The 52,741-nt window shown below is 62.7% G+C and carries 50 protein-coding genes (1 of these 50 only partly in view); 15 read left to right on the top strand and 35 right to left on the bottom strand.

Features of this window, described 5'->3' with window-relative positions:
- From ASF61_RS19020 to ASF61_RS19045, 6 genes are all read right to left on the bottom strand, one after another.
- Positions 1 to 177 carry the 5' end (the start) of an AI-2E family transporter gene (locus tag ASF61_RS19020; protein ID WP_056159522.1) on the bottom strand. 882 nt of this gene lie to the left of the window's left edge, so only the first 177 of its 1,059 coding nucleotides appear in the window; its start codon is at positions 175 to 177; its stop codon lies beyond the left edge, outside the window.
- Positions 178 to 393: 216 nt separating this feature from the next.
- Positions 394 to 999: a glutathione peroxidase gene (locus ASF61_RS19025; RefSeq protein WP_056159525.1), complete on the bottom strand. Its 606-nt coding sequence runs from the start codon at positions 997 to 999 to the stop codon at positions 394 to 396.
- An 83-nt stretch (positions 1,000 to 1,082) separates the two neighbouring features.
- Positions 1,083 to 2,540: an NAD-dependent succinate-semialdehyde dehydrogenase gene (locus ASF61_RS19030; protein ID WP_056159530.1), complete on the bottom strand. Its 1,458-nt coding sequence runs from the start codon at positions 2,538 to 2,540 to the stop codon at positions 1,083 to 1,085.
- Positions 2,541 to 2,591: 51 nt separating this feature from the next.
- Entirely contained in the window at positions 2,592 to 3,434 is an 843-nt protein-coding gene (locus tag ASF61_RS19035) for a PPK2 family polyphosphate kinase (RefSeq protein WP_056159533.1), read from the bottom strand.
- 44 nt (positions 3,435 to 3,478) lie between these two features.
- Positions 3,479 to 5,098 (bottom strand): NAD(P)/FAD-dependent oxidoreductase, encoded by a 1,620-nt coding sequence (locus ASF61_RS19040; protein ID WP_056159536.1) that lies wholly within the window; start codon positions 5,096 to 5,098, stop codon positions 3,479 to 3,481.
- Between the two features lie 34 nt (positions 5,099 to 5,132).
- Positions 5,133 to 6,644: a polyamine aminopropyltransferase gene (locus ASF61_RS19045; RefSeq protein ID WP_056159539.1), complete on the bottom strand. Its 1,512-nt coding sequence runs from the start codon at positions 6,642 to 6,644 to the stop codon at positions 5,133 to 5,135.
- A gap of 107 nt (positions 6,645 to 6,751) precedes the next feature.
- Between ASF61_RS19045 and ASF61_RS19050 the strand changes: the two genes are divergently transcribed.
- From ASF61_RS19050 to speD, 5 genes are read left to right on the top strand one after another with little or no spacing between them, the layout of a single operon-like run.
- Positions 6,752 to 7,138: a DUF350 domain-containing protein gene (locus ASF61_RS19050; protein ID WP_056159542.1), complete on the top strand. Its 387-nt coding sequence runs from the start codon at positions 6,752 to 6,754 to the stop codon at positions 7,136 to 7,138.
- 39 nt (positions 7,139 to 7,177) lie between these two features.
- The gene (locus ASF61_RS19055; protein ID WP_056159545.1) at positions 7,178 to 8,242 is read left to right on the top strand and encodes an SPFH domain-containing protein; all 1,065 of its coding nucleotides are present in this window, start codon (positions 7,178 to 7,180) and stop codon (positions 8,240 to 8,242) included.
- A 14-nt stretch (positions 8,243 to 8,256) separates the two neighbouring features.
- Positions 8,257 to 9,732: a DUF4178 domain-containing protein gene (locus ASF61_RS19060; RefSeq protein WP_056159548.1), complete on the top strand. Its 1,476-nt coding sequence runs from the start codon at positions 8,257 to 8,259 to the stop codon at positions 9,730 to 9,732.
- Entirely contained in the window at positions 9,729 to 9,911 is a 183-nt protein-coding gene (locus tag ASF61_RS19065; protein WP_056159551.1) for a hypothetical protein, read from the top strand. The genes ASF61_RS19060 and ASF61_RS19065 overlap by 4 nt, the downstream gene beginning before the upstream one ends.
- 7 nt (positions 9,912 to 9,918) lie before the next feature.
- Positions 9,919 to 10,347, top strand: a complete 429-nt coding sequence (speD, locus tag ASF61_RS19070; RefSeq protein WP_082491815.1) for an adenosylmethionine decarboxylase — start codon at positions 9,919 to 9,921, stop codon at positions 10,345 to 10,347.
- 326 nt (positions 10,348 to 10,673) lie between these two features.
- On the opposite strand, the gene ASF61_RS19075 is transcribed toward speD, so the two are convergent.
- The gene (locus tag ASF61_RS19075; RefSeq protein WP_056159554.1) at positions 10,674 to 11,312 is read right to left on the bottom strand and encodes a glutathione S-transferase family protein; all 639 of its coding nucleotides are present in this window, start codon (positions 11,310 to 11,312) and stop codon (positions 10,674 to 10,676) included.
- Positions 11,313 to 11,385: 73 nt separating this feature from the next.
- Between ASF61_RS19075 and ASF61_RS19080 the strand changes: the two genes are divergently transcribed.
- The 3 genes from ASF61_RS19080 (at position 11,386) to ASF61_RS19090 (ending at position 12,913) form a co-directional block, all read left to right on the top strand.
- On the top strand, positions 11,386 to 12,222 hold the full coding sequence (locus ASF61_RS19080; protein ID WP_056159556.1) for a helix-turn-helix domain-containing protein: 837 nt from the start codon (positions 11,386 to 11,388) through the stop codon (positions 12,220 to 12,222).
- A 66-nt stretch (positions 12,223 to 12,288) separates the two neighbouring features.
- Positions 12,289 to 12,597 carry a transcriptional regulator gene (locus tag ASF61_RS19085; RefSeq protein WP_056159559.1) on the top strand — a complete coding sequence of 103 codons (309 nt, stop codon included), beginning with the start codon at positions 12,289 to 12,291 and terminating at the stop codon, positions 12,595 to 12,597.
- On the top strand, positions 12,590 to 12,913 hold the full coding sequence (locus ASF61_RS19090; protein ID WP_056159562.1) for a DNA-binding transcriptional regulator: 324 nt from the start codon (positions 12,590 to 12,592) through the stop codon (positions 12,911 to 12,913). The genes ASF61_RS19085 and ASF61_RS19090 overlap by 8 nt, the downstream gene beginning before the upstream one ends.
- Positions 12,914 to 12,993: 80 nt before the next feature.
- Here the strand turns inward: ASF61_RS19090 and ASF61_RS19095 are convergent, their stop codons facing one another.
- The 20 genes from ASF61_RS19095 to ASF61_RS19190 form a co-directional block, all read right to left on the bottom strand.
- Positions 12,994 to 13,416 (bottom strand): F0F1 ATP synthase subunit epsilon, encoded by a 423-nt coding sequence (locus ASF61_RS19095; RefSeq protein WP_056159567.1) that lies wholly within the window; start codon positions 13,414 to 13,416, stop codon positions 12,994 to 12,996.
- Between the two features lie 64 nt (positions 13,417 to 13,480).
- Positions 13,481 to 14,881, bottom strand: coding sequence for a F0F1 ATP synthase subunit beta (gene atpD, locus ASF61_RS19100; protein ID WP_056159570.1), 1,401 nt, complete (start codon positions 14,879 to 14,881; stop codon positions 13,481 to 13,483).
- 30 nt (positions 14,882 to 14,911) lie between these two features.
- Complete coding sequence (atpG, locus tag ASF61_RS19105; protein WP_056159573.1) at positions 14,912 to 15,787, bottom strand: F0F1 ATP synthase subunit gamma; 876 nt, start codon at positions 15,785 to 15,787, stop codon at positions 14,912 to 14,914.
- A gap of 61 nt (positions 15,788 to 15,848) precedes the next feature.
- On the bottom strand, positions 15,849 to 17,390 hold the full coding sequence (atpA, locus tag ASF61_RS19110; protein WP_056159576.1) for a F0F1 ATP synthase subunit alpha: 1,542 nt from the start codon (positions 17,388 to 17,390) through the stop codon (positions 15,849 to 15,851).
- 68 nt (positions 17,391 to 17,458) lie between these two features.
- The gene (locus tag ASF61_RS19115) at positions 17,459 to 17,992 is read right to left on the bottom strand and encodes a F0F1 ATP synthase subunit delta (protein WP_056159581.1); all 534 of its coding nucleotides are present in this window, start codon (positions 17,990 to 17,992) and stop codon (positions 17,459 to 17,461) included.
- Positions 17,993 to 17,994: 2 nt separating this feature from the next.
- A complete protein-coding gene (locus ASF61_RS19120) occupies positions 17,995 to 18,465 on the bottom strand; it encodes a F0F1 ATP synthase subunit B (RefSeq protein ID WP_026637682.1) in 471 nt (156 codons plus the stop codon).
- 37 nt (positions 18,466 to 18,502) lie between these two features.
- Positions 18,503 to 18,772 (bottom strand): F0F1 ATP synthase subunit C, encoded by a 270-nt coding sequence (atpE, locus tag ASF61_RS19125; protein WP_373994567.1) that lies wholly within the window; start codon positions 18,770 to 18,772, stop codon positions 18,503 to 18,505.
- Between the two features lie 70 nt (positions 18,773 to 18,842).
- Positions 18,843 to 19,640, bottom strand: coding sequence for a F0F1 ATP synthase subunit A (gene atpB, locus ASF61_RS19130; RefSeq protein ID WP_056159588.1), 798 nt, complete (start codon positions 19,638 to 19,640; stop codon positions 18,843 to 18,845).
- A 21-nt stretch (positions 19,641 to 19,661) separates the two neighbouring features.
- Positions 19,662 to 19,997: an ATP synthase subunit I gene (locus tag ASF61_RS19135; RefSeq protein ID WP_056159590.1), complete on the bottom strand. Its 336-nt coding sequence runs from the start codon at positions 19,995 to 19,997 to the stop codon at positions 19,662 to 19,664.
- A gap of 288 nt (positions 19,998 to 20,285) precedes the next feature.
- Entirely contained in the window at positions 20,286 to 21,167 is an 882-nt protein-coding gene (locus ASF61_RS19140; protein ID WP_056159592.1) for a ParB/RepB/Spo0J family partition protein, read from the bottom strand.
- Between the two features lie 21 nt (positions 21,168 to 21,188).
- Positions 21,189 to 21,959: a ParA family protein gene (locus ASF61_RS19145; RefSeq protein WP_056159596.1), complete on the bottom strand. Its 771-nt coding sequence runs from the start codon at positions 21,957 to 21,959 to the stop codon at positions 21,189 to 21,191.
- Positions 21,960 to 22,052: 93 nt separating this feature from the next.
- On the bottom strand, positions 22,053 to 22,712 hold the full coding sequence (gene rsmG / locus ASF61_RS19150) for a 16S rRNA (guanine(527)-N(7))-methyltransferase RsmG (protein ID WP_056159598.1): 660 nt from the start codon (positions 22,710 to 22,712) through the stop codon (positions 22,053 to 22,055).
- Entirely contained in the window at positions 22,709 to 24,646 is a 1,938-nt protein-coding gene (gene mnmG / locus ASF61_RS19155; protein WP_056159601.1) for a tRNA uridine-5-carboxymethylaminomethyl(34) synthesis enzyme MnmG, read from the bottom strand. The genes rsmG and mnmG overlap by 4 nt, the downstream gene beginning before the upstream one ends.
- Positions 24,647 to 24,819: 173 nt before the next feature.
- Positions 24,820 to 25,584 carry a TSUP family transporter gene (locus ASF61_RS19160; RefSeq protein ID WP_056159720.1) on the bottom strand — a complete coding sequence of 255 codons (765 nt, stop codon included), beginning with the start codon at positions 25,582 to 25,584 and terminating at the stop codon, positions 24,820 to 24,822.
- 218 nt (positions 25,585 to 25,802) lie between these two features.
- Positions 25,803 to 27,887 (bottom strand): 3-hydroxybutyrate oligomer hydrolase family protein, encoded by a 2,085-nt coding sequence (locus ASF61_RS19165; RefSeq protein WP_056159724.1) that lies wholly within the window; start codon positions 27,885 to 27,887, stop codon positions 25,803 to 25,805.
- 130 nt (positions 27,888 to 28,017) lie between these two features.
- Positions 28,018 to 29,001, bottom strand: a complete 984-nt coding sequence (locus ASF61_RS19170; protein ID WP_056159604.1) for a branched-chain amino acid ABC transporter permease — start codon at positions 28,999 to 29,001, stop codon at positions 28,018 to 28,020.
- A gap of 9 nt (positions 29,002 to 29,010) precedes the next feature.
- The gene (locus ASF61_RS19175) at positions 29,011 to 29,895 is read right to left on the bottom strand and encodes a branched-chain amino acid ABC transporter permease (RefSeq protein ID WP_056159607.1); all 885 of its coding nucleotides are present in this window, start codon (positions 29,893 to 29,895) and stop codon (positions 29,011 to 29,013) included.
- A gap of 4 nt (positions 29,896 to 29,899) precedes the next feature.
- Positions 29,900 to 31,096 (bottom strand): ABC transporter substrate-binding protein, encoded by a 1,197-nt coding sequence (locus ASF61_RS19180; protein WP_056159610.1) that lies wholly within the window; start codon positions 31,094 to 31,096, stop codon positions 29,900 to 29,902.
- A 32-nt stretch (positions 31,097 to 31,128) separates the two neighbouring features.
- On the bottom strand, positions 31,129 to 31,836 hold the full coding sequence (locus ASF61_RS19185) for an ABC transporter ATP-binding protein (RefSeq protein ID WP_056159613.1): 708 nt from the start codon (positions 31,834 to 31,836) through the stop codon (positions 31,129 to 31,131).
- Positions 31,836 to 32,627 (bottom strand): ABC transporter ATP-binding protein, encoded by a 792-nt coding sequence (locus tag ASF61_RS19190; protein ID WP_056159616.1) that lies wholly within the window; start codon positions 32,625 to 32,627, stop codon positions 31,836 to 31,838. Before ASF61_RS19190 ends, ASF61_RS19185 begins: the two co-directional genes overlap by 1 nt.
- A 555-nt stretch (positions 32,628 to 33,182) precedes the next feature.
- Between ASF61_RS19190 and ASF61_RS19195 the strand changes: the two genes are divergently transcribed.
- Positions 33,183 to 35,144, top strand: coding sequence for a diguanylate cyclase domain-containing protein (locus ASF61_RS19195; RefSeq protein WP_056159620.1), 1,962 nt, complete (start codon positions 33,183 to 33,185; stop codon positions 35,142 to 35,144).
- Positions 35,145 to 35,516: 372 nt separating this feature from the next.
- Positions 35,517 to 36,203 (top strand): 5'-methylthioadenosine/adenosylhomocysteine nucleosidase, encoded by a 687-nt coding sequence (locus ASF61_RS19200; protein WP_056159623.1) that lies wholly within the window; start codon positions 35,517 to 35,519, stop codon positions 36,201 to 36,203.
- A gap of 88 nt (positions 36,204 to 36,291) precedes the next feature.
- Here ASF61_RS19200 and putA read toward each other — a convergent pair whose 3' ends face one another.
- Positions 36,292 to 39,939 (bottom strand): trifunctional transcriptional regulator/proline dehydrogenase/L-glutamate gamma-semialdehyde dehydrogenase, encoded by a 3,648-nt coding sequence (putA, locus tag ASF61_RS19205; RefSeq protein ID WP_056159625.1) that lies wholly within the window; start codon positions 39,937 to 39,939, stop codon positions 36,292 to 36,294.
- A 232-nt stretch (positions 39,940 to 40,171) separates the two neighbouring features.
- Here putA and ASF61_RS19210 point away from each other — a divergent pair, with 232 nt between their 5' ends.
- Positions 40,172 to 40,627: an Lrp/AsnC ligand binding domain-containing protein gene (locus ASF61_RS19210; RefSeq protein ID WP_008443393.1), complete on the top strand. Its 456-nt coding sequence runs from the start codon at positions 40,172 to 40,174 to the stop codon at positions 40,625 to 40,627.
- Between the two features lie 78 nt (positions 40,628 to 40,705).
- Positions 40,706 to 42,268, top strand: coding sequence for a methyl-accepting chemotaxis protein (locus tag ASF61_RS19215; protein ID WP_056159628.1), 1,563 nt, complete (start codon positions 40,706 to 40,708; stop codon positions 42,266 to 42,268).
- A gap of 99 nt (positions 42,269 to 42,367) precedes the next feature.
- Here ASF61_RS19215 and ASF61_RS19220 read toward each other — a convergent pair whose 3' ends face one another.
- Complete coding sequence (locus ASF61_RS19220) at positions 42,368 to 43,330, bottom strand: LysR family transcriptional regulator (protein WP_056159633.1); 963 nt, start codon at positions 43,328 to 43,330, stop codon at positions 42,368 to 42,370.
- Between the two features lie 158 nt (positions 43,331 to 43,488).
- Between ASF61_RS19220 and ASF61_RS19225 the strand changes: the two genes are divergently transcribed.
- Positions 43,489 to 43,680 carry a hypothetical protein gene (locus ASF61_RS19225; protein ID WP_056159635.1) on the top strand — a complete coding sequence of 64 codons (192 nt, stop codon included), beginning with the start codon at positions 43,489 to 43,491 and terminating at the stop codon, positions 43,678 to 43,680.
- Here ASF61_RS19225 and ASF61_RS19230 read toward each other — a convergent pair.
- The 4 genes from ASF61_RS19230 to ASF61_RS19245 form a co-directional block, all read right to left on the bottom strand.
- Positions 43,677 to 43,931: a YfhL family 4Fe-4S dicluster ferredoxin gene (locus tag ASF61_RS19230; RefSeq protein WP_056159637.1), complete on the bottom strand. Its 255-nt coding sequence runs from the start codon at positions 43,929 to 43,931 to the stop codon at positions 43,677 to 43,679. The two genes, ASF61_RS19225 and ASF61_RS19230, sit on opposite strands and share 4 nt — an antisense overlap.
- 21 nt (positions 43,932 to 43,952) lie before the next feature.
- Positions 43,953 to 44,444 (bottom strand): pantetheine-phosphate adenylyltransferase, encoded by a 492-nt coding sequence (coaD, locus tag ASF61_RS19235; protein ID WP_056159640.1) that lies wholly within the window; start codon positions 44,442 to 44,444, stop codon positions 43,953 to 43,955.
- An 87-nt stretch (positions 44,445 to 44,531) separates the two neighbouring features.
- The gene (rsmD, locus tag ASF61_RS19240; protein WP_056159643.1) at positions 44,532 to 45,188 is read right to left on the bottom strand and encodes a 16S rRNA (guanine(966)-N(2))-methyltransferase RsmD; all 657 of its coding nucleotides are present in this window, start codon (positions 45,186 to 45,188) and stop codon (positions 44,532 to 44,534) included.
- 77 nt (positions 45,189 to 45,265) lie between these two features.
- Positions 45,266 to 46,171 carry a DUF6279 family lipoprotein gene (locus ASF61_RS19245; protein ID WP_307156134.1) on the bottom strand — a complete coding sequence of 302 codons (906 nt, stop codon included), beginning with the start codon at positions 46,169 to 46,171 and terminating at the stop codon, positions 45,266 to 45,268.
- A gap of 26 nt (positions 46,172 to 46,197) precedes the next feature.
- Between ASF61_RS19245 and glmU the strand changes: the two genes are divergently transcribed.
- Positions 46,198 to 47,622 (top strand): bifunctional UDP-N-acetylglucosamine diphosphorylase/glucosamine-1-phosphate N-acetyltransferase GlmU, encoded by a 1,425-nt coding sequence (glmU, locus tag ASF61_RS19250; protein WP_229205930.1) that lies wholly within the window; start codon positions 46,198 to 46,200, stop codon positions 47,620 to 47,622.
- A 460-nt stretch (positions 47,623 to 48,082) separates the two neighbouring features.
- Here glmU and ASF61_RS19255 read toward each other — a convergent pair whose 3' ends face one another.
- Positions 48,083 to 48,535: an Lrp/AsnC family transcriptional regulator gene (locus tag ASF61_RS19255; RefSeq protein WP_056159649.1), complete on the bottom strand. Its 453-nt coding sequence runs from the start codon at positions 48,533 to 48,535 to the stop codon at positions 48,083 to 48,085.
- 139 nt (positions 48,536 to 48,674) lie between these two features.
- Between ASF61_RS19255 and glmS the strand changes: the two genes are divergently transcribed.
- Positions 48,675 to 50,504, top strand: coding sequence for a glutamine--fructose-6-phosphate transaminase (isomerizing) (glmS, locus tag ASF61_RS19260; protein ID WP_056159653.1), 1,830 nt, complete (start codon positions 48,675 to 48,677; stop codon positions 50,502 to 50,504).
- A gap of 428 nt (positions 50,505 to 50,932) precedes the next feature.
- Here glmS and ASF61_RS19265 read toward each other — a convergent pair whose 3' ends face one another.
- The gene (locus tag ASF61_RS19265) at positions 50,933 to 52,657 is read right to left on the bottom strand and encodes an ATP-dependent endonuclease (RefSeq protein ID WP_229205931.1); all 1,725 of its coding nucleotides are present in this window, start codon (positions 52,655 to 52,657) and stop codon (positions 50,933 to 50,935) included.
- Positions 52,658 to 52,741: the final 84 nt, after the last annotated feature.

The following is a 52,741-nucleotide window of genomic DNA, read 5'->3' on the forward strand; positions in this document are numbered from 1 at the left end:
GTTGGGCTTGTTGCGCGTGCGTTGCAGCATCCAGCGGTAGACGGGGGCAAAGATAATCGCCAGCACCACGCCCCAGAACACGGCGCCGCCGTACGGCAGCAGTATCCACAGGAAGGCGATGGTGATGATGCCCAGCAGGGCAAGAAAAACTTTTTGTTGGAAGCTAAATGGTTGCATGGTTCATCTCGTGGTGACAGTCACCTCCGATTAAACCACGATTGCCACGATTGTCCAGTGGCAATAACATGCGGGCGCATCGACCTCGTGCGCCGCCGCACACAAACGCAGACACCGGCACGCCGGTTGGTGACGATGGCCGGGAAACCAGAATTCTACAATCGGGTCAAGGCTGGCACACGGCAGGCAGCGGACTGCCGGCCGGGCGCCGCTGCGTCAGGACGCCAGCGCTTTTTCCACGGCGCCGACCAGCTGCTTGTCGTCGGGCGTGACCTTGCTGCCGAAATTCGTAATGACCTTGCCGTCACGGCCGATCAGGTACTTGTGGAAGTTCCAGGCCGGCGCCTTGCCGGTGGCCTTGATCAGGTCGGCGTACAGCGGGTTCGGGTTTTTACCGGACACCACGCTCTTGGCGAACATCGGGAACTTGACGCCATAGGTGTTGTAGCAAAAGTCGGCGATTTCCTTGGCGCTGCCCGGTTCCTGCTGACCGAAGTCGTTCGACGGGAAGCCCAGCACCACCAGGCCCTTGCTGCCGTACTTGGCGTACAGCGCTTCCAGCCCCTCGTACTGCTTGGTGAAGCCGCAGTAGCTGGCCGTATTGACCACCAGGATCACCTTGCCCGCGTACTGGCACAGGTCCTGCGGCGCTTCGTCCTGCAGGCGCTTGAAGGTCTGCTTGAGGATGGCCGGGCAGCTGGCCGGCGCCACGGTGGCGGCATGGCCGGCGGCGGCCGGCGCCGGGGTCTGGGCCAGGGCGCTGGCAGCGGCGGCCAGGGTCAGGGACGAGACGGCGCAGAACTGGGCAAAAATCTTGGGCATGATGGCATAGGCTGGGATGAAAGAAAATTCATTCTATGCCAAATGCCCCGCTTTTGCCCGACATTTCCCCGGTCCCGGCATCGCTACTCGAGGCCCGCCAGGCAGATGTATTTGACCACCAGGTAGTCCTCGATGCCCAGGTGCGAGCCTTCGCGGCCCAGGCCCGATTGCTTGACGCCGCCGAACGGGGCGATCTCGTTCGAGATCAGGCCCGTGTTGACGCCCACCATGCCGCTCTCGATCGCTTCGGACACGCGCCAGATGCGGCCGACGTCGCGTGCATAGAAATAACTGGCCAGGCCGAATTCGGTATCGTTGGCCAGCGCGATCGCCTCTTCTTCGGTCTCGAAGCGAAACAGCGGCGCCATCGGGCCGAAGGTTTCCTCGCGCGCGACCAGCATCGCGCTGGTGACGTCGGCCAGCACGGTGGGCTCGAAGAAGCTGTGACCGAGCGCGTGGCGCTTGCCGCCGGTGAGCAAGCGCGCGCCCTTGTCCAGCGCATCGGCAATGTGCTGCTCGACCTTTTCCACGGCCTTGGCGTCGATCAGCGGACCTTGCGTGACGCCCTCGTCCACGCCATTGCCCACCTTGAGCTGTTTGACCGCCGCCACCAGCTTTTCGGCAAAGGCGTCGTACACGCCGGCCTGCACGTACAGCCGGTTGGCGCACACGCAGGTCTGGCCGGCGTTGCGGTACTTGGAGGCGATGGCGCCTTCGACCGCCGCATCGAGGTCGGCGTCGTCAAACACGATGAACGGCGCATTGCCGCCCAGTTCCAGCGACAGCTTCTTGATGGTGGGGGCGCTTTGCGCCATCAGCTTGCGACCGACGTCGGTCGAGCCGGTAAAGGTCAGCTTGCGCACCAGCGGGTTGGCCGTCATTTCGCCGCCGATGTCGCCGGACTTGCCGGTGACGACGCTGAACACGCCAGCCGGCACGCCGGCGCGCGCGGCCAGTTCGGCCAGCGCCAGCGCCGACAGCGGCGTGGCCTGCGCCGGTTTCAGGACCATCGGACAGCCGGCCGCCAGCGCCGGGCCGACCTTGCGGGTGATCATGGCGATCGGGAAGTTCCACGGCGTGATGGCTGCGCACACGCCGATCGGCTCGCGCGTGACCAGGATGCGCTGGCCCGCCGCCGGGGCGGCCAGGGTCTCGCCGGCCACGCGCTTGGCCTGCTCGCCGAACCATTCGATGAACGAGGCGCCATACGCGACCTCGCCGCGCGACTCGCTCAGCGGCTTGCCCTGCTCGGCCGTCATCAGCAGCGCCAGGTCGTCGGTGTTGTCGAGGATCAGGTCATTCCACTTGCGCAGGATGAGCGCGCGTTCGCGCGCGGTTTTCTTGCGCCAGGCCGGCCAGGCGGCGTTGGCGGCTTCGATCGCGCGCCGGGTTTCGGCCGCGCCCATCACCGGCACGGTGGCGAGGGTGGCGCCGGTGGCGGGGTTGGTGACGGCTGCGGTAGCGCCGTCGTCGGCGTCGCACCATTGGCCGTCGAGGTACGCCTGCTGGCGCAGCAGCGATGGATCTTTCAGTTGCAGCATCGGGGTTCTCCTCAAAAAACCACTATGCCACAGCCAAAAAAATCATGACGTTTAGACCACCGTGAACGAGGACAGCTCGGGGTGCGGCGGCGGATAGTGCAGGTGCATGCTCTCCAGTGTTTCGAGCAGCAGGCTGGCGACGGCCAGGTTGCGGTGCACCTTGGAGTCGGCCGGCACGATGTACCACGGCGCGTAGTCGGTATGGGTGGCGCGGATCGCGTGCTCGTACGCCTTGACGTAGTCGTCCCACTTCTTGCGCTGCTCGATGTCGTTGGGATCGAACTTCCATTGTTTGTCGGGATCGTCGAGCCGCTCCTGCAGCCGCTCGCGCTGCTCTTCGTGCGAAATGTGCAGGAATACCTTGATGATGACGGTGCCGGTGTCGGTCAGCATGCGTTCGAAGTCACGGATGTGGGCATAGCGGCGCTGGCATTCGTCGTCATCGATCATGCCCTGCACGCGGGTGATCAGGACGTCCTCGTAGTGGCTGCGGTTGAAGATGGCGATCTCGCCCTTGACCGGCACGTGGAAGTGCACGCGCCACAGGTAGTCGTGCGCCAGTTCGGCGTCGGTCGGCGCCTTGAACGCCACCGCGCGCACGCCCATCGGGTTGACGCCGCTGAACAGCGCGCGTACCAGGCCGTCCTTGCCCGACGTGTCCATGCCCTGCAGCACCAGCAGCACCTTGTGCTGGCGCAGCGCGTAGAGGCGGTCCTGCAGGTCGGAGATCCGGTCGATCAGGCCGGCCGTGCGTTCGTTGTCGAGCGCCTTGGCTTTCGACTTGCTCAGATCGGGATTGGCGGCGCGGCTGGACATCACGCTGTTGCCGGCGTCGTCATCGCGCAGCTTGGGTTTGGCGGGGGCGAGAAAGCGCTTGCGGGCGTCGTGGGTCATGGTGTGTGGTCGGTGGCATCAGGTTTCATCGATGAACCAGCTTATCACTTTGCCGCCAGCGTCGCCGCCCGGTATCCCCACCACGCCGCTTCCTCGAACACCGAGAACCCGGACAGGTCGGCGTGGGCGAACAGGATGCTGCCATCGACCTCGCGCAGCGCCTGCATGCCGGCATTGCTGCGAAAGCCCGGTACCGGCACGCTCATCGCGTGGCCGCGCAGCGTGATGTCCACCCGCTCGACGCAGCCGGCAAACTGCGCCCCGTACGCCGTGTGCAGGTCGGCGCTGGCCAGCGCCAGCAGTTCCTCGGGCGCGGCGGCCGCCATCCAGCGCCGCGCGTCGAGCGCCTTGCGGTCCGACAGCGCGACGTAGGCACTGAACACGGTTTTTTCGGGCGGGCGCACGCGGATGTCCTGGTGGGTGGCGACGACGAAGCCGAGTCCCGGTTCGCTGTACACCACGTTGTCCCACGACAGCGGCTGGCCCGGTAGCTCGCGGGGAAAACGTTTAAGAAGGAAATTGGCCACCAGCCATGGCGCATACTGCGGAATGTGCCGGGCCGGATCGAACCCGTAAGCGCCGATGTTCTCCACCACGCGCGCGGCCACGTAGGTCGGCATGGCGCAGATGGCCTTGCGCGCGCGCACCAGGTAGGTGGTCGGCCGGCCGGCGTCCAGGCGCAGGCACAAGGCCTCGACGCCATTGGCCGTCTTTTTCAGCGTGACGCAGGTGCCGGCGCGGCGCCGGATGCCGGACGCGCGCTCGATGCCGCGCGCCAGCGGCTGCAGGCCGCCGGGCCAGGTCAGCCAGGTGCCGTCGCTGGCGTTGGCAGCCTTGCCCCAGCGGCTGCAATAGTAGTGCAGGCCGGCCCACGCCGAGACCTGGTCGTAGCGCGTGCCATAGTCGTCGCGGCAGCAGTAATTCAGGTACCAGTGCAGCGTGGGCGAGCGGTAGCCCTGCTGCGCGAGCCACGTTTTGAGGGTGATGCGGTCGAGCGCCGTCCACGCCGGGTCCTGCGACGACAGCACGGTCGGGAACACGAACAGGCGGCGGCCGTCGTTGCCGTGCAGCTGGCGCAGGCGCTCCACTTCCCTGAAAAAGCGCGCATGTTCGTCGCGCTCCCATTGCGCCACGCCTTCGGTCGGCATAAAACCTTCCTGCCAGCGGCCGGCGTGCAGCAGCCGTTCCTCGGGCGCGTGCAGCAGGTAGCGCTCGTCGTAATAGGGCCGCTCGCCGAAGGCGTCGCGTTCGATGATGCCCAGGTCGGCCAGGATCTCGCGCACGTGCACCGACTCCGGCGACGGCAGCGGCAGGTAGTGGGCGCCGGTCGGGTACTCGAGGTCGCCGAAGGCGCCGCCGGCAGCGTTACCGTACGCCTGGGGACCGTCGATCATCAGCATGTCGGTCCGACCGAGCTTGTTGAGTTTCCAGGCGGCCGTCAGGCCGGCCACGCCGGAGCCGAGGATGACCACGTCGGTGGTGACTACCGTCGACGGCGGCGGCAGCGCGCCGTGCTGGCGCAGGTCGCGCAGGTAGTGGCCTTCGTCGCGGCCCGGGTAGTGCAGCACCGGCGTGACTTCCTGCCAGCGGCCAAAGCCGGCCACGCTGCCGGCGGCGGCCAGGCCGGCCGCGCCGCCCCAGACCAGAAAAGACCGGCGCAGCATCAGCGCGCCCCGACCAGGTAGGTTGCGCTTCTCATCAGCGGATCACCCGGCGCCAGTCCTGCTCGAACTCGTGCACCAGCGACTGGGTGTTGAGACGATTGGGCGCCATCGGCAGCGCCTGCATATCGGGCGGGAAGATGAACATCTCGCGCGTGGTCTCCGCGTTCAGGTAACGCATCGGCAGCCGGTAGCGGGTGGGCGGCGTGAAGTCGGCCTGCGGGCTGGCCAGCACAAAGCCCCATTCGCCGAACGAGGGCACGTAGGCATGGTAGGGCCAGGTTTTCAGGCCCACCTCGCGCAGCGTGGCATCGATGGTCCAGTAGGCGTGCGGTGCGAAGAACGGCGACGTCGACTGCACCGTCATCAGGCCGTTGGCGGCCAGGTGCTTTTTCACCATGCCGTAGAACGGCACCGAGTACAGCTTGCCGAGCGCAAAACTGGACGGATCGGGGAAGTCGATGATCACCGCGTCGAACAGGTCGTCGTTGTGCTGCAGCCAGATCGCGGCGTCGGCATTGACCACGGTAACGCGCTTGTCGGTGAGCGCGCCGTGATTGAGCCTGACCAGTTCCGGGCGGCTGGCAAAGGCGCCCGTCATGGCCGGATCGAGATCGACCAGCGTCACGTGTTCGATATGTTTGTAGCGCAGGATCTCGCGCAGCGCCAGGCCGTCGCCGCCGCCCAGCACCAGCACCCGCCGCGCCCATGGCAGCGGTTCGAGCACCGGGTGCACCAGCGCCTCGTGGTAGCGGTATTCGTCGCGCGACGAGAACTGCAGGTTGCCGTTGATGTAGAGCCGCAGGTCGTCCTTCCAGCGCGTGACCACCAGGCGCTGGTACGGCGTGCTGGTGGCAAACACGATCTCGTCGCCGAACAGGCCATGCTCGCCCCAGTACGTGAGGCGGTCGGCCGAGATGAAGCCGCACACGAGCAGGAACAGCACGGCGCAGGCGCGCAGCATGCGGCCGGTCACGTTGACCAGCTCCGTGCGGAACACGCGGATGGTCCACAGGGCCACGCCCACATTGAGCATGCCGAACACGAAACCGCTGCGCACCAGTCCCAGCTTGGGCGCCATCACCAGCGGGAACAGCAATGACACGGCCAGCGCGCCCAGGTAGTCGAACGTGAGCACGCGGCTGACCAGCTCACTGAAATCGGTCTTGCGCGCGTTCAGTGCCCGCATTACCAGCGGCACTTCCATGCCGACAAAGGCGCCGACCAAAAATACCATCGTGTAGAGCATGGCGCGAAACGGCGCGGCGGTCCACGAAAACGTCAGGAACAGCAGCGCCGCCGAGATGCCGCCCACCAGGCCCACGGCCAGTTCGATGTCGACGAAACGCGCCATCACGTGCTCGTCGCGCACATACTTGGAAAAATGCGCGCCCACGCCCATGGCAAACAGGTAGCAGCCGATGATGGTGGAAAATTGCAGCACCGAGTCGCCGAGCAGGTAGCTGGCCAGGGCGCCGGCAATCAGTTCGTACGCCAGGCCGCAGGACGCGACCACGAACACGGACAGGATCAGGATTTTTTTGTTCATTACGCTTGTCGGGACGGTTTTGCACTACCATGCTGCGGCATTAATAAGTTAGCATTGGTAAGTTAGCATTAAGAATTCGCCATCACTTTACCCTGCGGGAGGGCGCCGTGCCAGCTATCCTCAATTATCTGATCCATCTTTTGCTGGCAGCGCTGCTGCTGGCCGTGTTTTTTGTCGCCTACACGCGCATGACACCGTACGACGAGGTGCTGCTGATCCGCCAGGGCAACGGCGCAGCGGCGCTGTCGCTGGGCGGCGCGCTGATCGGCTTTTCGATCACGGTCGGTTCGGCGCTGATGCACACCCTCGGCTACCAGCAGTTCTTTGCCTGGGCCTTCGGCGCGATGGTGGTGCAGATGCTCGCGTATGCGATCACCACCCGCGTGCTGAACATGGCCAAGGACCAGATCGAGGGCAACAACACCGCGTTCGGCGGCCTGCTGGGCGCCATCGCCGTGTCCATCGGCGTCATCAACGGCGCCTGCATTTCCTGATATTTTCTGACATTTCCCGACATTTCACGGAGGTCCGCCATGGGCATCGGCAGCTTTATCAAGAAGCAGTTTATCGACGTATTGCAGTGGAACGAGGACGTGGACGGCGTGCTGGCCTGGCGCTACCCGATGCAGGACCAGGAGATCCAGAACGGCGGCGTGCTGGTCGTGCGCGAGTCGCAGATGGCAGTATTCGTCAACGAGGGCCAGATCGCCGACGTGTTCGGCCCGGGCACCCACAAGCTCACCACGCAAACGCTGCCGCTGCTGACCAACCTGCTGAACTGGGACAAGCTGTTCGACTCCCCGTTCAAATCGGACGTGTATTTCTTCAGCACCCGCGTGCAGACCGGCCGCAAATGGGGCACGCCGCAGCCGATCACGATCCGTGACAAGGACTTCGACATGATCCGCGTGCGCGCCTTCGGCATGTACGCGTACCGCGTCAGCGATCCGCGCCAGTTCTTCCGGGAGATCAGCGGCACGCGCGAGACTTACACGCGCGAACAGGTCGAGGAACAGCTGCGCGGCATCCTGATGGCCACCATGGCCAGTTCGCTGGGCAGCGCCAACGTCCCCTTCCTCGACATGGCCGCCAACCAGGCGCTGATGGCCCAGCAGGTCAAGGGCGACCTGCGCGAAGCATTCGGCCGTTACGGCATCGGCCTCGATGAGTTCAATGTCGCCAGCGTCAGCCTGCCGGAAGAATTGCAGGCCGCGCTCGACGAGCGCATCTCGGCCGGCATGAAAGGCAGCCTGTCGGCCGACAAGATGACCGGCTTCACGCGCTACCAGACCGCCACCGCAATTCCGCTCGCTGCGCAAAACGAAGGCGGTGTAGCCGGCATCGGCGCCGGCCTGGGCGTCGGCATGACGGTGGGCCAGGCCATGGGCGCATCGCTGGCGCCCGGCGCTGGCACGGACGCCACTGCGGCGGCACCGGCTGCGTCATCGGCTGCGGCACCGGCACCGGCGCCGGCTGCGGCCGACACTGGCATCGAAGCACGGCTGCAGCAGCTCAAAGGCTTGCTCGACAAGGGCCTGATCTCGGCGGCCGACTATGACAGCAGCAAGGCCGAGCTGCTGAAAAAACTGATCGGCTGATCACCCGGAACCCCATGCAAATCGTTTCCTGTCCCAGCTGCGGCGCGGAAGTCGCCTTCCGCTCGCACGCCTCGGTCATGGCCGTGTGCGAATACTGCGCCACCACCGTGCTCAAAGACGCCGACACCGTCAAGGACTTCGGCAAGATGTCGGCCGTGCTGGAGGATTACTCGCCGATCCAGATCGGCACCACCGGCGTGCTGGCCGGCCGCCAGTTCACCGTCATCGGCCGCATCCAGCTGCGCTATGCGGCCGGCCTCTGGAACGAGTGGTATCTGCTGTTCGACGACCGCGCCACCGCCTGGCTCGGCGACTCGTCCGGCCTGTACACGATCACGGCCGAGTTCAAGGGCGGCGCCGCGCTGCCGGCCTTCGACCGGCTCAAGCCCGGCAACAATTACACGATCAACGGCGCGCCCTACACCGCTGCCGAAATCCGCGTGGCCGACTGCGTCGGCGGCCAGGGCGAACTGCCGTTTCTCGTCGGCGACGGCTACCAGGCCAAGGTGGCCGATCTGCGCCGCGGTGCGGAATTCATCACGCTCGATTACTCCGACGCCGCACCGGTGGTGTACACCGGCACGGCCGTCACGCTGGCCAGCCTGCGGTGCCAGCTGCTGCGCGACGACGACACCATCCTGCGCGCGGCCGGCCGCTATCGCGGCACCCTGTCTGCCCTCGATTGCCCGTCGTGCGGCAGCGCCATCAAGTACCTGCCGGGCGCCAGCACCACGCTGGTGTGCGCGGCCTGCCAGGCGCAGATCGACGTTGCCAGCGCCAAGGCACAGGTCATCGCCGCCGGCGAACGGGTCGCCAGTGTGGCCACCACGATCGAGCTGGGCGCCACGGCAAAAATCAAGAAACAGGATGTCACCGTCATCGGCGCCATGCGCCGCGCCGACGACGATGGCGCCGAGTGGACCGAGTACCTGCTGTACGGTGCCAACGCCGGCTTCTCCTGGCTGGTGGAGACCGACGACGGCTGGTCCAGCGCCACCGTGCTGGCCGAGTGGCCGCAGGCGTACCAGCCGGGCGCCGATCACGTGATGATCGGCAATACACGCTATAACAGCCTGTATACCTACGGTGCGACCGTGACCTGGGCCGCCGGCGCCTTCAACTGGCGCGTGGCAGTCGGCGACGTCACCGAGGTCGAGGAATACCAGGCCGGCCAGTACAGGCTGGCGCGCGAAACCACCGCGCACGAAATGACCTGGTCGCGCTCGCGATCGGTGGCGGGCGACCAGGTCAAAGCGTGGTTCGGCGCCCAGTTCCGCGGCGAGGTCAAGCCGGCCCGCTCTGCCACGGCTGCCCGGCCGCCCGCGGCCAGCCCGCGCTGCGACCTGGCCAACTACATCGTCGTCTTCATGCTGGTGATCAACGCGATACCGCTGCTGATGGATTTTTCATCGACCTGGTATCTGAGCGCACTGGGCGTGCTGGCCATCTACCTGCCGGCCGACCACCTCGATAAGAACGACAAGTCATGATCAAATTCTTTTTATACGCGGTCCTCGTCACCGTGGTGACGTCGTACGCGTCGTGGACACGGGTCCTGGCGGACGACCGCGACAATGCCAACTACCACGGCAGCACCTGGAGCTCTTTCGGTGGCAGCAGTGGCGGCGGCAGCTACGGCAGCGGTTCCGGCGGTGGCGGCCACAAGTGAAGCACACATGAAGCGCGATCCGATGCCGCTTGCCGCAGCCGGCGCAGCCCCCACCGACCACCGGCCGACCGGCAGCCACCTGCTGGCCGACCTCGGCGGGATCGCTGCAGACAAACTGTGCAGCTGCGACACACTCGACGTGCTGTTGCGCACCGCTGCCGGGGCCGCCGGTGCGCGCGTGCTGCACAGCCATTTCCACGGATTTGGCGACGGTCAGGGCGTGACCGGCGTGGTGCTGCTGGCCGAGTCGCATATCTCGATCCACACCTGGCCCGAATGCGGCTTTGCGGCCCTCGACATCTTCATGTGCGGCACCGCGCAGCCGCAGTTAGCGCTGGCTGTCGTGGTGCAGGCGCTGGCGCCGTCGTCGCACAGCGTGCAGGCGATCGAGCGGGCGCCCCCGGCCGGGCCGGGTGCTGCCTGCCGGCTGCCGTAGCAAGCGCCATGCCCGCGTGCGCGAACCGGCAAGCCGCGGTGTCGGCGGTTGCCAGGTCGTGACCGGGCGCCGTGCGCTACAGTAGCGAGCGCCATGCCCGCGTGCGCGAGCCGGCAAGCCGCTGTATCGGCGGTTGCCAGGTCGTGACCGGGCGCCATGCACTACATTAGCGAGCGCAACCATCGTCGTGAACCGTTCGATGACGTGCTGACCCGCTGCCTCGCCGTGCCGTGGAGCCGACCGCGCCGCCGCCCGCGCGACCAGCATGACCGGCGCAGTCAAAGCTGCCGGCCGCCACGGCGCCGAGGTCCGCTGCTGGGCAACGATCAGCCCGGATCGGAAGCGGCCTGCTCGGCTTGCGCAGCGGCCAGGTCCTGGTCCTTGTGCCGGGCAGCTGCAATGGCGGGGTGGCCTTGCACGCGTGCCACGTAAGCGTCGATCTCGGGACGCTTGGGCAACAGGCCGCCCATCCAGCCCAGCGCCGTGCCCCACAGCACATCGAGCGCGGAAAACCGCTCGCCAAGCAGCCACGGCCCGCGCGCCAGTTGCGTCACCACGGTGTTGAACACGTCATCGAAATCGCCGTAGCCGTTGGTGGCCTTGTCGACCGGCGCGCGCTGCATCCAGCGGTCGACCAGCGCCGGCTCGAAACAGCTGCCATAGAATGCCATCCAGCGCAGGTAGGGGCCGCGCTGCGGATCGCCGAGCGGCGGCGCCAGTCCGGCGGCCGGGAACAGGTCGGCCAGATACAGATAAATCGCCACCTGCTCGGTCACCAGCACACCGTTATGCTCGATGGCAGGCACTTTGCCCATGGGGTTGATCGCCAGGTAGGCCGGCGCGCGGTTGTCGCCACGCTTCATGTTCATGACGTGTAATGCGTAAGGTGCTTGCAGCGCTTCGAGCAGTGCCAGCACGCCGGTCGACCGCGAATTGGGGCAATGATGCAACAGCAGTTGGTCCATGATGATCTCCTGGTGAAAATCTGACGATAGCGGCTGCTAAGATGGCCGTCTTGGAAAAACACGCAAGGGCACCATGACCACCACACCGCTGACGCTGCAAGACCGCTACAAGGGCGTGGTCCACCCGGCCGACGTGGGTCGCCTGTTCCGCCTCGAGCGCTACGCCGCGCCACCGGACCTGGCGCCGTACATCGAGTGGTACTGGATGGTGGCGTGGGAGTTGCCGCCGGGGCTGGTGCACGTGCAACGCACGCTGCCCTCGCCGTGCGTGCAGGTGGTGTTTGACCGCGGCCGCAGCGCAACGTTCGGTGTGATGACGGGCGCGTTCGAGTACACCTTGCGCGGCAAGGGCGCCGTGCTGGGCGCGCGCTTCCGGCCCGGCACATTCCGCGGCCTGTTGCAGCGCGCCGTGCAGACCATCACCAACCGGCAGCTGCCGGTGTCGGCCGTGTTCGGCGGCGACGATGCGCACGACGAATGCAGCGTGCTCGATGCGGCCGACGCCGGCGATGACGCGGCCATGGTCGCCGCAGCCAGCGCGATTTTCCGCCGCGCGCTGCCGGCAACGCCCGATCCCCGCGTGGCGACGGTCGCCAAGGCCATGGCACTGATCGGTGAGCATCGCGAGATCACGCAGGTGGCGCACCTGGCAGCGTGCCTGGACCTGAGCGTGCGCGCCGTGCAGGCCCTGTTTCGCGAACACGTGGGCGCCACGCCGAAATGGGTGATCCGCCGCAACCGCCTGCTCGACGCCGCCGACCGCCTCGGCAACGACGACGGCGCCAACATCGACCTGGCCACGCTGGCACAGGAACTCGGCTACTACGACCAGGCGCACCTGACGACCGATTTTGAAGCGCTGGTGGGCAAGCCGCCGGCGCATTACAGGCGTGACTGCGCAAAGGAATAAGATTTGGTTCCAGCGCGTTTGATGCAACTCAAATGAGTCTATACTTAAAACTCATACGGTTGATCGATGCGCACCGTGATCGAAACGCCGTTGTTTGAAAGTCTCTGGCCAAGCTATTGGAGTCCAGATGAGTACGCAGCTTTCATCACCTTCATCGCTTCCCATCCCCATGCCGGTGACGTGGTGCCGGGCACCAACGGCGTACGAAAAGTGCGGTGGAAGCGTCAGGGTATAGGAAAGTCGGGCGGCGTCAGGGTGATCTATTTCGCACGCAGCACCGCATTTGAAATCGTGTTGCTGACGTTGTATGCAAAAGCCAACGTAACCAATCTCAGCAGCGCAACATTGAAGGAGATGCGTCGTGTCTATGACTAAAAACTTACCGCTCGGAGATGAAGAACTCGCGCGATTCGAAGCGCGCCGCGATGTGCAAGCTGAGCTGGTGCAAGCGGGTCGGGAGATGAAGGCAGGCCTGGGCCGGGTGGTGTACTCGCCTCTGATTGCGGCACGCGAGAAAACCGGGCTCACCGCTGAACAATTCGCCGGATTGTTAGGCATGCATGCCGACGAACTGGAACAACTGGAGCAGAGCCGCCATCCGCTCGGCGGTGCCGTGCGAACACTGGTTGCCGTTGCGCTCAGTCATCCCGACGCGCTCGTTGCTGCAGCCAAAGAGGCGCAAGCCGCTTAATCAGATCACGACCGGATAATAAAAAAGGCAGCCCAAGCTGCCTTTTTGCTGTCCTGCTGATGCGTTGCTTGCGTCGATGCTTAGTGCTTGGCGCGCAGTTTGGCGATGGCGGCCAGTTGGCCGACCGCCGCTGCCAGCTCGGCTTGCGCCTTGGCGTAGTCGATGCCGGCGCTGGTGTTGGCCAGCGCTTCTTCGGCGCGCTTCTTGGCCGCAGCCGCTTTGGCTTCGTCCAGGTCGGCGCCGCGGATGGCGGTATCGGCCAGCACCGTCACGGCGTTCGGCTGCACTTCCAGCAGGCCGCCGGCGACGAAGACGAACTCTTCTTCAGCACGGCCGGGAACCTTGATGCGCACCGCGCCCGGGCGGATACGGGTGATCAAGGGCGTGTGCTTGGGATAGATCCCCAGCTCGCCCTGCTCGCCCGGCAACGCGACGAATTCGGCTTCGCCCGAGTAGATCAACTCCTCGGCGGAAACCACGTCAACGTGAATAGTGTTTGCCATGTGTGTCCTATCGGATGGAACGGTCCCGGCACGCCGGGACCGCACTCAACAATTAGCTCAACGATTAGTTGAGTTTCTTGGCTTTTTCGATGGCTTCTTCGATCGTGCCTACCATGTAGAACGCTTGTTCCGGCAGGTGGTCGAGTTCGCCCGACGCGATCATCTTGAAGCCCTTGATCGTGTCTTTCAGCGAAACGTATTTACCAGGCGCGCCGGTGAATACTTCAGCAACGTGGAACGGCTGCGACAGGAAACGCTGCATCTTACGTGCGCGCGATACCAGCAGCTTGTCTTCCGGGGCCAGTTCGTCCATGCCCAGAATCGCGATGATGTCGCGCAGTTCCTTGTAGCGCTGCAGCGTGCCTTGCACGGCGCGTGCGGTGTCGTAGTGGTCCTGACCGACGACCAGCGGGTCCAGCTGACGCGAGGTCGAGTCCAGCGGATCGACGGCCGGGTAGATACCGAGCGAGGCGATGTCACGCGACAGCACGACGGTCGAATCGAGGTGACCGAAGGTGGTCGCTGGCGACGGGTCGGTCAAGTCATCGGCTGGCACGTACACGGCCTGGATCGAGGTGATCGAACCGGTCTTGGTCGAGGTGATGCGCTCTTGCAGACGGCCCATCTCTTCGGCCAGGGTCGGCTGGTAACCCACTGCCGACGGCATACGGCCCAGCAGTGCCGACACTTCGGTACCGGCCAGCGTGAAGCGGTAGATGTTGTCCACGAAGAACAGCACGTCCTTGCCTTCGTCACGGAACGCTTCGGCCATGGTCAGACCGGTCAGCGCCACGCGCAGACGGTTGCCTGGTGGTTCGTTCATCTGGCCGTAGACCATCGCCACCTTGGAGTTTTCCGGGGTGTCCAGATCGACCACTTTGGCATCGGCCATCTCGTGGTAGAAGTCGTTACCTTCGCGGGTACGCTCACCGACGCCGGCAAACACGGACAGACCCGAGTGCGCCTTGGCGATGTTGTTGATCAGTTCCATCATGTTCACGGTCTTGCCGACACCGGCGCCGCCGAACAGACCGACTTTACCGCCCTTGGCGAACGGGCACACCAGGTCGATCACCTTGATGCCGGTTTCCAGCAGATCCTGCGATGGCGACAGTTCGTCGTAGGCAGGCGGTGCGCGGTGGATCGAAGCGATCTGGTCGTGTGCGACCGGGCCGCATTCGTCGATCGGGTTGCCCAGCACGTCCATGATGCGGCCCAGGGTTGCTTTACCGACTGGCACCATGATCGGCTTGCCGGTGTTCTGGATCATCATGCCGCGACGCAGGCCGTCGGAGGTACCCAGTGCAATGGTACGGACCACGCCGTCGCCCAGTTGCTGTTGTACTTCCAGGGTCAGCTCGGAGCCTTCCATTTTCAAGGCATCGAATACCTTGGGCATCGCATTGCGTGGAAACTCAACGTCCACCACAGCGCCGATACACTGAACGATTTTGCCATCAGCCATGTTCGTTCCTTCAAATATAGTTAAATTCGTTTAAACCGCTGCCGCACCGGCAACGATTTCGGAGAGTTCTTTGGTAATCGCAGCCTGACGCGTCTTGTTGTAGATCAGCTTCAGTTCACCGATGACGCTGCCAGCGTTGTCGCTGGCGGCCTTCATCGCCACCATGCGCGCCGATTGCTCGGACGCCAGATTTTCCGCCACCGACTGGTACACCAGCGCTTCAACATAGCGCTCGAGCAGTTCATCGATCACCGCAGCGGCGTCAGGTTCGTAGATGTAATCCCAGTTGTGATTACCCTCGTCCGCCTGCGTCTTGGCAGCTGGCAGTGGCAGCAACTGCTCCACGACCGGCTCCTGCTTCATGGTGTTGATAAACTTGGTGTAGCAGATGTACACGGCGTCGACTTCACCGTTCTGGAATTTTTCGAGCATGACCTTGACCGGTCCGATCAATTTTTCCAGGTGCGGCGTGTCGCCGATCTGGGTCACTTGCGCAACCACAGGAACGCCCACGCGATTCAAAAACCCCAAACCTTTGTTACCGATGGCAACTGCCGCAATCTTGTTGCCAGCCGCTTCCAGCTCGCGCGACTTGTTCGTCACCATGCGCAAGATGTTGGTGTTCATGCCGCCGCACAGACCTTTGTCGGTGGTGACGATGATGAAGCCAACTTTCTTGGCCAGTTCCTTTTGCTCTTCAGCCAGGAACGGGTGCGTGTATTCCGGATTAGCGGCGGCCAGATTGGCGGCGATATTGCGAATCTTTTCACTGTAGGGACGGGCGGCGCGCATACGGTCCTGCGCTTTGCGCATTTTCGATGCGGCAACCATTTCCATCGCCTTGGTGATCTTCTTCGTATTTTCTACGCTCTTGATCTTGCCACGTATCTCTTTGCCTACTGCCATGAGTCCTTACTCCTTCTGCGCCGGGAACGGCGCGGGCCTGAGCCCTGCGCCGTCAGGCCGCTTAAAATGCGCCCGATTTCTTGAAGTCGGCAATGGCGGCAGCCAGCGTTGCTTCGCCGTCTTTGTCCAGTTGCTTCGACGATTCAATCTTCGACAGCAGGTCAGCTTGCTTGGTCTTCAGGTAAGCGTGCAGGCCGGCTTCGAATGGCAGTACTTTCTTCACTTCGACGTCGTCCAGGTAGCCCTTGTTCACGGCGAACAGCGAGGCAGCCATCAGCGAGATCGACAGTGGCGAGTACTGGGCTTGCTTGAGCAGCTCGGTCACCCGTGCGCCGCGGTCCAGCTGCTTGCGGGTCGATTCGTCCAGGTCGGAAGCGAACTGCGCGAACGCAGCCAGTTCACGGTACTGGGCCAGGTCGGTACGGATACCGCCGGACAGATTTTTGATGACCTTGGTCTGGGCAGCACCACCGACGCGCGACACCGAAATACCGGCGTTGATCGCAGGACGGATACCGGAGTTGAACAGCGAGGTCTCCAGGAAGATCTGGCCGTCGGTAATCGAAATCACGTTGGTCGGCACGAACGCCGACACGTCGCCCGCTTGCGTTTCGATGATCGGCATGGCCGTCAGCGAACCGGTCTTGCCGGTGACGGCGCCGCTGGTGAAGGCGGACACGTAGTCGGCGTTCACGCGGGCTGCACGTTCCAGCAGACGCGAGTGCAGGTAGAACACGTCGCCTGGATACGCTTCGCGGCCTGGCGGGCGGCGCAGCAGCAGCGAGATCTGACGGTAGGCAACGGCTTGCTTCGACAGGTCATCGTACACGATCAGGGCGTCTTCGCCGCGGTCGCGGAAGTATTCGCCCATGGTGCAGCCCGAATAGGCCGAGATGTACTGCATGGCAGCCGATTCCGACGCGGTCGCGGCGACCACGATCGTGTATTCCATGGCGCCGTGCTGTTCCAGCGAACGCACGATGTTCTTGATGGTCGAAGCCTTCTGGCCGATCGCCACGTAGATACAGGTCATGCCCTGACCTTTTTGGTTGATGATCGCATCAACCGCGACGGCAGACTTACCGGTTTGACGGTCGCCAATGATCAGCTCGCGCTGGCCACGGCCGATCGGCACCATCGCGTCGATCGATTTCAGGCCGGTCTGCATCGGCTGCGACACCGATTCACGGGCGATCACGCCCGGGGCGATCTTTTCGATCGGCGAGGTCAGCTTGGTTTCGACCGGACCTTTGCCGTCGATCGGCTGGCCCAGGGCGTTGACCACGCGGCCGCGCAGTTCCGGACCGACCGGCACTTCCAGGATGCGGCCGGTGCACTTGACCGTGTCGCCTTCCGAGATGTGCTCGTAAGCACCGAGGATCACGGCGCCGACGGAGTCGCGCTCGAGGTTCATGGCCAGGCCGAAGGTGTTGCCAGGGAATTCCAGCATCTCGCCTTGCATTACGTCCGACAGACCGTGGATGCGGCAGATACCGTCGGCTACGGAAATCACCGTGCCTTGATTGCGCACTTCAGCGCCACTGTCAATGCCTTGAATCCGGCTCTTGATCAGCTCGCTGATTTCAGATGGGTTGAGTTGCATGCTAACTCCTAATTTAGTTCTCTCCGCTTGCGCGAGGGTATATTTGGTCTGCCGTAGCCAGCGGGTTCTTACTGAACCAGCGCGACGTGCATCTGTTGCAGCTTGGCGCGGACCGAAGTGTCGAGCACTTCGTCGCCAACCACCACGCGCACACCACCGATCAACAACGGGTCGACCGTGACAGTCGGGTTAAGCTTGCGGCTGAATTTCTTTTCCAGCGTAGCGACCAGCTCGGATACCTGGGCAGCGCTCAGATCGAACGCGCTCGTGATCTCGGCGTCCGCCGCACCTTCTGCACTGTTTTTGAGCAGTTGGAACTGGGCGCCGATTTCCGGCAGCAATTCGATGCGGCCATTGGCGACGATCATGCCGAGGAAGTTGTTCGCTTCTGCGGTCAGCGGCGACTTCACCAGCGACGCGATGGTGGCGGCGAGTTCGTGCTCCGACACTTTCGGATTGCGGGCATAGTCCTGCACCTCGGCGTTGCCGCCGATCTGGGCCAGTTCGGACACCAGATCGGACCACTGCGCGAGGTTGCCGGCTTGGGCTACGCGGAACAGGGCTTCCGCGTAAGGACGGGCGACGGTTGCGAGTTCAGCCATGATTACAGCTCGGTCGCAAGGCGGGCCAGCAGGTCGGCGTGGGCCGACGCGTTGACTTCACGCTTGAGGATCTGCTCGGCGCCTTTGACGGCCAGGTCGGCTACTTGGGCGCGCAGTGCTTCGCGGGCCTGGGTAACTTGCTGATCGGCTTCTGCCTTGGCTTGCGCAATGATGCGGTCCGCTTCAGCTTTGGCGTTGGTCTTGATTTCTTCTGCGACCAGTTGCGCACGCTTTTCCGCATCCGCGACGCGCTGGGCAGCTTCGTCACGGGCAGAAGTCAGGGCTTCGGCAGCACGCTTTTCAGCGACTGCCATCGAAGCCTTGCCTTGGTCGGCCGCAGCCAGACCATCGGCGATACGCTTGGCACGCTCGTCCAGCGCGGTGTTCAGCGCCGGGAATACGAATTTCATCGAGAACCATACGAGCACCGCGAAGGTGATCATCTGGCCGATGAGCGACATATTAACGTTCATACCTTGCTCCTAATTAGTTTCCCCGGTTGGAGCAGTATTACTGGCCAGCAGCGGAGAGAACGGCGGTCAGGAATGGGTTGTTGAAGGTGAACAGCAGAGCAACACCAACACCGATCATCGAGATCGCATCCAGCAGACCAGCGATCACGAACAGCTTGGTTTGCAGTTGTGGCATCAGTTCTGGTTGACGTGCCGACGCTTCCAGGAATTTGCCGCCCAGAATGGCGAAGCCCAGTGCGGTGCCGATAGCGGCCAGGCCGATGATGATAGCGACTGCCAGAACGGTCATGCCTTGTACTTGTGCGATCAGAGCTTGCATATATTTCTCCTAATTTAAAAAACGAAAGAACCTAAAAATAAAACCATCAAGTTGCTGATTAGTGCTTCTCAACCGCAAGGGCCAGATACACCACCGTCAACGCCATAAACACAAAAGCCTGCAAAGTTACAATCAAGATGTGGAAGATTGCCCATGGACCACCCAACAGCCACTGCGCCCACCAAGGCAACAACGCGATCAAGATGAAAATCAGTTCACCGGCGTACATATTGCCGAACAGTCGCAGGGCCAGCGAGACCGGCTTGGCGAACAGTTCCACCATTTGCAGCAGGAAGTTCACTGGCGCCAGCAACACGGCGGCAATGCCGTGTGCGTGGAAGGGGGCCGTAAACAGTTCCTTGGCGTAGCCGCCCAGGCCCTTGGCCTTGATCGAAAAACCGAAGATGCACAGCAGGACCGACAGCGACAGCGCGAAGGTCAGGTTGGCGTCGGCGGTCGGCACCACGCGCAGGTTGTACACGCCAACGAGTTCGAGTGCCTTCGGCAGCAGGTCCACCGGCAGGAAGTCCATCGCGTTCATCAGCCAGACCCAGACGAAGATGGTGATCGCCAGCGGCGCGATCACCTTGCTTTTCGCGTGGAACGCGCTGTTGACGGTATCGTTGACCAGTTCCATCACCAGTTCGACAAAGTTTTGCAGCTTGCCCGGCACGCCGGCAGTCGCGCGGCGCGATGCCATGTAGAACACGCCGAGGAAAATCGCGCCCAGAATGGCCGATACCCAGAACGTGTCCAGGTTAAACATGCCATCGCTGGTTTGCAGGTGGTGCAGGTGGTGCTTGATGTATTCTGTGGCGTTAGCCGGGCCGGTGTGGCCCCCGTGTTCAGTGGTCATAATGTCGTCAGATTTTGTTAATTAAACTGCAAGCAGTGCGAACCAGTACGCCAGGGTCGGCACCGCGAAACCCAAGATCAGCCATAACCAAGCGGCCGATGAAAATAACACCGGCGCGACGGCAAACAGCGCTGCAGTGATGAAAAACTTGACCATTTCCGCGCGAAAGTGCGTCCGGAAAGTCTTTTTTGGATCGTTCGTTGCGCCCATGACGATCATCGCGTACACCAGGCTCCCGATGACCGCGACTGCTCCGCCATAGGCGGCCGACCATGCTTTGAGTACTCCACCCAGATTCCAGGCGAGCAAGGCGAACCCAGTTGCGATGGCCAACTGGAGGGCGACGACTTTAAACATCGGCCTGGAGACACTCGTCGTTTTACGCACTGCGAGCTCCAAATAAACACCGATAAACTCAAAGACGCGTGATTATATGTGTCTTTCATGTATCACGTCAAACATGGTGCACCGCACAAGAGCGTTTCGTGCGCGAATGAGACGCTTTTATAAACATTTCCAATCGTGTTGCACCACTTTGGCGCTATATACTGTAAAAGAGGAAAATCGGCAATTTTCTAACGCCTTCCCCTCTCTTTGCCCGCCGGATGACGGTGTGACAACACGGCGCGGTCCTGCATCGGCCCTTCACGCCCGCAGTCTGGCCAGCACGCCGTCGAGGATATCGAGGTCGGCAAAGTCGATGATCAGCTGGCCGCGTCCCTTGCTGCCCATCTTGAACACCACCGGCGTGGCCAGCCGGTCCGACAATTCCTCTTCGAGCCTGGTGATATCGCCGGACTTTTCCTTGTGCCGCGCGTCGGCCGGCGCGGCCTGCTGTTCGTCGAGCGTGCGCGTGACCAGTTTTTCCGTCTCGCGTACCGATAACCGTTTGGCAACGACCATATTGGCCAGGTTGATCTGGGTCGCGCCATCGACGGCCAGCAGGGCGCGCGCATGGCCCATGTCGATATCGCCGGCCATCAGCATGGTTTGCACGCTGGACGCCAGGTTCAGCAGACGCAGCAGGTTCGACACGGCGCTGCGCGAACGACCGACCGCGTTGGCTGCCTGTTCGTGGGTGAAACTGAAATCGGTGATCAGGCGGTGGATGCCTTGCGCCTCTTCCAGCGGGTTGAGGTCTTCGCGCTGCATGTTTTCGATCAGCGCCATCGCGGCGGCGGCCTGGTCGTCGACATTGCGCACCAGCACCGGCAGCACGTCGAGTCCCGCCAGCTGGGCAGCGCGGAAGCGGCGCTCGCCGGCGATGATCTCGTAGCTGACGGCGCCGGTCAGCGCATCGCTGCCGATCGGGCGCACCAGGATCGGTTGCATGATGCCCTGGGTTTTGATCGAGGCGGCCAGTTCCTGCAGGCCGCCCTCGTCCATGCGCGTGCGCGGCTGATATTTACCGGCCTGCATTTGTGCGACCGGCAATTCGGATGGCGTGTTGGCGTCTGCCGGCTTGTCGTCGCCGCCGAGCAGCGCATCGAGGCCGCGGCCCAGTCCCTTGAGTTTTTTGGTTGCCATAGATGTAGAAGAAAGAAGGTCTTACATTTTCTTGATGCGCTCGACCATCTCGGCGCCAAAGGCGATATACGCCTGCGCGCCCTTGGACGAGGGATCGAACGTGACGCCGGGCATGCCATACGACGGCGCTTCGGCCAGCCGCACATTGCGCGGGATGATGGTCTTGAACACCTTGTCGCCGAAGTGCTGCTCGAGCTGGGCCGACACCTGCTGCGACAGCGTCATGCGCGGATCGAACATCACGCGCAGCAGGCCGATGATCTTCAGATCCTGGTTCAGGTTGGCGTGCACCTTCTTGATGGTATTGACCAGGTCGGACAAGCCTTCGAGCGCGTAGTACTCGCACTGCATCGGGATGATCACGCCATGCGCGGCGCACAGGCCGTTTAGCGTGAGCATCGACAGCGCGGGCGGGCAATCGATCAGGATGAAATCGTAGTCCTGGTCCACCTTGGCCAGCGCCAGCTTCAGGCGCCGCTCACGGTTGTCGAGCGCCACCATCTCCACCTCGGCGCCAGCCAGCTCGCGGTTCGACGGCAGGACGTCGAACCGGCCTGGTTCCGAGCGCGCCCGCGCGCTGGCCACATCGGACTCGCCCAGCATCACCTCGTAGGTGGAGGCAGTGAGACCAGCCTTGTTGATGCCGGCGCCCATGGTGGCGTTGCCCTGCGGGTCCAGGTCCACCAGCAGCACCCGCTGGTTCAGCTTGGCCAGCCCTGCTGCCAGATTGACGGTGGTGGTGGTCTTGCCCACCCCACCCTTCTGATTCGCTACGCAGAAAATTTTCGCCATGTAGTTTTTATCGTCTTTTTCTTTAACAGTTTATACCGTTTAAACGATTTATATCGTTTATTTCGTATAAATCATTTATATGGTTTAAATCGTTTATACTATTTCTTGCTGGCCGGACCGGATGAACACCAGGTGGCGTTCTGCCGCCAAGCCCGGCACCTGCAAAGGCTGCAGTTTCTGTACCTGCCACGGTTCCGGCAGCCGCTCGCGTTCCTCCGCCGGCGCCGTGCCTTTCAGGGCGATGAACTGGCCGCCCTCTGCCAGCAGGTGTCCCGACCAGTTGACGAAGTCCGACAGGTCGGCAAAGGCGCGCGAGGTGATCACGTCGAACTTGGTGTTCACCTCCAGCTGCTCGACGCGCTTGGTGTACACGGTCACGTTGACCAGCTCGAGTTCCGCCTTGACCTGGTTCAGGAACGCGGTCTTCTTGTGGACGGTGTCGATCATCGACACCTTCATGTCAGGCCGGCTGATTGCCAGCACCATGCCCGGCAACCCGCCGCCGGCGCCCACGTCCAGCACGTTTTTGGCGTCCTTGAACGCCGGCACGGCAGCAAGCGAATCGAGCAGATGCAGGGTGACCATCTGCAGCGGATCGCGTACCGAGGTCAGGTTGTAGACCGCATTCCACTTGTTCAGGAGCGCCAGGTAATCGAGCAGTTTCTCGACCTGTGCCGCGCTCAATCCAAGCGCCAGGTCCGCGATGCCGGTGCGTAAAACGTCTGCAGCCACGGCGCGATCGAAGACCTTCATTGCGCGACCTCGGCTTTTCGTTCCTTGTTCAGGAAACCGCCAAAGCCCACTTTTTTCAGGTGTACCAGCAGCAGCGAGATCGCTGCCGGGGTGACACCGGAAATGCGCGAGGCCTGGCCCAGGGTTTCCGGCCGCTGCGCGTGCAGCTTCTGGCGCACTTCCACCGACAGCGCGGTGATGTCGAGGTAGTTGAAACCCTCCGGCAGCTTCAGGTGTTCGTAGTGCTCGTGACGCTCGACTTCCCTGGTCTGGCGGTCGATATAGCCCGAATATTTGAGCTGGATTTCGATCTGTTCGCGCACCGCATCATCGGTCACGCCAGGCCCGGCCAGGTCGCGGCCATCGGCGCCGGCCAGCGTCATCAGCTTGTCGTAGGCCACGCCGGGACGACGCAGCAGGTCGGCCAGCGAGTATTCACGCTCGATGACCTGGCCGATCACCCGCTCCGATTCGGCCGCTTCGACAATACGCGGGTTCACCCACGTGGAACGCAGACGTTCCAGTTCCCGCGCGACAGCCTCGCGCTTGCGGTCGAAGGCTTCCCACTGGGCGTCGCCCACGCAGCCGAGCTGGCGGCCGATCTCGGTCAGGCGCATGTCGGCATTGTCTTCGCGCAGACTCAGGCGGTACTCGGCACGGCTGGTAAACATCCGGTACGGCTCCATCACGCCTTGCGTGACCAGGTCGTCCACCATCACGCCTAGATAGGCTTCCGAACGCGCCGGCGTCCAGGCGTCGCGGCCCTGGGTTTGCCGCGCAGCGTTGATACCGGCCAGCATGCCCTGGGCAGCCGCTTCCTCGTAACCGGTGGTGCCGTTAATCTGGCCGGCGAAATACAAGCCGTTGACGGCCTTGGTTTCCAGCGACGCCTTGAGGCCGCGCGGGTCGAAATAATCGTATTCGATCGCATAGCCGGGGCGCAGGATGTGGGCGTTTTCCATGCCTTTCATCGAGCGCACCAGCGCGATTTGCACGTCGAATGGCAGGCTGGTCGAAATACCGTTCGGATAGAATTCGTGCGTGGTCAAGCCTTCCGGTTCCAGGAAAATCTGGTGCGATTCCTTCGAGGCGAAGCGGTGGATCTTGTCTTCGATCGACGGGCAGTAACGCGGGCCGACCCCCTCGATCACGCCCGTGTACATCGGGCTGCGATCGAGGCCGGCACGGATGATGTCGTGCGTCTGGCTGTTGGTGTGCGTCACCCAGCATGGCATCTGCTGCGGGTGCATGGCAGTGTTGCCCATCACCGAGAATACCGGGACTGGATCGAGGTCGCCCGGCTGTTCGGTCATCTGGCTAAAGTCGATCGAGCGGCCATCGATGCGCGGCGGCGTGCCGGTTTTTAGGCGGCCTTGCGGCAGTTTCAACTCTTTTAAACGGGCCGACAGCGACAACGCCGGCGGATCGCCGGCGCGACCGGCCGAATAATTTTGTAGACCGACGTGGATTTTTCCGTCAAGGAAAGTACCGGCAGTCAGCACCACGGCCGGTGCCAAAAATTTCAAGCCGATCTGAGTCACGGCGCCCACCACGCGGTCGCCCTCCACCATCAAATCATCGACCGCCTGCTGGAACAGCCACAGATTGGGCTGGTTTTCCAGGCGCGAACGGATCGCAGCCTTGTACAGGATGCGGTCGGCCTGGGCGCGAGTGGCACGCACTGCCGGACCCTTCGAGGAATTCAGGATGCGGAACTGGATGCCCGATTCGTCGGTCGCAATCGCCATGGCGCCACCCATGGCATCGACTTCCTTGACCAGGTGGCCTTTGCCGATGCCGCCGATGGAGGGATTGCACGACATCTGGCCCAGAGTCTCGATGTTGTGCGTCAGGAGCAAAGTCTTCTGGCCCATGCGCGCGGACGCCAGTGCAGCCTCGGTACCGGCATGACCGCCGCCGACAACGATGACGTCGAATGAAGTTGGAAATAACATGATGGAGAATGTAGAGCGGAGGAGTAAGGTGAAATTATAGAGTCTTTTTGCAGCTGCGACTTTTTTAGGCAAAAATTTCCTATCCTGGTTCCACGTGAAACAATGAAAAAAGGCGCCGGATGTGATCCGGCGCCCTCGTCATCGATGGTTCCACGTGAAACAACGCGTCGTCGCTACCACCGCAGGTAGGCGTCGTAGCCGGTCTTGGCAATCAGCACAGTCACCACGACCAGGAACAATTTGCGCACAAAACCGCTGCCATGTTTCATCGCCAGGCCCGTGCCGATGACGGAGCCGGCGATCTGGCAGGCGGCCATCAGCAGCCCCAGCTGCCAGATCAAGTGGCCGCTGTAACCGAACCAGACCAGCGCGGCAAAGTTGCAGGCGACGTTGACGATCTTGCTGACGGCCGAAGCGCTGAGAAAATCGAAACCGAACACCCGCACGAATAAAAATACCAGGAAGCTGCCGGTGCCTGGGCCGAAGAAGCCATCGTAAAAGCCGATGGCCGAGCCGATCATCAGCGCCAGCGTCTGTTCCTTGCGTCCCGTGTGCAACGGCGCATGGACCGCCCCCAGGTCTTTTTTGGCAAACGTGTACATGGCCACCAGCAACAGCACCACCGGTAGCGCATTGCGCAGAAAGTCAGGCGATACCCTGGTCACGGTGTAGGCGCCAAGGAAGGAAAAGATCAGCGCAGCAAACGCCGCCGGTGCGGCCACCGTCCACGCCACCGCCACGCGCCGCGCGTAGCTGACGGCCGCCACGCTGGTGCCGAAGATCGACGCCAGCTTGTTGGTACCGATCAAGGTTGCCGGCGCCGTTTGGGGAAAGACCGAAAAGATGGCCGGCATCTGTATCAGCCCGCCCCCACCTACCACCGCATCGACCAGTCCTGCGCCAAATGCCGCTACCCCGAGTATCAAGTAATCCACCACAGCCGTCATCCATCCAGTTCAACAGGCTGTATTGTACGGAAGAAATGGCGTGCGGACTCATGCAAGCTCGGCATAGCAGGGGACTGGACGCTGCACCTGATGCCCGGGACAGCCTTGGCGCTACCACAACAGCCGACGTGCATGGCCCGCGCGGTCATGCCGATCTCGCATGACCACGCGACCACATGGCGCCCGCTGCGGCGCTGCCGCGATCGGCCCTACTGCGGCACGTCCACCGTGGTGCCGCTGACAGCGATGCGATTGGCCGGCGCTGGTGCCGCCACAAACGGTGGCAAGTTGGCTTCAGTCAGCGGCACGGTGTTGTCGGGCCGCGTGGTCGTGCGCACCACCTGCGACGGCGGCAGCGCGGCATTGTTGCGCAGGTGGGCCATCATCGCGTCGAGCGCGCGGAACAGGTAGACATTGAGGGGAATGACATACTGCGGCAACACGCTGGTCAGCACATCGAAGTGATTTCCATTGGTGACCTCGATGTAGCGCAGCCTGCTTGCTGCACCTTCTGCGACGGCATTGAGGCCGAGATAGGCGCGCGACGTGAAGTTGACGACCATCAGCGTATCGCTGCGGCCATGCACGATGAGTGCCGGCTTGCCGTTCAACTTGCCATTTGCCACCACCTCGGCAGCGCCCTGGCGGACCCGGGCACTTTGCTCGGCCAAGTTGCCGCTCAACTTGTTGCCGGTGACGGGATCGATGCCGGTGGCCAGCGCGCGCAGGCACAGGAAGCCGTCGAGCGACTGGTCGGCCAGGTTGCTGCTGGGCGATATGCCAACCGCGTAGGCGCGCGCACCGCCGACCGAATCTTCATAGATCGGCGTGCCGATGATGCCGTTCTGGGTCGCGAAGCTGCTTGCCCTTTGCGCGGGGGTAAAGCTGGTGGGCATGCCGGCAGCATCGACCGGCGCAAAGGTAAAGCCGCACACCTTGTCGGTCGGGGCGAAACGGCCATAGGCAAAGGTGTAGGTCACGGCCACCAGCACGTTGATCGGTGCATAAGTTGCCTGCAACGGATCGGACTCCGCCAGCCAGCCATAGGCGCGCAGCCTGGCCCGTGCATCGAGCTGCTGGGCAGCCAGGTCGGTCCCGGTCAGCAGGCCCTTGGCTGCCAGTGCGGTGCAGCGGCCGGCCGTGGCGGCGGTGGCGGCGATGCACGGCTGGTACAGGGCCGCATAGGTGGAATAGTCGATCAGCAATTTGCCCTGCCCCGTCACCGGGACGCCGTTCTGGCGGACCACGTAACTGCTGGCGTCCCGGGGCTGAATCTGCGGTTCGCTCACGGCCACGCCGGTGATCAAGCCCTTGCGGTCCTGCTCGGCTGCCAGCAGGGCCGCAGCGCCACCGTTGGAAATGCTCGAGCCGATCGTGATCGTGTTGCGCGGTGTGAAGCGCACGCGACGCCCCTTGCCATCCTTGCTCATCTCGCCAAACTTGTCGTTGAGCGCATACAGCGCAAATTCCACCGATTGCAGCACGTGCGTGCCCCAGTCCTTTTCCGGATTTTGCTGCGAGTGCGCATGCTTGAAAGCAATACGACCCGGATAGGCGGCAGCAAAGGCAGCGCGCTCGGCATCGGAAACGTTGGGCATGAAATTGGCATTTTTGCCGGCCGTCGCGCGTGGTGCCCGCACGCCGTTGCGCAGGTTGACGCTGTCATCATCGAACGTGTACAGGCCGGTACCGGTCCCCTTGTCGGTGTACGCGACTGCGCACTTATGCTTGAGACCCCACTCGCCCGACGTTGCGATCGCGCCATACACCCCACGCGAGCCGCTCGAGGCGCCGGTGATGATGCACGGGTTGGCGACATCGAAACTGTCCGGTATCTGCACCATCACCGTCACGTTCTGCTTGCCGCTGCCATCGTCGGCATAGGCGATGTACTCGGTGCCGGGGATCTTGCCTTCGCCGGTGGTAGGGACGCCGTTGATATCGACATTGGGACCGTACAAGCGGCCGTAGCCGGCAGTGGGGTTGACGTCGGCGATGGCCCGGTAATTGAAATAAATGGCATTGCGACGCAGCTCGGCCGGCGTGGGATTGAGTGGGTCGGCATAGCCAGGCGCCGGCGCGGCGGCAGTCAGCCCTGACGCGCCCAGCCCGCCGGTCAGCAAGTCGTCGGAGACGCCGTCGTAGGTGGCGACGCTGATGTCGCGCAGATAGGACGGCGCCTGGTTGGGTTCGCCATGATCGCCGTGATGGTGGTGGCCGCAACCGGCCAGGGTCATGGCCGTCATGGTGGCAATCGCGGCCGACACGGCCGTGACGAGTTTCTTGGTATGCATGGTCATCCTCCAGTTGAAAGGGATTGGACAAAAAAATTTCTCCAGCCTCAGCCGGAAAAATTTACCCTGTCCGAACGGAAAGCGCCGGGCAGAACGCCCGGCGTCTGTGTTGCGTCATGCAGTGGGCAGCCTATGCCGCCGAGGCAACCCGCTTTTTGCGGGTCCACGCCAACAATTCGCCGACGATGCCGCGCCGGAACGCCAGCACACAGATGATGAAGATCAAGCCCACCACCATGTTGACGGCCTCGCCGATCGTGGCAAACCACGCGATGCCGGTGGCCGACGACAGCGAAAGTCCCCAATCGCCGAGCTTGTTTTCGAGCAGGATGATGACCAGCGCTCCGAGGACGGGACCGGCCAGCGTGCCCATGCCGCCTACCAAGGTCATCAATACCACCAGGCCGGACATGGTCCAGTGCACATCGGTCAGGGTCTCGAAGCCCTGCACCAGCACCTTGAGGCCGCCGGCCAGTCCCGCCAGCGCCGCCGACAGTACGAACGCCAGCAGCTTGTACCGGTCCACGTCGTAGCCGAGCGAGACCGCGCGCGGCTCGTTTTCCTTGATCGCGATCAGCACCTGGCCGAACGGCGAATGCACGGTCCGCACGATCAGCGCAAACGCGGCGACCGCCAGCGCCAGCACGAAGAAGTACAGCAGCAGGTCGTTGCTCAGATCGAACATGCCCAATATGCTGCCGCGGGGGACGCCCTGCAAACCATCTTCACCGCCAGTAAAACTGCCGGCGCGCAACGCGATAAAAAACACCATCTGCGCCAGGGCCAGCGTGATCATGGCAAAATAAATGCCCTGACGACGTATCGCCAGGCCACCCATCACCAGGCCCAGCGCGGCGCCGGTGACCACGCCCATGGCCAGGCTCAGCTCCACCGGCCAGCCCCACACCTTGAGCGCATTGCCCACCACGTAGCCGGCGCCGCCGAAAAACGCCGCGTGGCCGAACGACAGCAGGCCGGTGAATCCGATTAACAGGTTGAAGGCACAGGCAAACAGCGCAAAGCACAGCAGCTTGGCCAGGAACACCGGGTAGCCGATCAGCGGCGCCGCCACGGCGATGGCCAGGGCCAGGGAATACGCGAAGGTCTTGTTCATGGGATCGCCTTATTTTTCTTTGCCAAACAGTCCGGCCGGTCGCAGCAGCAACACCACGATCATCACCAGGAACACCACCGTCGAGGAAAATTCCGGATACAGCACCTTGGTCAAGCCCTCGATCACGCCCAGCCCGAGACCGGTCAGGATGGCCCCCATGATCGATCCCATGCCGCCGATGACCACGACCGCGAACACGACAATGATCAGGTTCTGCCCCATCAGCGGCTGGACCTGGATGATGGGCGCAGCCAGCACGCCGGCAAATCCCGCCAATGCGACACCGAAGCCGTAGGTGAGCGTGACCATCCGCGGCACGTTGACGCCGAACGCTTCGACCAGCTTGGGATTTTCGGTACCGGCGCGCAGATAGGCGCCGAGCTTGGTCTTTTCGATCACGTACCACGTCGCCAGGCATACGGTCAGCGACGCCACCACCACCCAGGCGCGGTAATGCGGCATGACCATGAAGCCGAGGTCGGTGGCCCCGGCCAGCGCGTCCGGGGTCTGGAACGGCTGACCGGAGACGCCGTAAAACGAGCGGAACACGCCTTCGAGCAGCAAGGTGATGCCAAACGTCAGCAGCAGGCCGTACAGGTGGTCGAGCTTGTAGAGCCAGCGCAGCATGGTCTTTTCCACGATCACCCCGAACAGGCCCACGGTCAGCGGCGCCAGCAGCAACATCGCCCAGTAACTGAGGCCAAAATAAGTCATCCCCATCCAGGCCACGAACGCGCCCATCATGTAGAGCGCGCCATGGGAAAAATTGATCACATTGAGCAAGCCGAAAATCACGGCCAGGCCCAGCGACAGCATCGCGTAGAACGAGCCGTTGACAAGTCCCAGCATCAGCTGGCTCAACCACACGGTCAGGGGACGGCCGAGGATGTCCATCGCGTCATTTCCACAGGCTGCACTTGGTTTCCGCCTTGGTCGCGTACGCCTGGCTGCCGGGGATGGTGGCCACTACCTTGTAGTAATCCCACGGATATTTCGATTCCGACGGCTTTTTCACTTCCATCAGATACATGTCGTGCACCATGCGGCCGTCGGGACGGACCACGCCGTTCCTGGCAAACATGTCGTTGACCGGATTGGCCTTGAGCCAGGCCATGACCTTGTCGGCATCGTCGGTACCGGTGGCCTTGACGGCCTTCAGGTACTGGGCGGCAGCGGAATAGTCGGCCGCCTGCAGCATCGACGGCGATTTTTTCATCCTGGCCACGTAGCGCTTGGACCAGGCGCGGGTGTCGTCGTTCTGGTCCCAGTACCAGCCATCGGTCAGGTACATGCCCTGGGTCAGATTGAGGCCCAGCGAGTGCACATCGTTGATGAAGATGAGCAGGCCGGCCAGCTTCATCTTTTTGGTGAGGCCAAATTCGTTGGCCGCCTTGATGGCGTTGATGGCGTCGCCGCCGGCATTGGCCAGGCCCAGGATCTGCGCGCCAGACGCTTGCGCCTGCAACAGGAACGAGGAAAAGTCGGACGCCGACAGCGGGTGTTTGACCGCACCGAGCACCTTGCCGCCGGCTGCTTTGACCACGTCGGCCGTATCCTTTTCCAGCGACTGGCCGAACGCGTAATCGGCAGTGAGGAAATACCAGTTCTTGCCGCCCTGCTTGACGATGGCGCCGCCGGTGCCGCGCGCCAGGGCGATGGTGTCGTAGGCATAGTGCACCGTGTACGGCGTGCATTCTTCGTTGGTAAGCCGGGCCGAACCGGCGCCGATCGCCATGAAGACTTTTTTCTTTTCCGCCGCCACCTTGGCCATGGCCAGGCTGGCGCCGGAATTGGTGCCGCCGATCAGCATGTCCACGCCCTGCTGGTCGAACCATTCGCGCGCCCTGGAGGCTGCGATGTCGGCCTTGTTCTGGTGGTCGGCCGAGATGAATTCGACCTTCTTGCCGGCGACGACCACGCCGGCGTCGGCGATCGCCATCTTGATCGCTTCGGCGCCGCCGGTGCCGTCGATGTCGGTGTAGAGCCCGGACATATCGGTGATCATGCCGATCTTGATGGTGTCGCCCGATATTTGCGCCTGCGCGCCATGCGCCAGGCACAGCGCGCAGGCGCTGACGAGTACTTTGCGTTTCATGATGTCTCCCGTGGTGTCGATACAAGGATGGACTAGACGCCGAGAAGCTCGGTCAACACTGGCATCTTGGCGCTGAGTTCGGATGCAACGAAGGTCTCGACGATCTGACCGTGTTCCATCACGTAGAACCGGTCGGCCAGCGGGGCGGCAAACCGGAAATTCTGTTCCACCATGACGATGGTGTAACCGCTGGCCTTGAGGGTTTCGATCATGCGCGCCAGGCCTTGCACGATGACGGGCGCCAGCCCTTCCGAGATTTCGTCGAGCAGCAGCAGCCGCGCGCCGGTGCGCAGGATGCGCGCCACGGCCAGCATCTGCTGTTCGCCGCCCGACAGCCGGGTGCCCTGGCTGTGCCGGCGTTCCAGCAGGTTGGGGAACATCGCATAGATGTCGGTCAGCGCCATGCCTTGCCGGCCACCGGCCAGTTGCGGCGGCAATAGCAGGTTTTCCTCGGTGGACAGCGAGGCGAAAATCCCGCGCTCTTCGGGGCAGTAGCCCACGCCCAGATGGGCGATGCGGTGCGTCGGCAGGCCGATGGCTTCGACGCCGTTGACCTTGATCGAGCCCTTGCGCGTGCCGGTCAGCCCCAGGATGGCGCGCAAGGTGGTCGTGCGGCCGGCGCCGTTACGCCCGAGCAGGGTCACCACCTCCCCCGTCTGCACCTGCAGGCGGACGTCGTGCAGGATGTGCGACTCGCCGTACCAGGCGTGCAGTCCGCTGATATCGAGCGCGGCGTGCATCAGTGCACCCCGGCCGCCTGCAATCCCGCGCCCGCCTCCGAGCCCGTCTCCGACCCCATGTACGCTTGCATGACCTGGGGATTGCGCGACACCTCGGCATACGTGCCTTCGGCCAGCATGCAGCCGCGCTGCAGCACCGAGATGCGGTCACAGATGCCGGCCACCACCTTCATGTTGTGCTCGACCATCAGGACGGTGCGCCCGGCCGCCACTTTCCTGATCAGCTCGGTCACGCGGTGCACGTCTTCGTGGCCCATGCCCTGGGTCGGTTCGTCGAGCAGCATCAGCGCCGGTTCCATGGCCAGCGTGGTGGCAATTTCGAGCGCGCGTTTGCGCCCGTACGGCAGATCGACCGTGACGGTGTCGGCCAGTCCGGCCAGGTCCACTTCGGCCAGCAACGCCATGGCGCGGCCGTCGAGGGCGCTCAGTTTGCGGTCGCTTTGCCAGAAATGGAAGCTGGTGCCGAGCTGGCGCTGCAGGCCGATGCGCACGTTTTGCAGCACGGTCAGGTGCGGAAACACGGCAGACATCTGGAACGAGCGGATCACCCCCAGGCGCGCAATGTGCGCCGGCCGGGCGGCGGTGATGTCCTGGTCGTTGAACAGGATGCGCCCGGACGTGGGCGCCAGAAACTTGGTGAGCAAGTTAAAACAGGTGGTTTTGCCGGCGCCGTTGGGACCGATGAGGGCGTGGATATGGCCCCGCCGGACACGAAGATTGACGTCGCTGACAGCGGTAAATCCGCGGAATTGCTTGGTCAGCGACTGTGTTTCCAGGATAAAGCCGGACATCGTGTCTCCTTGTATCGATCTGCAAGGTACCGCCTTTTTTACCGATCATACACAGTAACAATTTGACCAACAATATAGTAAAAATACGTTGAATTTTTGATCTGGATCTAGCCAGACACCGTTCCGTGGCAAGGGTTTATTGACGCGTTCGGCTGCTTTTTGCGGAGACGGAACCGGCGCAATACGGTCCGCCACAGCACTGCCTAGCCGTGTGGATAAGCATATGGATATCCACAGGTGTGAAATGTGCGTAAACAAAAATTTTCTGGGGACGCCGTTTTTTATCCAAAAAAAGTGCCTGTCCACATACACAGTTTACGCGCCCGGTTCTACAGCGCGTAAACACATGATTTGATGCCGAATTGGGGACTTATCCACAGAATAGTGTTCACGTAAACAACTACTACTATTCTTTATATACATCTTTTAGAGTAAACCAGAGCAAGCGCCGCCGCGCGCTCCACCCCCAAAGCCCATCTTTCCCCCTATACTCGATTTTGTGCAAGACAACGAAGTGCCCAACCTCACCACCGTGTCGGAGACTGCCTGTCATCCATGCCTAATCCCCCGCGCTCGCCTGCCTACCTGCGTTTTCGCCGTCGCCTGCTGACCGGCCTGTTGTTGACGGCAGCGCTGGCCATCACGGTGGTGGTGACGCAGGTACGGACGTCGTATGTCGAACGCGAACAGGCCATGCAAAGCCAGACCGACCATTACGTCAAGGCGATGGAAGCCTATGTCTTGCATGCATTGCAATCGGTGGACCTGGCCATGTTCGGCATTGCCAACGCCATCAAGGTATTGCCGAGTACCCAGCATCCCTCGCCTGCCGCCATTGCCGACCTGCTGTCGGCGCGCGCTGCCAATTTCAATGTCGATTACTGGCTCACCTTTCTCGATACCGAGGGCAATGTGGTGGCCACCTCGCTCGACCTCGACATCCGCAACCAGAACTACGCCGAGCGCGACTATTTCAAGGTCCACCGCGACAACCGCCATGGCAACCAGCCGTTCATCGGCGCGCCGGTCGTCGGCAAATACACGGGGACCAGGCTGTTTTTTGTCAGCCGCCGCGTGGAAAATGCCAAGGGCGAATTCATCGGTGTGCTGCTGGCGCCGCTCGACGTCAAGCGCTATGCGGCGCTGTTCGACAATTCGCGCTTTTCGGCCGATATGTCGATCACCCTGCTCTACCGCGACGGCAGGGTGATCGCGCGCTCGCCGATGTTCGAACAGTCGTTCGCGCGCGATCTCTCCAACAGCCAGCTGTTCCGCGAAATCGCCAAGGCGCCCGCCGGCACCTACAAGGCGGTGGGCCTGATAGACGGGCTGCACCGTATTTACAGCTACCGGGTGTTCGACCGGTATCCGCTGGTGATGCTGGTCGGCAGCAGCGACGCCGAAGCCGTGCGCCAGCGCGACCGCAGTTACCTGGTGGCCGGGGCCGGCCTGGTCTGCCTGTTACTGCTGATGACGATATGCGGTGCATACATATTGCGCACCTATGCGCGCCAGGAAGAACGCGAGTTGCGCATCCGTGCGCTGCTGGGCGAGAGCCGCGACATGGAACAACGCTTGCGTGCCAACCAGGAATCGATGAAATTGTCGGCCCTGCTGTTCCATAACATCGGCGAGGCGATGATGGTGACCGATGCTGCCGGTCGCATCCTGACCGTCAATCCGGCATTTTCACAGCTGAGCGGCTATACCGAACAGGAGGTGATCGGGCGCCGCAGCTATGAATTGACGGCCGGGCGCGAAGGGGTGGAATTTTTTGCCGACATGGCAAACACCATCCGCGAGACAGGCCAGTGGAACGGCGAAGTGTGGCACCGGCACAAGGATGGCACGGAATACCTGGCGCAAATCCGTTTCGATACCGTGCACGACGATTTTGGCCACCCGTTCCGCTACGTGGCGCTGCTCAGCGACGTGACGGAAAAAAAGGCGACCGAAGAGCGGATCTGGCGCCAGGCCAACTTCGATAATCTGACCGGCTTGCCCAACCGGCGCATGTTTTACGAGCGGCTGCGCCAGGAAATGCGCAAATCGGACCGCTCGCGGCTGCCGATGGCCGTGCTGTTCGTCGATCTCGACCGCTTCAAGGAAGTCAACGACACCATGGGTCACGACAGCGGCGACCTGCTGCTCAAGCAAGTGGCCGCCAGGCTGACGACCTCGACGCGCGGCACCGACGTGGTGGCCAGGCTTGGTGGCGACGAATTCATCGCCGTCCTGGGCGAACTGCACAACCCCGCCGACGTCACCCGCACTGCCCGCGAAATCCTGAAACAGATGAGTACGCCGTTCGATCTCGGCGGCGATGGCGCCCAGCGCGCCGAGATTTCCAGCAGCATCGGCATCGCCATCTACCCGCAAGACGGTCACGATGTGGACACGCTCATGAAAAACGCCGATCAGGCCATGTATGCAGCCAAGGAAAACGGCAAAAACCGTTATCAAATCTATGCTTCTGTGGATAACGCTCTGGATATCCACAAGGATCGATGTGACTAAGCGCTGACTTGATCGTTGCCCGATATTTTATGCAGAAATTGTCCTGCAACCGGTACAGCGCTTATGCGCCTGTTTATGAAAGTTGTAAACAGCTGATTCGTAAACGTATACAGACTTTATCCACAGCTTTGAGCGCGTTTACTACTACTATTATTTTATATAAATTCTTTGTAAACAACCAAAAGCCGTGGCAAGCCCCGCACCCCGCAAATCCGGCGCAAGCGCCGCGATAGCGCGCCTGCTCGCCCTCCAGCGCACGTTCTGCAGGCAAAAAACGCCTTAAAATCGACGTGTTCACGCTGCCCGCTGTGGACAAGCGACGTGCTGTCCACAACAAAAAGCGCATCGTGGCGATCAAAACAAAGGAAAACTATGCGTCTTGGAATCATCAGCGCCCTGGCCGAAGAACAGCAGGGGGTGCTGGAAGCCCTTCAGAGCCCCGCCAGGCGCGTGCACGGCATGCGGGAGTACACCACAGGGACCCTGTGGGAAATCGACGCTGTGTGCGTCCTGTCGCGTATCGGCAAGGTTGCCGCCGCCATGACTGCCACCATCCTTGTGGAAAAGTTCGGTGTTACCCACATCGTCTTCACCGGCGTTGCCGGCAGCGGCGATAAAGACGTGCACATCGGCGATATCGTGGTGGCCGACAGCCTGGTCCAGCACGATATCGATGCGTCGCCGCTGTTTCCCCGTTTCGAGGTGCCGCTGACGGGACTGACGCGCTTTGCCACCGACCTGGCCCTGACCGAACGGCTGGCCGCCGCAGCTGCCAGGACCACGCGCGTGCACCGGGGCCTGATTGCCAGCGGCGACCAGTTCATCGGCCGTCGGCAGCAGCTGGTGGCGCTGAAGACCGCCCTGCCCGACTTGCTGGCGGTGGAAATGGAAGGCGCAGCCGTGGCGCAGGTGTGTGTCGAGCTGGGCATACCGTTTGCCGTGATCCGCACCATTTCCGACAACGCCAACGATGACGCGGCGGTCGACTTTTTGCATTTTATCGAGACCGTGGCGTCGCGCTACGCGTACCAGGTGCTGGAAAATTTTTGCAAAGCTTGAATTCGATACGCGCCTGCGCGGGGTGGCAATGATTGCGCACAAAAAAAGGCCGGCATAAGCCGGCCTCGATGGTTGTCAGCAGGTTTTTTTACGCCGATAACGTCATCAGGCTGGCATTGCCGCCCGCTGCGGTGGTGTTGACGCACAGCGCGCGTTCGGCGAGCAGGCGCCACAGGGAGATGCCCTCCTCGCCGTTGGTGTCGATCAGGCTTGCCAGGGCCCCTTCCCGGGCCGCCAGGCGCGGGTGCAGGGCGGCGGCCAGCGACGATTCCACCAGCGCCACCTGGAACGGGCCGTCGACGCCGTCGCCGGCACGACCGATCTGGTCCCTGACGGTGGCCGGCAGGTCGGTCGGCACCAGGCCGGCTGCCTCGGGCGAGAGCAGCGCGGTATTGCCGGTGGCGAGCACTGCCGCCAGTTGGTTGAGCAGCGCCGGCTGCGTGGCAGCCGCGCACAGCACGGCGCCGCGCGGCTGCAGGGCCAGCGTGTTGCGCTCGCCGGTCGGTCCCGGCAGCGCGGTCACCGTGCCCAGCATGCTGGTGCGGGCGTATTGCGCGACCAGTGCCGCCAGGCGCTGCTGGTCATGCTGGCTGGCCCAGGCGGCCAGCGCATCGAGCGCTGGCAGCGCCTGGTGCTGCGTGGCGGCAAGCACGGCATTGCGTTGCAGCCGTTTCAGGTACAGCGGACCGCCGGCCTTGGGACCGGTGCCCGACTTGCCTTCGCCGCCGAACGGCTGCACGCCCACCACGGCGCCGACGATGTTGCGGTTCACATAGATATTGCCGACGTGGGCATGGCTGGTGATGTAGTCGATGGTTTCATCGATGCGCGAGTGCACGCCCAGGGTCAGGCCGTAACCGGAGGCATTGATCTGCGCGACCAGCTTGGGCAGATCGGCGCGGCGGTAGCGGATCACGTGCAGGACCGGGCCGAACACTTCGTGCGTGAGCTCGGCCAGCGCGCGGATTTCCAGCACCGTCGGCGGCACGAAGGTGCCGGCCGTGATCACGTGGGACGGCAGGTCGAGCGAGAAGTAGTCGACCGCCGTGCCCTTGAGCTTGTTGATGTGGGCCAGCAGGTTGGCCTGCGCTTCGGCGTCGATCACGGGGCCGATGTCGGTCACCAGGCGGTCCGGGCTGCCGACCCTGAGTTCCTGCATCGCGCCCTTGAGCATGTGGATGGTCTTTTCGGCGATGTCTTCCTGCAGGAACAGCACGCGCAATGCCGAGCAGCGCTGGCCGGCGCTGTCGAACGCCGACGAGATCGCATCCTGCACGACCTGCTCGGGCAAGGCCGACGAATCGACGATCATGGCATTCTGGCCGCCGGTCTCGGCGATCAGCGGGATGTCGCAGTGCTCGAGCGCGGCGCGTTTGGCCAATGTGCGGTTGATCAGCTGGGCCACCTCGGTCGAGCCGGTGAAGATCACGCCTTTTACGCGTGCATCGGCCGTCAGGGCCGCGCCCACCACTTCGCCGCGGCCCGGCAGGAACTGCAGCGCGGCGCGTGGAATGCCCGCTTCATGGAGCAGCTCCACCGCGCGGTAGGCGATCAGCGGCGTCTGCTCGGCCGGCTTGGCCAGCACCACGTTGCCGGCTGCCAGCGCAGCAGCCAGCTGGCCCGTGAAGATCGCCAACGGGAAGTTCCACGGGCTGATGCAGGTGACGGGACCGAGCGCCAGCCCGTTGGGGGCGCCGGCCACTTCGGCTGCGTAGTAGCGCAGGAAATCGACCGCCTCGCGCAGTTCGGCAACAGCATTGGGCAGCGACTTGCCTGCTTCGCGGATGGCCAGCGTCATCAGTTCCATGGCGTTCGCCTCGAACAGGTCGGCGGCGCGGTCGAGCGCGGCAGCGCGCGCGGCCGGTTCCGTGGTCTGCCAGTCCATCGCGTAGTGGCTGGCAGCGATCAGCGCCGATTCCACGTCGGCCGCGGTCGCTTCGACCAGCTGGCCCACCACGTCGGCGCGCTGGGCCGGGTTGGTGATGTGTTGCTCCGGCTGGCCGGCCGAGACGCCGCCGGCCAGCAGCGGCATGGCGCGCCAGCTGCGTGGCGTCGCCAGGGCGGCGGCGATCTCGCGCAGCACGTCGTCGTTGGCCAGGTCAATGCCGGCCGAATTCCTGCGGCTGGCGCCGAACATGGCCGACGGCAGCGCGATGGCCGGGTGCGGGGCGCCGCCCTGCGCGCGCGCCTGGGCGATCGGGTCCTTGATCAGCGCCTCGACCGGGATGGCTTCGTCGACGATCTGGCTGACGAACGACGAGTTGGCGCCGTTTTCCAGCAGGCGGCGCACCAGGTAGGCCAGCAGCGTTTCGTGGGTGCCGACCGGCGCGTAGATGCGGCACGGCTTGTCGAGGTTATCCTTGCCGACCACCTGGTCGTACAGCGACTCGCCCATGCCGTGCAGGCACTGGAATTCGTAGTCGGTGACGCCGTCGCGCTTGGCCCAGGTGTAGATGGTGGACAGGGTTTGCGCGTTGTGGGTGGCGAACTGCGGGTAGATCACGCCGGTGGCGGCCAGCAGGCGCTGGGCGCACGCCAGGTACGACACATCGGTGTACACCTTGCGCGTATAGACCGGGTAGCCGGCCATGCCGTCGACCTGGGCGCGCTTGATTTCCGCATCCCAGTAGGCGCCCTTGACCAGCCGCACCATGAACTTGCGGCCGCTGCGGCGGGCCAGGTCGATCAGGTAGTCGATCACGAACGGGCAGCGCTTCTGGTAGGCCTGCACCACGAAGCCGATGCCCTCGAAGCCGGCCAGCGCCGGATCGTGGGCCAGCGCTTCCATCAGGTCGAGCGACAGCTCGAGGCGGTCGGCTTCCTCGGCATCGATGTTGAGGCCGATGTCGTATTGCTTGGCGAGTAACACCAGCGCGCGCACGCGCGGCAGCAGTTCGGTCATCACGCGCTCGCGCTGGGCGCGGCTGTAGCGCGGGTGCAGCGCCGACAATTTGACGGAGATGCCGGGGCCGTTGCGGATGCCGCGGCCGTTCGACGCCTTGCCGATCGCGTGGATGGCGGTCTCATACGAGGCATAGTAATTCTTGGCATCCTGCTCGGTCAGTGCCGCCTCGCCCAGCATGTCGTACGAATAGCGGTAGCCGCGCGCTTCGTTGGCCTGGCCGTTCTTGATCGCTTCGCCGATGGTCTGGCCCGTGACGAACTGGTTGCCCAGCATGCGCATGGCCAGGTCGACGCCCTTGCGGATCAGCGGTTCGCCGCCTTTTGAGATCAGCTTGGTCAGGGCCGAGCCCAGGCCCGACTCGCTGCTGGTCGAGACCAGCTTGCCGGTGATCAGCAAGCCCCAGGTGGCGGCATTGACGAACAGCGACGGCGACTCGCCCAGGTGTTTGCGCCAGTCGCCCTTGCTGATCTTGTCGGCGATCAGGCGATCGGCCGTGGCATTGTCGGGAATCCGCAACAGTGCTTCGGCCAGGCACATCAGCGCTACCCCCTCTTCCGACGACAGCGAAAACTCGTGCATCAGGGCGTCCACGCCGGACGCGCGCGTGCGCTGCTGGCGCACCGCGCTGACGAGCTTGTGGGCCAGCTGGCGCGCCTGCTCGACACTGGTGTCGTCGTGACCGGCGATCTGGCCCAGCAGCCACTGCACGGCGCTGGTTTCATCGCGGCGCCAGGCGGCCGTCACGGCGGCGCGCAACGGGCTGGGATCGCGCAGCATCTCGGCTTGCAATGCTGCGAAAGGGGTGAAAACGGTGGGTTCTGCTGCGTGCATGAAAATACTTTCAAGTTTGAATGAAAGCGGTCCACTTACAAAAACACGCCCTGCAAGCACATGGCTTGAGAGCGTGAACAGGGTGATTCCGGGGAACGAATCTGTGAACTGCCGATGATTCGATTGTAAAGTGTATTCTTTCGGATTAATTCTGGTATTACACGGGACTAGCAATAGATTGTTTTTGGTGAGACAATTTAACCAAATAATATTTATTTGGGAGTGCTCTCGAATGTTAGACAAGATCAGCAAGAAAATCCTGATGGAGTTGCAGAGCGATGGTCGCATCAGCAACGTCGAGCTGGCCGCGCGCGTGAACCTGTCGCCGGCGGCGTGCCTGGAGCGCGTGCGCAAGTTGCACGAGTCCGGCTATATCATGGGGTACACCGCGCAACTCAACCCCCAGTTGCTCGACGTCTCCCTGCTCGTGTTCATCGAGGTGGTGCTCGACCGCACCACACCCGAAGTCTTCGACGCCTTCAAGCACAGCGTCCAAGTGATTCCCGAAGTGCTCGAGTGTCACATGGTGGCCGGCGGTTTCGACTACCTGGTCAAGGCCCGCGTCAAGGACATGGCCGCTTATCGCGAATTCCTCGGCAAGACCCTGCTGCAAAAAGGCGTGCGCGAAACCCATACCTACGCGGTCATGGAAGAAGTCAAGAATACCACCAAGTTACCGATAAAATAGTGCTAGCGATAAATTAAATCCGGGCGCTGCCAGCGTAGCGGTGCACCCGGCGGGCTGAACGCAGCGGCGGAGGCAGACATGAGTCATTTGCAACACAAGTTGGTGCAGCGTGGATTGTGGATACTGGGTGCGACGGTGGGCGGCACTGCCCTCGCTTATCTGTGCCAGGGGCTGGCCGGCGACAGCGCGTCGCTGGCGTGGACGGCGGCGCCGGCTGCTTTGGCCGGTGCTGCCATCGCCTGGTATGCGGCGCGCCAGAACAGCGACGACGGCGGCGTGCGCCAGTTCGCCCACACGGTCGGCGAAGAAATCGACGCCATCATGATCGGCGCAGCCGAAACCTCGTACTTCGTCGATTCGGTCAAGAAGAAGATCGAACTCGACGTCGGCACCGCCGGCGGCATCGCCCACAGCTCGGCGCAAAACGCTGCCACCACCGAGCGCATCGCTGCCAACGCCGAGCGCGCCGCAAAGATCGCCACCCAGGTGCGTGGCGAAACCGTCACCGGCCGCGCCGAGGCCGACACCGGCCTGCAGCGGATCCGCACCGCGCGCCACGACGCCCAGGCGGCCGCGGCCCTGATGACGGGCCTGCAAACCAATTCGCGCAAGATCTACGGTTTTACGGAAGCAATCAGCGACATTTCCGCCCGCACCAACCTGCTGGCGCTCAATGCCGCCATCGAGGCCGCCCGCGCCGGCGAACAGGGGCGCGGCTTTGCCGTGGTGGCCAGCGAGGTGCGCCAGCTGGCGCTGCGTACCAAGGAAGCGACGGATGAAATCAGCACCATGGTGCGCGAGATCAACCAGCAGGCCGAGCGCGCCGCCACCGGCATGCACGCGCTGACCACGCGCGTGAGCGAGGCGGCCGGCAATGTCGAAACCGTGCATGGCCTGCTCGGCAATATCGAGCGCTCCTCGAGCGTGTCGGAAACGGAAATCGGCGAAATTGCGCGCGCCTCGCGCGACCACGTGGCCACGACCGACGAGATCGCCGCTGCGATTGCCAGCATCCGCGACAGCCTGCTCTCGACCGAAAAGGAATTGCCGCGCGCTGCCAGCTCGGCCATGGCGCTGGCCGAGCGCGCCGAGCTGATCACGGGCGCGCTCGGCGAATCGGCCATCGAGACGTCGCACGACGCGATCCGCACCGCTGCCCAGGACGCCGCCCGCGCCGTGAGCAAGCTGTTCGAGGCAGCGATCCGCTCGGGCCAGATCACGCGCGAGGCGCTGTTCGACCGCACCTACACGGCCATCCCGCACACCGACCCGCCCAAGCACAAGACCCGCTTCGACGATTTTACCGACCGCGTGCTCCCTCCCCTGCAGGAAGGCTTGCTGGCAGCAATGCCGCAGCTGGCCTATGCGGGGGCGGTGGACAACAATGGTTATTTCCCGACCCACAACAAGAAATTCTCGCAGCCGCTGACCGGCAATTACGACGTCGACATCGTCAACAACCGCACCAAGCGCATCTTCAGCGACCGCACCGGCAAGCGTTGCGGATCCAATACCCGGCCGTTCCTGCTACAGACCTATAAGCGCGATACGGGGGAAGTGATGCATGACCTGTCGGCGCCGATTTATGTCGATGGCAAGCATTGGGGCGGGTTCCGGATCGGCTACCGCTCGAGCGTGTAGCCGGCAGGGATTGCATGCCGGCCTGCGCGGGCATGACGGCGCCAAGGTCCGTGGCATGAAAATCGTCATGCCCGCGCAGGCGGGCATCCAGTGTCGTGCTTACGCCGCATCCTTCTTGGCGGCAGTCGCCGCCCGCGCTGCGCCCTGGTTCATCCCTTCCAGGTGCAGGCGCAGCCACTTGTGGGCCGGGCTGCGGGCGTCGCGTTCGTGCCACAGCATGTCGAGGTGGACGGCCGGCAGCTGGAACGGCAATTCTTTCCAGATCAGCGCATCGGTCATGCCGGTGGAGGCGATCAGGTGGCGCGGCAGCACGGTGATCAGGTCGGAATTGGCCACCACCCGGCCGGCCGTGAAGAACTGGTTCACGGTCAGCAAAATCCGCCGTTCGCGCTGCAGCTGCGCCAGCGCCTCGTCGACCAGGCCGTGGGCGCGGCCCGAGAAGCTGACCAGCAAGTGGTTGGCCTTGCAATAGTTATCGAGATTGAGTTCGCCCTTGGCCAGCGGATGTTCGCGCCGCATCACGCACACATATTGTCCCGAGTACAGGCGCTCGTGGCGGATCGGCGAGCCGGTTTCATACGACAGCTGCGCTGCCACGCCGGGAAAAAAGCCCACTGCCAGGTCGATATCGCCGCGCAACAGCATCGGCCGCGGTTCGCGCGTGGTCAGCGGCATCATGCGCACGTTGACGCCCGGCGCTTCGCGTTCGATCGAGCGCATCAGGGAAGGCAGCCACATCGCGGCAGTGGCGTCGGCCATGGCCAGGCGGAAGGTGGCGTGGGCGGCCGAGACATCGAAGGTTTCCGGCGCCACGGCCGCTTCCAGGCTGGCCAGCGCGCTGCGCACGGACGGCCACAGCGCTTCGGCGCGCGGCGTGGGTTTGACGCCGTAGGCGGTGCGGATCAGCAACTCGTCGCCGAGGCTCTCGCGCAAGCGCTTGATGGCGTTCGAGACGGCCGGCTGGGTCATGGCCAGGTGGCCGGCGGCGCGTGTCAGATTTTGTTCTGTCATCACGGCGTCGAAGACGCGTAACAAGTTCAAGTCCAGCGTCAGAAAGCTCATGGTGGCTCGGGGTCGGGAAATGGAGGATGGGATGCAGCCATCATACGCCAATTATGCCGCTCCATTCACCAGACGCATAATTGTTATCGGAGAACTAAATTGGCCGCATATGTTGCGCTGCACTATATTGAGGCTGATTCTAAATGTCCGGCCCCGTCATGTCCACTCTGATCGACCTCGTTGATGCCTGTTCCCCGCTTGCCGCGCTGATGCTGGCGCTGGGGATCGCTGCGGCGGCAGCGCTGGCGCTGCTGTTCAAGCCGCTGCTGGTGGGCAGTGCACGCGCCATCGCACTGGCCGTGAAACTGGCCGTCAAACCCGGGCGTCCCGAGGGCGGCCTGGAATATTAAGGCTTGCTGGCCTGCAGACGTTCGAATTTCTCCATCAGCTGCTGTTCCGTCTCGCGCCACGCGGGGTTGAACGGAATGCAGCTGACCGGGCACACCTGCTGGCACTGCGGTTCGCTGAAGTGACCGACGCACTCGGTGCACTTGTCGGGATTGATTTCGTAAATTTCCGGACCCATGTAGATAGCGTCGTTCGGGCACTCGGGCTCGCATACGTCGCAATTGATGCAGTCGTCGGTAATCATTAGGGCCATGACAGAACTTTCTTGGTCGTCTCAATCGGCCTTGGTGGCGGCAATTTTCTTCTGCAACCAGCGATCGACCGAGGGGAACACAAACTTGGAGACATCGCCGCCGAGCACCGCGATCTCGCGCACGATGGTGCCGGAGATGAACTGGTACTGGTCGGACGGCGTCAGGAACAGGGTTTCGACATCGGGCAGCAGGTAGCGGTTCATGCCTGCCATCTGGAATTCGTATTCGAAGTCGGACACGGCGCGCAAGCCGCGCACGATCACGCGGGCGTCGTTGGCGCGCACAAAATCCTTGAGCAGGCCGGAAAAACTCTCGACCTTGACGTTGGGATAATGCCCGAGCACTTCGTTGGCAATGGCCAGCCGCTCGTCGAGCGAAAAGAACGGTTTCTTGTTCTTGCTGTCGGCCACGCCGACCACCAGGGTGTCGAACAGGCCCGAGGCGCGGCGCACCAGGTCTTCGTGACCCCGGGTCAGCGGATCGAACGTTCCCGGATAAACAGCTACTACCATTGTGTCTCCTTGCACTGCACCATTATCGAATGCGCATTATGCCCGAAAAGCGTGCAGGGTTCGACGGTCGCCAGTCACCGGGGGCCATTACGCCACAGCCGGCCTGGCCTGGAGCAGGTGATAAAACACCATGCCCGCCTTGTCGGCGCGGATCACTTCCCAGCCGGCCATCCAGTCCGGCGCGTCGCCATCGGGCCAGGCCAGTGCCGCGCCCGATTCTGCGTAGACCAGGCCGCCGTCCTTGAGCAGGCGTGCGCACAGCGGCAGGCTGCGCTCGATGAATTGCTGCTGGTACGGCGGATCGAGGAAGATCAGGTCGTATCGCTGACCGCGGGCGGCGGCCGCTTGCGCCACCACCAGCGCGTCGCCGCGCAGCACCGTCACCTTGTCGGCCTGCAGTTTGGCCTTGATGTCTTCGAGCTGGCGCACGACTGGCGTGGCCATGTCCACCATGGTGACTGCTTGCGCACCGCGGCTGGCGGCCTCGAAGCCGAGCGCGCCGCTGCCGGCGTACAGGTCGAGCACGCAGGCGTCGGCCCAGTTGCCGTCGCGCTGGTGGTTGATCCAGTTGAACACCGTTTCGCGCACGCGGTCGGGCGTGGGACGCAGGCCTTGCGCGGTCAGTACCGGCAGCGGCGTGCGCTTCCACTGGCCGCCGATGATGCGCACCTGGTTGCTGTGCTGGGGACCGTGGACCGGGACCTTGGCCGGCTTGGACGGCGATTTGACGGGCTTTTTGGGCATGTGGCGCTGTTCTAAGTCACTGATTTACAAGGCCGCAGTATACCACGCGGGGTGGCGGGACCGGCCCGCCGGGCCGCTCAGCGGGCGTCCTTGGCCAGGCTCTGGAAGTCGCCGATCCAGCCCTGCATGCGCTGCTGGGCATGGGCTTTCTGCTGCGGCGTGGCGATGCGGATCGCAGTGAGGATCAGCTCGGCCGTGCCCTGTTCCGAGGCATCGAAGAAGGCCTTGTGCTCGGACTGGTCCAGGCGGTTGAAGCTGTCCTTGATCAGGTTGTCGATCAGGGCCATCGTGGCTTCCTTGCTCAGCTTGTCTTTTTGCACCTTGCGCACCAGCGCCAGGATGGCGTTCTGGCGGCGCTGGCGTTCGGCCAGCCACAGCGCGTTGTCGAGCGGCCGGGCATCTGATGCCTTGCGCAACTGCACTTCCTGCTCGGTGCTGAAGCGGCCGAACCACAGTTCGAACTGCTCCATCGATTTCTTGTAGCGGAATTTCTGCTGATCCTCGCGGCTGCCTTTCATGTTCTTCTTGCGGAAATCGTCGAGATTGGACGCAAATTTCTTTTCCAGCGTGTCGATCTGTTCCGGTTGCAGCGAGCGCGCCAGGTCGGCCAGCTCGGGCTTGGCTTGCAGCAGCAGGCGCTCGGTGCGCTGCTTGATGTCGTCGAAGTCGCCGAGCAGATCGGCCACGGTGGGCGTGCCGGCCAGCTGGCGCTGGGCCGTCTGCAGGATCTGGATGTAATCGTCGAGCTGGGTTTTGCGGTGCCACTGGAACAGCTTGTCGATATCCTTCTTGACCCAGTCCTTCTGATCGGCGTTCAGATCGACGTAACCGTCGAGCCACCAGTACAGCAGGGTGTCGCCGTTGTTATAGGCCAGGCGCAGCGAGCTGCACGCAGCCACCAGGCCCATCAGCCCTATGAGGGCGATCATGACAAGGCGGCGCAGCGTCCGGCTGGCGCTGGAGGGCATGTTAGACTTTTGCATTAACTTACTCTCTCCAAGTGGTATTCATGAACGATGCGAAGGTAGTCAATCCGAATATGGTCAATGCAAACGTCGTCATCCTGGCCGCCGGCATGGGCAAACGCATGCAGTCGGATTTGCCGAAAGTGTTGCATCCGCTGGCGGGCAAGCCGCTGCTCGCGCATGTGCTCGACACGGCGCGCAGTGTCTGCAGCGGTCGCGGCCTGTCCAAAGTATGCGTGATTTATGGTCATGGCGGCGCAGCCGTGCAGGCGCTGCTGGCGCAGCAGCCGCAAGCGGTCGCCACCGCGCGCCAGGAACAGCAGCTCGGCACCGGTCACGCGGTCATGCAGGCGCTGCCCGAACTCGACGACAACGCCCCCACCCTGATCCTGTACGGCGACGTGCCGCTGACCACGGCCGCCTCGCTGCAGGCGCTGCTGGCTGCCGCCGGCAACGACAAGCTCGGCATCCTGACCGTGGTGCAGGACGATCCGACCGGTCTCGGACGCATCGTCCGCGCGGGCGGACCCCATGGCGCCATCACCCGCATCGTCGAGCAAAAGGATGCGACCGAGGCTGAACGCGCGATCAAGGAAATCAACAGCGGCATCCTGGTCGTGCCGACCGTGCAACTGAAAAAATGGCTGGGACAGCTCGACAACCGCAACGCACAAGGCGAGTACTACCTGACCGACATCGTCGCCATGGCCGTGGCTGATGGCGTCGAGGTCGTCTCGGCCCAGCCGGCCGCCCAGTGGGAAGTGGCCGGCGTCAACAGCAAGGTGCAGCTGGCCGAACTCGAACGCATCCACCAGCGCAACATTGCCCAGCGCCTGCTGGAACAGGGGGTGACCGTGCTCGACCCGCAGCGCCTCGACGTGCGCGGCGAACTGACCTGCGGCCGCGATGTGACCATCGACGTCGGTTGCGTGTTCGAAGGCAAGGTGGAAATCGGTGACGGCGTGCACATCGGCGCCCACAACGTGATCGTCAACAGCCGCATCCTGGCCGGTGCCAGGATCAAGCCGTTTTGCCACATCGAAGAGGCGGTGGTGGGTGAGGTGTCCGTCATCGGTCCGTACGCGCGCCTGCGCCCCGGCACCGTGCTGGCGGAAGACGTCCACGTCGGCAATTTCGTCGAAATCAAGAACGGCCAGGTGGCCGCGCACAGCAAGGCCAATCACCTGGCGTACATCGGCGACGCCACCATCGGCGCGCGCGTCAACATCGGCGCCGGCGTGATTACCTGCAATTACGACGGCGCCAACAAGTTCCGTACCGTGATCGAAGACGACGCCTTCGTCGGCAGCGACAGCCAGCTGGTGGCGCCGGTCACCGTGGGCCAAGGCGCCACCATCGGCGCCGGCACCACACTGACCAAGGATGCCCCGGCCGGCAAGCTGACCGTCTCGCGCCCCCGTCAGGTGACGATCGAGAACTGGACCCGCCCGGTCAAGCTCAAGAAGTAATCTCCTGCGCGCCTGGGCCCAGGCGCGCTTGTTCATGTGGATAAAGCTGTGTACAGCCAGTGTGCAAGCGGTGTGCAATGGGGGGATAAGTGCCGCCCCGTCACCGGTTGCCCTCCTCGTCAGCTGGTCGGCGCTCTTCTATTCCGCCAAGCATGTAACTTCCGGTATGTGTGTATAACCCTGTGGGCAAACACCCGGATAACCATGGCATAAGCCAGGGATAACTCTGAATCAGCGCTGTCTCGCGCTATTCGCCAGCTAAACGCTTGTGGGTAACACTGTGGACAAGCGCGGTACAGGTGGTGAGTAAGTCCGGTCGCTGTGCTAACTGTCGGTTGGCAGCGGATCCACGGTGCTTGCTGTGTATATCTCTGTGGGCAAGTACCTGAACAAGCGCGTGACAACGGCGGGATAAGCCGGTGGACAACCGCTGGACAGGCTGTGAAAATCGTGTGGAAGACTACACCGCCACCCGGGTGTCGAACTTGCTGCGGAAGGTAGAAAAATAGGCTTTGACGTTGCGGACATTGGCGTGTGCGGCAAACAGGCGGTGCGCCAGTGCGTGATAGGCCGGCATGTCGGCGACCTGCACGATCAGCACGAAGTCCGGACCGGGCGCGACCCGGTAGCATTGCAGCACGGCCACCTCGGAGGCCACCAGCGCTTCGAACGCGTCCATGCGTTCAGCCGCCTGCACGTCGAGCGAAATTTCCACGATCACGGTCAGGCTGGGGCCGATTTTTTCCGGGTCCACCAGCGCCACCCGGCGTGCGATGACGCCGCTATCGGTCAGGTGTTTGACCCGCCGCAGGCAAGTCGGCGGCGACACGTGGACCGCCTGCGCCAGCTCGCTATTGGTCTGCGACGCATCAAGCTGCAGAGCGTTGAGAATGCGACGATCGATCTCATCCATAAAATTCCGGTCTTAAATGAAATAATATTTCATACTATCACAGGTATGAAATAATATTTCATTGATTAGGATAATAAGAAAGCATATTTCATCGGTTCTCTTCTAGGATGAGTCCTTCACCTAATTGCAGAGGTTTCCCATGTGCGGCATTGTCGGCGCGGTAGCGCAACGTAATATCACCCCGATCCTGATCGAAGGCTTGAAGCGGCTCGAATACCGCGGTTATGACTCGTGCGGCGTGGCGCTGCATGTCGATGGGCAGTTGCAGCGCTCGCGCAGCACGTCGCGCGTGGCCGACCTCGAACAGCAGATCGCGCAGACCCACCTGCACGGTTTCACCGGCATCGCCCATACGCGCTGGGCCACCCACGGCGCCCCGGCCACCCACAATGCCCACCCCCATTTCTCGCCATCGGCCGACCTGGCGCGCATTGCGCTGGTCCATAACGGCATCATCGAAAACCACGACGAGCTGCGCGCGGAACTGACTGCGCTCGGCTATGTGTTCCAGAGCCAGACCGATACCGAGGTCATCGCCCACCTGGTCGATCACCTGTACAACGGCGACCTGTTCGAGACCGTGCAGCAGGCTGTCAGGCGTCTGACGGGCGCCTACGCCATTGCCGTGTTCGCGCGCGAAGAGCCGCACCGCGTGGTGGCTGCGCGCCAGGGCTCGCCGCTGATCGTCGGCGTGGGCCAGGGCGAAAACTTCGTTGCATCCGATGCCATGGCGCTGGCCGGCACCACCGACCAGATCGTCTACCTCGAAGAGGGCGATGTGGTCGACCTGCAGCTGGGCCGCACCTGGATCGTCGATGCCCACGGCAAGCCGGTCCAGCGCGAGGTGAAAACCGTCCATGCCCATACTGGCGCCGCCGACCTGGGGCCGTATCGCCACTACATGCAGAAGGAAATCTTCGAGCAGCCGCGCGTGATCGGCGACACGCTCGAAGGCGTCATCAGCATCATGCCCGAGCTGTTCGGCGACGGCGCCCACGCCGTGTTCAAGCAGATCGACCGCGTGCTGATCCTGGCCTGCGGCACCAGCTATTATTCCGGCCTGACCGCCAAGTACTGGATCGAATCGGTGGCGAAAATCCCCGTCAACGTCGAAATCGCCAGCGAATACCGCTACCGCGACAGCGTGCCGCACCCGAACACGCTGGTCGTCACCATTTCCCAGAGCGGCGAAACGGCCGACACGCTGGCCGCGCTCAAGCACGCACGCAGCCTCGGCATGGAACACACGCTCACGATCTGCAACGTGGCCACCAGCGCCATGGTGCGCGAATGCAAACTGGCCTACATCACGCGCGCCGGCGTGGAGGTGGGCGTGGCGTCCACCAAGGCCTTCACCACCCAGCTGGCCGGCCTGTTCCTGCTGACGCTGACATTGGCGCAGGTGAACGGCCGCCTGGACGACGAACAGGAAGCGCAGCACCTGAAAGCGATGCGCCACCTTCCTGTCGCGATCGCCTCGGTTCTGGCGCTGGAACCGCTGATCATGGCCTGGGCCGAAGACTTTGCGCGCAAGGAAAACGCCCTCTTCCTCGGTCGCGGCATGCACTACCCGATCGCCCTCGAAGGCGCGCTGAAACTGAAAGAGATTTCCTACATCCACGCCGAAGCCTATCCTGCCGGCGAACTGAAACACGGTCCGCTGGCGCTGGTCACCGAGGAAATGCCGGTGGTCACGGTGGCGCCGAACGACGCCCTGATCGAAAAGCTCAAATCGAATATGCAGGAAGTGCGCGCCCGCGGCGGCCAGCTGTACGTGTTCGCCGACGTCGACTCGCGCATCACGTCCGGCGAAGGCGTGCACGTGATCCGCCTGCCCGAGCACTACGGTTTGCTGTCGCCGATCCTGCACGTGGTATCGCTGCAGTTGCTCGCCTATCACACGGCGCTGGCAAGGGGAACCGATGTGGACAAGCCGCGCAATCTGGCCAAGTCGGTGACGGTGGAGTGAGGTGGTGTCGGGGCGCTTGACTGGTATTCCTGCTCATTAAAGTCGTAAATGGTTCATCAAAGTCGTAAATGAGCCATTACAGTCGTAAATTGTGTAGGTGAACCAAGACCGCCAGCACGTCCGCGTGCGTCGTCGCTGATCATAGTGTTGGCGCCGACGCCATATAGACCCACAGCACCGATTGCGCTTGACCCAGGCGTCGCCAAGGAAATCCGCACTGAGCCTACGTTTGCGCGAATTCACTGTGGTCAACGAATCTCGGTGCCTGGGTTAATTTAACGTTGGTGCCAACACTTAAATGTATCGAGGCTTCTTTCCGGCTGTTCAATTCAGCATTGGGTAATCCGTCGCCCGCCGCCTATGAATGGAAAATGGCAGCACACCAACCTATCGTTGTGTCCAGAATTATTTGACCACAGCAGGCCTGACTATTTACTTTTCACTTTGACCAGGATCTGCATAAGCATCTCTGGCACCGCTCCCTCGGCCTTGAGTGTTGCTGTCCGGTACGCGAGTTGATTCTTCGCGAGACTGATACCTGCGGCAGCCTCGACGTTATTGCATGCAGTGATCCATTCTATCCAGTTCGCCGATAGGAACGCTTCAAGATGATCCTCAAAGATCGCTATCTCGTCGCCAACGAAAGCACATGGAAAATCCTCTTCAGCGAGGTCGAAGTACTTCAATAACACTCGATTCGCTGTCACATGGCCCACTCTCTCGGCATCAATCTTGTTCTGCGCCTTCCCATTTGCCTTCGCACGGGCTTCAAACCCGCCATCCGCATCGAAGAGCGCATAGACCGGTATACCGATCGACGTCAGGATCGCATGTGCGAGTGGGATCGATGTTTTTCCTCCTACGGGGACGACAGAGACGCCAGCGGCCTCAAGCGAGCCAAGAGTTGTTTTATCACCAATGCCGTAGAACACTGACGACTCTGTCGTGCCTTCCACGAGGAAAGCCCGATGCGCGAAAAGCGCCACGGAAAGCTGATTCGCAACGATGCCATCGAGCTGACGCTCAACTGTATCGGCGCTCAGTATTCCATTCAGCCTGGCCTTCACGTCATTGAGTGTAGCGCTGTGGACAGTAACTACAGGAGTCTCGTCCGACGACCTAGTTAGCCGCCTTACTTGGTTGAAATGTCGCGCCTCAAGGAAGTAGGGACTATGAGTCGCGTAAGTCACTTGGATGCGCTTACCTGCGTCTTCGGCGAGCGACCGGAGTACTTTCGCGAACGTATGGGCCTGGATCGGGTGCTGATAGAGTTCCGGCTCTTCGATCGCCAAGCAAATGATACCCTCTGCCGATGCTGCACCTGACTGCGCCAAGAGCTGGAGCGCCGAGATCAGAAGTGTGCGCTGAAAGCCATGTCCTTGGCGTTCCACGGCAGTCTCGGTTGTGCCATCGCGTACGGCTATCTGGAACGTGGTTCGAGGGGCCTTGAGTTCCACCTCTGTAGGGGAAACCGTGATAGCCCGACCAGGGGAATAGGACGCGACGACTCCGTTTAATTTCGCCGACATTGCTTCAAGCTGTAACTTGAACTTCTCGTCGTAGACTTCTTGTTGCTTAGCACGTGATTCCTCTACGATCTTCGCGATCTCCTCATCGGCAGCAGCACGATCAACTGAACGCTCAAGGATTCGACCGATAATGCTCGACTTCCCGTCAATCGACTCTTCGCTCGCCCGAAGGTCGGCAGTCACCAGGACGAAATCGAAAAGGCCACTCATCTTCCCGCCGCTGTTGAAACCGAAGAAGTTGGTTTGTAGGGACTCTGGCGCTTCGACAAGCTGGTCGGTGTGATCGGCTTCCCAGGTCGTCATAGCTTGGTTGGCAGCCTCGACACTGCTCCAAGCTGGGAGAGCAAGCGATGAATTTGAGCTTCGCAGGTCGTTGTAAGAGGCTTTTTTGTCGGCCGCTGATGTCTTAGCGCGGATAGTGTTGAACGGTGCGTAGTTCTTTGAGTTCGCAGATAGGCTTTCAGCCCCGTCTGGGCCGCGACGCTTCCAAGCAGTGAAGGTAGTGACCCCTGCTGGAGCGTACTTGCCAAGTTCAGCCCGATCCTTTTCGGTGAGCTCAGCGAATGTGACTTGAACCTCAATATCTTCGTCAATTGCCTCGAACGAACTGAATCGCCACGACAATTGTAGACACTCCTGAGCCATAATATCGGACCCAAGGAGAATGTATGAGTGGCAAGCGGTACACAGAAGAATTCAAGATAGCAG

Source organism: Duganella sp. Leaf126 (assembly GCF_001423125.1).
Classification (GTDB): Bacteria; Pseudomonadota; Gammaproteobacteria; order Burkholderiales; family Burkholderiaceae_D; genus Rugamonas.

What these genes read in the sequence shown, in the direction of transcription:
- ASF61_RS19025 (WP_056159525.1), bottom strand. Translation starts at nt 999, where the DNA reads ATGCCCAAGATTTTTGCCCAGTTCTGCGCCGTCTCGTCCCTGACCCTG.
- ASF61_RS19030 (WP_056159530.1), bottom strand. Translation starts at nt 2,540, where the DNA reads ATGCTGCAACTGAAAGATCCATCGCTGCTGCGCCAGCAGGCGTACCTC.
- ASF61_RS19035 (WP_056159533.1), bottom strand. Translation starts at nt 3,434, where the DNA reads ATGACCCACGACGCCCGCAAGCGCTTTCTCGCCCCCGCCAAACCCAAG.
- ASF61_RS19040 (WP_056159536.1), bottom strand. Translation starts at nt 5,098, where the DNA reads ATGCTGCGCCGGTCTTTTCTGGTCTGGGGCGGCGCGGCCGGCCTGGCC.
- ASF61_RS19045 (WP_056159539.1), bottom strand. Translation starts at nt 6,644, where the DNA reads ATGAACAAAAAAATCCTGATCCTGTCCGTGTTCGTGGTCGCGTCCTGC.
- ASF61_RS19055 (WP_056159545.1), top strand. Translation starts at nt 7,178, where the DNA reads ATGGGCATCGGCAGCTTTATCAAGAAGCAGTTTATCGACGTATTGCAG.
- ASF61_RS19060 (WP_056159548.1), top strand. Translation starts at nt 8,257, where the DNA reads ATGCAAATCGTTTCCTGTCCCAGCTGCGGCGCGGAAGTCGCCTTCCGC.
- ASF61_RS19065 (WP_056159551.1), top strand. Translation starts at nt 9,729, where the DNA reads ATGATCAAATTCTTTTTATACGCGGTCCTCGTCACCGTGGTGACGTCG.
- speD (WP_082491815.1), top strand. Translation starts at nt 9,919, where the DNA reads ATGAAGCGCGATCCGATGCCGCTTGCCGCAGCCGGCGCAGCCCCCACC.
- ASF61_RS19075 (WP_056159554.1), bottom strand. Translation starts at nt 11,312, where the DNA reads ATGGACCAACTGCTGTTGCATCATTGCCCCAATTCGCGGTCGACCGGC.
- ASF61_RS19080 (WP_056159556.1), top strand. Translation starts at nt 11,386, where the DNA reads ATGACCACCACACCGCTGACGCTGCAAGACCGCTACAAGGGCGTGGTC.
- ASF61_RS19085 (WP_056159559.1), top strand. Translation starts at nt 12,289, where the DNA reads ATGCGCACCGTGATCGAAACGCCGTTGTTTGAAAGTCTCTGGCCAAGC.
- ASF61_RS19090 (WP_056159562.1), top strand. Translation starts at nt 12,590, where the DNA reads ATGACTAAAAACTTACCGCTCGGAGATGAAGAACTCGCGCGATTCGAA.
- ASF61_RS19095 (WP_056159567.1), bottom strand. Translation starts at nt 13,416, where the DNA reads ATGGCAAACACTATTCACGTTGACGTGGTTTCCGCCGAGGAGTTGATC.
- atpD (WP_056159570.1), bottom strand. Translation starts at nt 14,881, where the DNA reads ATGGCTGATGGCAAAATCGTTCAGTGTATCGGCGCTGTGGTGGACGTT.
- atpG (WP_056159573.1), bottom strand. Translation starts at nt 15,787, where the DNA reads ATGGCAGTAGGCAAAGAGATACGTGGCAAGATCAAGAGCGTAGAAAAT.
- atpA (WP_056159576.1), bottom strand. Translation starts at nt 17,390, where the DNA reads ATGCAACTCAACCCATCTGAAATCAGCGAGCTGATCAAGAGCCGGATT.
- ASF61_RS19115 (WP_056159581.1), bottom strand. Translation starts at nt 17,992, where the DNA reads ATGGCTGAACTCGCAACCGTCGCCCGTCCTTACGCGGAAGCCCTGTTC.
- ASF61_RS19120 (WP_026637682.1), bottom strand. Translation starts at nt 18,465, where the DNA reads ATGAACGTTAATATGTCGCTCATCGGCCAGATGATCACCTTCGCGGTG.
- atpB (WP_056159588.1), bottom strand. Translation starts at nt 19,640, where the DNA reads ATGACCACTGAACACGGGGGCCACACCGGCCCGGCTAACGCCACAGAA.
- ASF61_RS19135 (WP_056159590.1), bottom strand. Translation starts at nt 19,997, where the DNA reads ATGTTTAAAGTCGTCGCCCTCCAGTTGGCCATCGCAACTGGGTTCGCC.
- ASF61_RS19140 (WP_056159592.1), bottom strand. Translation starts at nt 21,167, where the DNA reads ATGGCAACCAAAAAACTCAAGGGACTGGGCCGCGGCCTCGATGCGCTG.
- ASF61_RS19145 (WP_056159596.1), bottom strand. Translation starts at nt 21,959, where the DNA reads ATGGCGAAAATTTTCTGCGTAGCGAATCAGAAGGGTGGGGTGGGCAAG.
- rsmG (WP_056159598.1), bottom strand. Translation starts at nt 22,712, where the DNA reads ATGAAGGTCTTCGATCGCGCCGTGGCTGCAGACGTTTTACGCACCGGC.
- mnmG (WP_056159601.1), bottom strand. Translation starts at nt 24,646, where the DNA reads ATGTTATTTCCAACTTCATTCGACGTCATCGTTGTCGGCGGCGGTCAT.
- ASF61_RS19165 (WP_056159724.1), bottom strand. Translation starts at nt 27,887, where the DNA reads ATGCATACCAAGAAACTCGTCACGGCCGTGTCGGCCGCGATTGCCACC.
- ASF61_RS19170 (WP_056159604.1), bottom strand. Translation starts at nt 29,001, where the DNA reads ATGAACAAGACCTTCGCGTATTCCCTGGCCCTGGCCATCGCCGTGGCG.
- ASF61_RS19175 (WP_056159607.1), bottom strand. Translation starts at nt 29,895, where the DNA reads ATGGACATCCTCGGCCGTCCCCTGACCGTGTGGTTGAGCCAGCTGATG.
- ASF61_RS19180 (WP_056159610.1), bottom strand. Translation starts at nt 31,096, where the DNA reads ATGAAACGCAAAGTACTCGTCAGCGCCTGCGCGCTGTGCCTGGCGCAT.
- ASF61_RS19185 (WP_056159613.1), bottom strand. Translation starts at nt 31,836, where the DNA reads ATGCACGCCGCGCTCGATATCAGCGGACTGCACGCCTGGTACGGCGAG.
- ASF61_RS19190 (WP_056159616.1), bottom strand. Translation starts at nt 32,627, where the DNA reads ATGTCCGGCTTTATCCTGGAAACACAGTCGCTGACCAAGCAATTCCGC.
- ASF61_RS19195 (WP_056159620.1), top strand. Translation starts at nt 33,183, where the DNA reads ATGCCTAATCCCCCGCGCTCGCCTGCCTACCTGCGTTTTCGCCGTCGC.
- ASF61_RS19200 (WP_056159623.1), top strand. Translation starts at nt 35,517, where the DNA reads ATGCGTCTTGGAATCATCAGCGCCCTGGCCGAAGAACAGCAGGGGGTG.
- putA (WP_056159625.1), bottom strand. Translation starts at nt 39,939, where the DNA reads ATGCACGCAGCAGAACCCACCGTTTTCACCCCTTTCGCAGCATTGCAA.
- ASF61_RS19210 (WP_008443393.1), top strand. Translation starts at nt 40,172, where the DNA reads ATGTTAGACAAGATCAGCAAGAAAATCCTGATGGAGTTGCAGAGCGAT.
- ASF61_RS19215 (WP_056159628.1), top strand. Translation starts at nt 40,706, where the DNA reads ATGAGTCATTTGCAACACAAGTTGGTGCAGCGTGGATTGTGGATACTG.
- ASF61_RS19220 (WP_056159633.1), bottom strand. Translation starts at nt 43,330, where the DNA reads ATGAGCTTTCTGACGCTGGACTTGAACTTGTTACGCGTCTTCGACGCC.
- ASF61_RS19225 (WP_056159635.1), top strand. Translation starts at nt 43,489, where the DNA reads ATGTCCACTCTGATCGACCTCGTTGATGCCTGTTCCCCGCTTGCCGCG.
- ASF61_RS19230 (WP_056159637.1), bottom strand. Translation starts at nt 43,931, where the DNA reads ATGGCCCTAATGATTACCGACGACTGCATCAATTGCGACGTATGCGAG.
- coaD (WP_056159640.1), bottom strand. Translation starts at nt 44,444, where the DNA reads ATGGTAGTAGCTGTTTATCCGGGAACGTTCGATCCGCTGACCCGGGGT.
- rsmD (WP_056159643.1), bottom strand. Translation starts at nt 45,188, where the DNA reads ATGCCCAAAAAGCCCGTCAAATCGCCGTCCAAGCCGGCCAAGGTCCCG.
- ASF61_RS19245 (WP_307156134.1), bottom strand. Translation starts at nt 46,171, where the DNA reads ATGCAAAAGTCTAACATGCCCTCCAGCGCCAGCCGGACGCTGCGCCGC.
- glmU (WP_229205930.1), top strand. Translation starts at nt 46,198, where the DNA reads ATGAACGATGCGAAGGTAGTCAATCCGAATATGGTCAATGCAAACGTC.
- ASF61_RS19255 (WP_056159649.1), bottom strand. Translation starts at nt 48,535, where the DNA reads ATGGATGAGATCGATCGTCGCATTCTCAACGCTCTGCAGCTTGATGCG.
- glmS (WP_056159653.1), top strand. Translation starts at nt 48,675, where the DNA reads ATGTGCGGCATTGTCGGCGCGGTAGCGCAACGTAATATCACCCCGATC.